The organism is Kitasatospora sp. NPDC006697 (assembly GCF_042869935.1).
Taxonomy (GTDB): Bacteria; Actinomycetota; Actinomycetes; order Streptomycetales; family Streptomycetaceae; genus Kitasatospora.
Map to the genome: position 1 here is coordinate 1 of NZ_JBIAGU010000046.1, position 57,671 is coordinate 57,671.

44 protein-coding genes are annotated in these 57,671 nt (G+C 73.8%); 10 read left to right on the forward strand and 34 right to left on the reverse strand.

Going from position 1 to position 57,671, the window contains the following annotated elements; translation table 11 throughout:
- Positions 1-312: 312 nt before the first annotated feature.
- From ACFYNO_RS38555 to eccD, 9 genes are all read right to left on the reverse strand, one after another.
- On the reverse strand, positions 313-1,998 hold the full coding sequence (locus ACFYNO_RS38555) for a ribonuclease J (protein WP_388022743.1): 1,686 nt from the start codon (positions 1,996-1,998) through the stop codon (positions 313-315).
- Positions 1,999-2,206: 208 nt separating this feature from the next.
- Complete coding sequence (gene dapA, locus ACFYNO_RS38560; protein WP_388022746.1) at positions 2,207-3,106, reverse strand: 4-hydroxy-tetrahydrodipicolinate synthase; 900 nt, start codon at positions 3,104-3,106, stop codon at positions 2,207-2,209.
- Between the two features lie 228 nt (positions 3,107-3,334).
- Positions 3,335-4,069 carry an FAD-dependent thymidylate synthase gene (gene thyX, locus ACFYNO_RS38565; protein ID WP_388022748.1) on the reverse strand — a complete coding sequence of 245 codons (735 nt, stop codon included), beginning with the start codon at positions 4,067-4,069 and terminating at the stop codon, positions 3,335-3,337.
- An 84-nt stretch (positions 4,070-4,153) separates the two neighbouring features.
- Positions 4,154-4,588 (reverse strand): hypothetical protein, encoded by a 435-nt coding sequence (locus ACFYNO_RS38570; protein ID WP_388022750.1) that lies wholly within the window; start codon positions 4,586-4,588, stop codon positions 4,154-4,156.
- Positions 4,588-5,334: a 4-hydroxy-tetrahydrodipicolinate reductase gene (gene dapB, locus ACFYNO_RS38575; protein ID WP_388022752.1), complete on the reverse strand. Its 747-nt coding sequence runs from the start codon at positions 5,332-5,334 to the stop codon at positions 4,588-4,590. Before dapB ends, ACFYNO_RS38570 begins: the two co-directional genes overlap by 1 nt.
- A 10-nt stretch (positions 5,335-5,344) precedes the next feature.
- On the reverse strand, positions 5,345-6,721 hold the full coding sequence (locus tag ACFYNO_RS38580; RefSeq protein ID WP_388022754.1) for a M16 family metallopeptidase: 1,377 nt from the start codon (positions 6,719-6,721) through the stop codon (positions 5,345-5,347).
- A 78-nt stretch (positions 6,722-6,799) separates the two neighbouring features.
- Positions 6,800-9,013 (reverse strand): polyribonucleotide nucleotidyltransferase, encoded by a 2,214-nt coding sequence (locus ACFYNO_RS38585; RefSeq protein WP_388022757.1) that lies wholly within the window; start codon positions 9,011-9,013, stop codon positions 6,800-6,802.
- A gap of 408 nt (positions 9,014-9,421) precedes the next feature.
- Positions 9,422-9,712 carry a 30S ribosomal protein S15 gene (gene rpsO, locus ACFYNO_RS38590; RefSeq protein ID WP_101380342.1) on the reverse strand — a complete coding sequence of 97 codons (291 nt, stop codon included), beginning with the start codon at positions 9,710-9,712 and terminating at the stop codon, positions 9,422-9,424.
- Between the two features lie 212 nt (positions 9,713-9,924).
- Positions 9,925-11,385 (reverse strand): type VII secretion integral membrane protein EccD, encoded by a 1,461-nt coding sequence (gene eccD, locus ACFYNO_RS38595; RefSeq protein ID WP_388022759.1) that lies wholly within the window; start codon positions 11,383-11,385, stop codon positions 9,925-9,927.
- Between the two features lie 177 nt (positions 11,386-11,562).
- On the opposite strand from eccD, the gene eccCa reads away from it, so the two are divergent.
- Together eccCa and ACFYNO_RS38605 are read left to right on the forward strand one after the other, a co-directional pair.
- Complete coding sequence (eccCa, locus tag ACFYNO_RS38600) at positions 11,563-15,507, forward strand: type VII secretion protein EccCa (protein ID WP_388022761.1); 3,945 nt, start codon at positions 11,563-11,565, stop codon at positions 15,505-15,507.
- Between the two features lie 502 nt (positions 15,508-16,009).
- Positions 16,010-17,416, forward strand: coding sequence for an APC family permease (locus ACFYNO_RS38605; RefSeq protein WP_388022763.1), 1,407 nt, complete (start codon positions 16,010-16,012; stop codon positions 17,414-17,416).
- A gap of 49 nt (positions 17,417-17,465) precedes the next feature.
- Here the strand turns inward: ACFYNO_RS38605 and ACFYNO_RS38610 are convergent, their stop codons facing one another.
- The 6 genes from ACFYNO_RS38610 to eccB all read right to left on the reverse strand — a co-directional run bounded on the left by ACFYNO_RS38610 (position 17,466) and on the right by eccB (position 23,244).
- The gene (locus ACFYNO_RS38610) at positions 17,466-18,665 is read right to left on the reverse strand and encodes a hypothetical protein (protein WP_388022765.1); all 1,200 of its coding nucleotides are present in this window, start codon (positions 18,663-18,665) and stop codon (positions 17,466-17,468) included.
- A 58-nt stretch (positions 18,666-18,723) separates the two neighbouring features.
- Positions 18,724-19,242 (reverse strand): SigE family RNA polymerase sigma factor, encoded by a 519-nt coding sequence (locus tag ACFYNO_RS38615; protein ID WP_388022768.1) that lies wholly within the window; start codon positions 19,240-19,242, stop codon positions 18,724-18,726.
- 92 nt (positions 19,243-19,334) lie between these two features.
- The gene (gene mycP / locus ACFYNO_RS38620; RefSeq protein WP_388022770.1) at positions 19,335-20,624 is read right to left on the reverse strand and encodes a type VII secretion-associated serine protease mycosin; all 1,290 of its coding nucleotides are present in this window, start codon (positions 20,622-20,624) and stop codon (positions 19,335-19,337) included.
- Between the two features lie 100 nt (positions 20,625-20,724).
- Positions 20,725-21,024, reverse strand: coding sequence for a WXG100 family type VII secretion target (locus tag ACFYNO_RS38625; RefSeq protein ID WP_388022772.1), 300 nt, complete (start codon positions 21,022-21,024; stop codon positions 20,725-20,727).
- A 90-nt stretch (positions 21,025-21,114) separates the two neighbouring features.
- Positions 21,115-21,420: a WXG100 family type VII secretion target gene (locus ACFYNO_RS38630; protein WP_388022774.1), complete on the reverse strand. Its 306-nt coding sequence runs from the start codon at positions 21,418-21,420 to the stop codon at positions 21,115-21,117.
- A 180-nt stretch (positions 21,421-21,600) separates the two neighbouring features.
- Positions 21,601-23,244, reverse strand: coding sequence for a type VII secretion protein EccB (gene eccB / locus ACFYNO_RS38635; protein WP_388022776.1), 1,644 nt, complete (start codon positions 23,242-23,244; stop codon positions 21,601-21,603).
- A 168-nt stretch (positions 23,245-23,412) separates the two neighbouring features.
- On the opposite strand from eccB, the gene eccE reads away from it, so the two are divergent.
- The 3 genes from eccE to ACFYNO_RS38650 all read left to right on the forward strand — a co-directional run bounded on the left by eccE (position 23,413) and on the right by ACFYNO_RS38650 (position 27,772).
- Positions 23,413-24,792, forward strand: a complete 1,380-nt coding sequence (gene eccE, locus ACFYNO_RS38640) for a type VII secretion protein EccE (protein ID WP_388022779.1) — start codon at positions 23,413-23,415, stop codon at positions 24,790-24,792.
- Entirely contained in the window at positions 24,792-25,556 is a 765-nt protein-coding gene (locus ACFYNO_RS38645; RefSeq protein ID WP_388022782.1) for a hypothetical protein, read from the forward strand. Before eccE ends, ACFYNO_RS38645 begins: the two co-directional genes overlap by 1 nt.
- A 140-nt stretch (positions 25,557-25,696) precedes the next feature.
- Entirely contained in the window at positions 25,697-27,772 is a 2,076-nt protein-coding gene (locus tag ACFYNO_RS38650) for an AAA family ATPase (protein ID WP_388022784.1), read from the forward strand.
- Between the two features lie 56 nt (positions 27,773-27,828).
- On the opposite strand, the gene ACFYNO_RS38655 is transcribed toward ACFYNO_RS38650, so the two are convergent.
- The 10 genes from ACFYNO_RS38655 to rimP all read right to left on the reverse strand — a co-directional run bounded on the left by ACFYNO_RS38655 (position 27,829) and on the right by rimP (position 40,472).
- Positions 27,829-28,767 (reverse strand): bifunctional riboflavin kinase/FAD synthetase, encoded by a 939-nt coding sequence (locus ACFYNO_RS38655; RefSeq protein ID WP_388022787.1) that lies wholly within the window; start codon positions 28,765-28,767, stop codon positions 27,829-27,831.
- A 61-nt stretch (positions 28,768-28,828) separates the two neighbouring features.
- Entirely contained in the window at positions 28,829-31,846 is a 3,018-nt protein-coding gene (locus tag ACFYNO_RS38660) for a serine protease (protein ID WP_388022790.1), read from the reverse strand.
- A 311-nt stretch (positions 31,847-32,157) separates the two neighbouring features.
- Positions 32,158-33,063, reverse strand: a complete 906-nt coding sequence (gene truB / locus ACFYNO_RS38665) for a tRNA pseudouridine(55) synthase TruB (protein WP_388022793.1) — start codon at positions 33,061-33,063, stop codon at positions 32,158-32,160.
- A gap of 15 nt (positions 33,064-33,078) precedes the next feature.
- The gene (locus tag ACFYNO_RS38670; protein ID WP_388022794.1) at positions 33,079-34,176 is read right to left on the reverse strand and encodes a bifunctional oligoribonuclease/PAP phosphatase NrnA; all 1,098 of its coding nucleotides are present in this window, start codon (positions 34,174-34,176) and stop codon (positions 33,079-33,081) included.
- 2 nt (positions 34,177-34,178) lie between these two features.
- Positions 34,179-34,634 (reverse strand): 30S ribosome-binding factor RbfA, encoded by a 456-nt coding sequence (gene rbfA, locus ACFYNO_RS38675; protein WP_388022797.1) that lies wholly within the window; start codon positions 34,632-34,634, stop codon positions 34,179-34,181.
- Between the two features lie 159 nt (positions 34,635-34,793).
- Positions 34,794-35,090, reverse strand: coding sequence for a DUF503 domain-containing protein (locus tag ACFYNO_RS38680; protein ID WP_388022799.1), 297 nt, complete (start codon positions 35,088-35,090; stop codon positions 34,794-34,796).
- Between the two features lie 152 nt (positions 35,091-35,242).
- Positions 35,243-38,338, reverse strand: coding sequence for a translation initiation factor IF-2 (gene infB, locus ACFYNO_RS38685; RefSeq protein ID WP_388022802.1), 3,096 nt, complete (start codon positions 38,336-38,338; stop codon positions 35,243-35,245).
- Between the two features lie 195 nt (positions 38,339-38,533).
- Complete coding sequence (locus ACFYNO_RS38690) at positions 38,534-38,827, reverse strand: YlxR family protein (protein WP_388022854.1); 294 nt, start codon at positions 38,825-38,827, stop codon at positions 38,534-38,536.
- 80 nt (positions 38,828-38,907) lie between these two features.
- Positions 38,908-39,921, reverse strand: a complete 1,014-nt coding sequence (gene nusA / locus ACFYNO_RS38695; protein WP_388022805.1) for a transcription termination factor NusA — start codon at positions 39,919-39,921, stop codon at positions 38,908-38,910.
- Between the two features lie 2 nt (positions 39,922-39,923).
- Positions 39,924-40,472 (reverse strand): ribosome maturation factor RimP, encoded by a 549-nt coding sequence (gene rimP / locus ACFYNO_RS38700; RefSeq protein ID WP_388022808.1) that lies wholly within the window; start codon positions 40,470-40,472, stop codon positions 39,924-39,926.
- Between the two features lie 252 nt (positions 40,473-40,724).
- Between rimP and ACFYNO_RS38705 the strand changes: the two genes are divergently transcribed.
- Both ACFYNO_RS38705 and ACFYNO_RS38710 read left to right on the forward strand, forming a co-directional pair.
- Complete coding sequence (locus tag ACFYNO_RS38705; RefSeq protein ID WP_388022811.1) at positions 40,725-41,780, forward strand: ferritin-like domain-containing protein; 1,056 nt, start codon at positions 40,725-40,727, stop codon at positions 41,778-41,780.
- 93 nt (positions 41,781-41,873) lie between these two features.
- Positions 41,874-42,797, forward strand: coding sequence for an aminoglycoside phosphotransferase family protein (locus ACFYNO_RS38710; RefSeq protein WP_388022813.1), 924 nt, complete (start codon positions 41,874-41,876; stop codon positions 42,795-42,797).
- Here ACFYNO_RS38710 and ACFYNO_RS38715 read toward each other — a convergent pair.
- The 8 genes from ACFYNO_RS38715 to ACFYNO_RS38750 form a co-directional block, all read right to left on the reverse strand.
- Positions 42,770-43,339 (reverse strand): GNAT family N-acetyltransferase, encoded by a 570-nt coding sequence (locus ACFYNO_RS38715; RefSeq protein WP_388022816.1) that lies wholly within the window; start codon positions 43,337-43,339, stop codon positions 42,770-42,772. The genes ACFYNO_RS38710 and ACFYNO_RS38715 overlap by 28 nt on opposite strands.
- A gap of 26 nt (positions 43,340-43,365) precedes the next feature.
- Positions 43,366-44,241, reverse strand: a complete 876-nt coding sequence (locus ACFYNO_RS38720; RefSeq protein WP_388022858.1) for a GNAT family N-acetyltransferase — start codon at positions 44,239-44,241, stop codon at positions 43,366-43,368.
- Positions 44,242-44,275: 34 nt separating this feature from the next.
- On the reverse strand, positions 44,276-45,436 hold the full coding sequence (gene ispG / locus ACFYNO_RS38725; RefSeq protein ID WP_388022817.1) for a flavodoxin-dependent (E)-4-hydroxy-3-methylbut-2-enyl-diphosphate synthase: 1,161 nt from the start codon (positions 45,434-45,436) through the stop codon (positions 44,276-44,278).
- A gap of 119 nt (positions 45,437-45,555) precedes the next feature.
- Complete coding sequence (locus tag ACFYNO_RS38730; RefSeq protein WP_388022820.1) at positions 45,556-46,860, reverse strand: M50 family metallopeptidase; 1,305 nt, start codon at positions 46,858-46,860, stop codon at positions 45,556-45,558.
- Positions 46,861-46,933: 73 nt separating this feature from the next.
- Entirely contained in the window at positions 46,934-48,169 is a 1,236-nt protein-coding gene (gene dxr / locus ACFYNO_RS38735) for a 1-deoxy-D-xylulose-5-phosphate reductoisomerase (protein WP_388022823.1), read from the reverse strand.
- A 110-nt stretch (positions 48,170-48,279) separates the two neighbouring features.
- Positions 48,280-49,722 (reverse strand): aldehyde dehydrogenase family protein, encoded by a 1,443-nt coding sequence (locus ACFYNO_RS38740; RefSeq protein WP_388022824.1) that lies wholly within the window; start codon positions 49,720-49,722, stop codon positions 48,280-48,282.
- A 109-nt stretch (positions 49,723-49,831) separates the two neighbouring features.
- A complete protein-coding gene (locus ACFYNO_RS38745) occupies positions 49,832-51,451 on the reverse strand; it encodes a PucR family transcriptional regulator (RefSeq protein ID WP_388022826.1) in 1,620 nt (539 codons plus the stop codon).
- 195 nt (positions 51,452-51,646) lie between these two features.
- Complete coding sequence (locus ACFYNO_RS38750; RefSeq protein WP_388022828.1) at positions 51,647-53,758, reverse strand: ATP-binding protein; 2,112 nt, start codon at positions 53,756-53,758, stop codon at positions 51,647-51,649.
- A 253-nt stretch (positions 53,759-54,011) separates the two neighbouring features.
- Here ACFYNO_RS38750 and gabT point away from each other — a divergent pair, with 253 nt between their 5' ends.
- The 3 genes from gabT to ACFYNO_RS38765 all read left to right on the forward strand — a co-directional run bounded on the left by gabT (position 54,012) and on the right by ACFYNO_RS38765 (position 56,930).
- Positions 54,012-55,367, forward strand: coding sequence for a 4-aminobutyrate--2-oxoglutarate transaminase (gene gabT, locus ACFYNO_RS38755; RefSeq protein ID WP_388022831.1), 1,356 nt, complete (start codon positions 54,012-54,014; stop codon positions 55,365-55,367).
- 321 nt (positions 55,368-55,688) lie between these two features.
- Positions 55,689-56,342 carry a phosphatase PAP2 family protein gene (locus ACFYNO_RS38760; RefSeq protein WP_388022834.1) on the forward strand — a complete coding sequence of 218 codons (654 nt, stop codon included), beginning with the start codon at positions 55,689-55,691 and terminating at the stop codon, positions 56,340-56,342.
- A gap of 81 nt (positions 56,343-56,423) precedes the next feature.
- Positions 56,424-56,930: a MarR family winged helix-turn-helix transcriptional regulator gene (locus ACFYNO_RS38765; RefSeq protein WP_388022836.1), complete on the forward strand. Its 507-nt coding sequence runs from the start codon at positions 56,424-56,426 to the stop codon at positions 56,928-56,930.
- A gap of 7 nt (positions 56,931-56,937) precedes the next feature.
- Here the strand turns inward: ACFYNO_RS38765 and ACFYNO_RS38770 are convergent, their stop codons facing one another.
- The gene (locus tag ACFYNO_RS38770) at positions 56,938-57,666 is read right to left on the reverse strand and encodes a ZIP family metal transporter (protein WP_388022860.1); all 729 of its coding nucleotides are present in this window, start codon (positions 57,664-57,666) and stop codon (positions 56,938-56,940) included.
- Between the last annotated feature and the right edge of the window lie 5 nt (positions 57,667-57,671).

Below are 57,671 nucleotides of genomic sequence, written 5' to 3' on the forward strand. Positions count from 1 at the left end.
TGACTTTTGGCACGCTGTTGAGTTCTCAAGGAACGGACACTTCCTTCGAGCCGCTTTCCAGCGGACCCTCCGGGTGCTTCGTTCTTTCGTGTTTCCAGCTTATCAGATGTTTTCCGTGCCGCTTCCGGCTCCGGATTTCATCCGATTCGCTTTCGCCTTTCGGCGCTCCCGAACTCTACCAGAGTTTCTCGGCCCGTTTTCCCCGCCGTTATCCGAATCAAAGTCCGAATTACCTGGCGGAGCCGCGCGACCAGCGGGGCAACTCGGAGAACACTACGCACCGAGTTGCCCCAGGTCAAATCCGGGCCGCGGTCAGACCTCGACCACGACCGGCAGGATCATCGGCCGGCGGCGGTAGTTGTCCGCCACCCACTTGCCGATGGTCCGGCGGACCAGCTGCTGCACCTGGCGCACGTCCAGCACGCCGTTGTCGGCGGACTTGCGCAGCGCCTCCTCCAGCTTCTGCACCACGGGCCCGAAGGCGGAGTCGTCGATGCCGGAGCCGCGGGCCTGGATGGTCGGGCCGCTGACGATCTTCCCGCTGCTGGAGTCCACCACCACGAAGACCGAGATGAAGCCCTCCTCACCGAGGATCCGGCGGTCCTTCAGCGAGGACTCGGTGATGTCACCCACCGAGGAGCCGTCTACGTAGACGTAGCCGGCCTGCACCTTGCCGACGATCCGGGCGACGCCGTCCTCGAGGTCGACCACCACGCCGTCCTCCGCGATCACCACGCGGTTCTTCGGCACACCGGTCTTGATGCCGAGCTCGGCGCAGGCCCGCAGGTGGCGCCACTCGCCGTGCACCGGCATCAGGTTCTTCGGCTTGCAGATGTTGAAGAAGTACAGCAGCTCGCCGGCCGAGGCGTGGCCGGAGACGTGCACCTTGGCGTTGCCCTTGTGCACGACGTTGGCGCCCCAGCGGGTCAGGCCGTTGATCACCCGGTAGATCGCGGTCTCGTTGCCGGGGATCAGCGAGGAGGCCAGGATCACCGTGTCGCCGTCGACGATCCGGATCTGGTGGTCGCGGTTGGCCATCCGGGAGAGCGCGGCCATCGGCTCGCCCTGCGAGCCGGTGCAGACCAGCACGACCTCCTTGTCCGGCAGGTCGTCGAGCGTCTTGACGTCGACGATCAGGTTGCCGGGCACCTTGAGGTAGCCGAGGTCCCGGGCGATGCCCATGTTGCGGACCATCGAGCGGCCGACGAAGGCCACCTTGCGCTTGTACTCGTGCGCCGCGTCCAGCACCTGCTGGATCCGGTGCACGTGGCTGGCGAAGGAGGCGACGATGATGCGCTTGTCCGCGTTGGCGAAGACGTTGCGCAGCGCGGCCGAGATGTCCCGCTCGTGCGGGATGAAGCCGGGGACCTCGGCGTTGGTGGAGTCCACCAGCAGCAGGTCCATGCCCTCCTCGGCCAGCTTGGCGAAGGCCGGGAGGTCGGTGAGGCGGCCGTCCAGCGGCAGCTGGTCCATCTTGAAGTCGCCGGTGGCGACCACCATGCCCGCGGGGGTGCGCACGGCGACCGCGAGGGCGTCCGGGATGGAGTGGTTGACCGCGATGAACTCGCAGCTGAAGGGGCCGATCTGCTCGCGCTGACCCTCCGCCACCTCCAGCACGTAGGGCCGGATGCGGTGCTCGGCGAGCTTGGCCTCGATCAGCGCCAGGGTCAGCTTCGAGCCGATCAGCGGGATGTCGGGGTTCTCGCGGAGCAGGTACGGGACCGCGCCGATGTGGTCCTCGTGACCGTGGGTCAGGACGATGCCGTCGATCTTGTCGAGGCGGTCCCGGATCGAGGAGAAGTCCGGCAGGATCAGGTCGATGCCGGGCTGCTCGTCCTCGGGGAAGAGCACGCCGCAGTCGATGACCAGCAGCCGGCCCGCGTACTCCAGCAGCGTCATGTTGCGGCCGATCTCCCCGAGGCCGCCCAGCGGGGTGATACGGATCGCGTTCGGCGCGAGCGCGGGCGGCGTGCCGAGGTCGGGGTGGGGGTGGCTCAAAAGACTCTCCGTTCACGCAGCGCGCCATACGCCGCGGAGGGCCTCCCCCGCCGGCATATGGCGCGCGGCATCTCTCGTTGCCTGTCAGGTCGGTCCGCTCGTCACCGAGCGGCTCGCTGTTGTGCCTCGCGCCGGTCGTCTCCGGTTCAGCGGCGGGTCCCTTGGCGGCGGTGGGACCCGGCGATCCGGGGGCGCGCACGTCTGGTTGTTACAGGTGTACCCCGCCGGCGGCGAGATCCTCCTTCAATCGGGCGATCTCCTCGGGCGTGGCGTCGACCAGCGGCAGTCGGAGCGGACCGGCGGGCCGGCCGGCCAGGTTCAGCGCGGCCTTGGTGAGGATCACGCCCTGGGTGCGGAAGGTGCCGGTGTAGACCGGCAGCAGGCTCTGGTGGATCGCGGTGGCCCGGGCGGTCTCGCCGGCTCCGTAGGCGTCGATCAGCTCACGCAGCCGGTCGGCGACCAGGTGGCCGACCACGCTGACCACGCCCACGGCTCCGACCGAGAGCAGCGGCAGGTTGAGGATGTCGTCGCCGGAGTACCAGGCGAGCCCGGACCGGGCGATCGCCCAGGAGGCGGCGCCCAGGTCGCCCTTGGCGTCCTTGTTGGCGACGATCCGCGGATGCTCGCCGAGCCGGACCAGGGTCTCGTGGCTCAGCGCGACGCCGGCCCGGCCGGGGATGTCGTAGAGGATCACCGGCAGCTCGGTGGCGTCGGCCACCGCGACGTTGTGCCGGTACAGGCCCTCCTGCGGGGGCTTGCTGTAGTAGGGGGTGACCACCAGCAGGCCGTTGGCGCCGGCGGCCTCGGCCTGCCGGGCCAGCTCCACGCTGTGCGCCGTGTCGTTGGTGCCGACCCCGGCCACCACGTGCGCCCGGTCCCCGACCGCCTCGACCACCGCGCGGACCAGTTGCGCCTTCTCGGCGTCGCTGGTGGTCGGCGACTCGCCGGTGGTGCCGTTGAGCACCAGGCCGTCGTTGCCGAGGTCGACCAGGTGGGAGGCGAGGCGCTGGGCGCCGTCGAGGTCGAGTCCGCCGTCGGGGGTGAACGGGGTCACCATCGCCGTCAGAACCCGGCCGAAGGGTGCGTGCTGTGTGGAGGTCGGAGCCATGGGTCCAAAAATACTCGTAGGGGATGAGGAAGCCGGGACTCCGGTCCAGGGTTCGGACACCGCGCCGGGGTGATCGGGGTGGATATCCGGACAGAGCATGGAATTCCGGTGCCGCTCGCTCGGGGGTTCGGGCGGCACCGGAATCCGTGTCCTGAGCCTAGGGAGCGCCCCGAACCGTCGCAATCCAGACATGCCGGACCGGTGCGCCCATATGCCTATCGGCCCAGGTCAGGGCGCGAGCCGTCCGTGCTCGTTGAAGGCCGCATGGGTGAGCGGCATCAGCCCGGCCCACAGCCGCTCCATCTGCTCGGCGACCATCTCGATCTCGCGCTGCGGGAAGGTCGGCATCCTGCCGCGCTCGTCCTTGGTCCGCAGCGAGAGGAAGTGCATCAGCGAACGGGCGTTGCAGGTCGCGTACATGGAGGAGAAGAGGCCGACCGGCAGCACGGCCCGGGCCACCTCGCGGGCGACGCCGGCGTCCAGCATCTCCCGGTACTCCTGGTAGGCCGTCAGGTAGGCCCGCTCCATCGCGGCCACCGTGGTCTTGTGCTGCTCCGGGGTGCCCTCGTGGAACTCGTACTTCCCGGGCCGCCCGACCTGCACCAGCTTGCGCTCCTCGGCCGGCACGTAGAAGACCGGCTGCAGCTCGCGGTAGCGGCCGCTCTCCTCGTTGTAGGACCAGCCGGTGCGGTGGCGGTGGAACTCGCGGAAGACGAAGATCGGCGCGCTGATGAAGAAGGTCATCGAGTTGTGCTCGAAGGGCGTGCCGTGGCGGTCCCGCATCAGGAAGTTGATCAGGCCCTTGGACTTCTCCGGGTCCTCGCCGATCGCGTCCAGCGACTGCTCGCCCTTGGTGGACACCCGGGCCGCCCAGAGCACGTCGGTGTCGCTCGCCGCGTTGCGGACCAGTTCGACGGTCACGTCGCTGCGGAAGGCGGGGGCGGGCCCCTGTGTGTCGGTCACGCGTTACTCCTCTGTACGGGCCATCGTCGCGGCCAGCCTAGGTTCCGTCCGGGCCGGCCACGGTAGAGCGTGCTGGTACCAGGATCAGCCACGCAGCTTGATGGCGTGGTGCATGGTCTTGCGGGCGCGCGGGGTGTCGCCGGCGTCCGCGTAGGCGACGGCGAGGCGGAACCAGACCCGCCAGTCCTGCGGTTCGGCCTCGGCCTCGGCCCTGCGCTTGGCGAAGACCTCGTCGGCCGAGGCGCGGTCGATCCGTCCGCCCGAGGTGCGCCTCAGCTCGTCCACCGGCAGGCCGCCCTCGGCCTCCAGCTCCTTGGACATCGCCTCGGTGGTGCGACCGAACCGGATGGTCTGGCGCAGGAACCAGACGCCGATGCCGGGGATGACGAAGGCGCTGACCCCGATGCCGATGCCGGCCGGCTTGCCGGTGGCGATCAGCTGGACGCCCTCCAGCACGCAGACCAGGGAGACCACCAGCAGGGCGGCGGCCAGCAGGAAGAAGCCGGTGCGCGAGGTCATCAGAGATCCATGAAGTGTTCGAGCCCGAAGGTCAGCCCGGGCGTCTCCACCACACGGCGCACGCCCAGCAGGATGCCCGGCATGAAGCAGCTGTGGTGCAGCGAGTCGTGGCGGATGCTCAGGGTCTCGCCGGTGTCGCCGAGCAACACCTCCTGGTGCGCCAGCAGGCCGCGCAGCCGCACCGAGTGCACCGGCACCCCGTCCACGTCGGCGCCGCGGGCGCCGGGCAGGCCGTGGGTGGTCGGGTCGCTCTGCCGGGGCAGGCCGGCCTCGTCCCGGGCGGCGGCGATCAGCTGGGCGGTGCGGGTGGCGGTGCCGCTGGGCGCGTCGGCCTTGTGGTTGTGGTGCAGCTCCACCACCTCGACGGACTCGAAGTAGCGGGCGGCCTGCTGGGCGAACCGCATGCTGAGCACCGCGCCGATGGAGAAGTTCGGCGCGATCAGGCAGCCGGTGCCGGGGGCCGCGGCCAGCCAGCCGGTGAGCAGCTCCAGCCGCTCCGGGTTCCAGCCGGTGGTGCCGACCACGGTGTGGATGCCGTTGGCGGTGCAGTACTCCAGGTTCCGCATCACCGCGTCGGGGTGGGTCAGCTCGACGGCGACCTGGGCGCCGGAGGTGACCAGGCTCTCCAGCTCGGCGTCGCGCCCGAGGGCGGCGACCAGCTCGAGGTCCTCGGCGGCCTCGACCGCCTTGACGGCCTCGGAGCCGATCCGGCCGGTGGCACCGATGACGGCTACGCGCAGGGTCATCTCTTCGTCCTCACTTCAGGTAGTCCGCGAGCGCGGCGGCCCGCTTGCCGCTGACCGGCCCGATCAGAGCCAGCGAGGGCCGGCGCGCGCCCAGCACATCACGGGCCACCGCGTGGACGTCGTCCAGGGTGACGCCGGCGATCTTCGTCAGCATGTCGTCCACCGAGAGGTGGTGGCCGTAGGCCAGCTCGGCCTTGCCGATCCGGTTCATCAGCGAGCCGGTGTCCTCCATGCCGAGCACGGTGGAGCCGGAGATCTGGCCGATCGCCCGGGCCAGCTCCTCCTCTGTGATGCCCTCGGCGACCACCCGGTCCAGCTCCTGGCGGCAGATCCGCAGCACCTCCTCGACCCGGGCCGGCTGGCAGCCGGCGTAGATGCCGAACAGGCCGCTGTCGGCGTAGGAGGAGGAGTACGAGTAGACCGAGTAGGCCAGGCCGCGCTTCTCCCGGACCTCCTGGAAGAGCCGCGAGCTCATCCCGCCGCCGAGTGCCGCGTTGAGCACGCCCAGCGCCCAGCGCCGCTCGTCGTGCCGGGGCAGGCCGGGGCCGCCGAGCACCAGGTGGGCCTGCTCGGTGGGCCGGTTGAGCAGCTCCATCCGGCCGGCCGTGCGGACCGCGCGCTCGCCGCGCCGGGCCTCGGCCGGCACCGCGGCGGAGCGCTTGAGCACGGCGGCGAAGGCGGCCTCGACCTGGCGCACCACGGCCTTGTGGTCGAGGTTGCCGGCGGCGGCGACCACCAGGTGCTCGGGGCGGTAGCGGCGCTTGTAGAAGCCGGCGATCTGCTCCCGGGTCAGGCCCTTGACGGTCTCCTGGGTGCCCAGGATCGGCCGGCCCAGCGGCGAGCCGCCGTAGATCACCTTGGCGAACAGGTCGTGCACCACGTCGCCCGGGTCGTCCTCGGCCATCGCCATCTCCTCGAGGATGACGCCGCGTTCGGCCTCCACGTCCTCGGGGCGGATCAGCGAGCCGGTGACCATGTCGCAGACCACCTCGATGGCCAGCGGCAGGTCGGTGTCGAGCACCCGCGCGTAGTAGCAGGTGTTCTCCTTCGCGGTGAAGGCGTTCATCTCGCCGCCGACCGCGTCCAGGGCCGCCGAGATCTCCAGCGCCGAGCGCTGGGCGGTGCCCTTGAAGAGCAGGTGCTCCAGGTAGTGGGTGGCACCGTTCAGCTGGGGCGTCTCGTCCCGGGAGCCGACGCCGACCCAGATCCCGAAGGTCGCCGAGCGGACCGTCGGCAGGGTCTCGGTGACGACCCGCAGGCCGCCGGGGAGGACGGTGCGGCGCACCGTTCCGGCGCCGTCCGCGCCCTTGAGCAGGGTGCGGGTGCTGCCGGGGCGCTGCTGCACAGCCGAGGCCTGGGCCACGGGCCATTCCTTCTTTCGATGCATGGGGGAGGAAGCTGGAGGAACAGGGTGCGGCCCGTACGCCTGGTGGGGCGTACGGGCCGCGGTGAGCCTAACGGGGCGTCACTCGGAGGCCGCGTCCTCGGCCGCGCCCTCTTCGCCCTCGACGACCGGGATCAGCGAGAGCTTGCCGCGCGGGTCGATCTCGGCGATCTCGACCTGCACCTTGGCGCCGACGCCGAGCACGTCCTCGACGTTCTCCACCCGCTTGCCACCGGCCAGCTTGCGGATCTGCGAGATGTGCAGCAGGCCGTCCTTGCCCGGCATGAGCGAGACGAAGGCGCCGAAGGTGGTGGTCTTCACCACGGTGCCCAGGTAGCGCTCGCCGACCTCCGGCATGGTCGGGTTGGCGATCTGGTTGATCGTCGTCCGGGCGGCCTCGGCCGAGGGGCCGTCCACCGCGCCGATGTAGATCGTGCCGTCGTCCTCGATGGTGATGTCGGCGCCGGTGTCCTCCTGGATCTGGTTGATCATCTTGCCCTTGGGGCCGATGACCTCGCCGATCTTGTCCACCGGGATCTTGATGGTGATGATCCGCGGCGCGTTCGGGGACATCTCGTCCGGCGCGTCGATCGCCTCGTTCATCACGTCCAGGATGTGCAGGCGGGCGTCCTTGGCCTGCTTCAGCGCGGCGCCGAGCACCGAGGCCGGGATGCCGTCCAGCTTGGTGTCCAGCTGCAGGGCGGTGATGAAGGTGCGGGTGCCGGCGACCTTGAAGTCCATGTCGCCGTACGCGTCCTCGGCGCCCAGGATGTCGGTCAGCGCGACGTAGTGGGTCTCGCCGTCGATCTCCTGCGAGATCAGGCCCATGGCGATGCCGGCGACGGCGGCCTTCAGCGGCACACCGGCGTTCAGCAGCGACATGGTGGAGGCGCAGACCGAGCCCATCGAGGTGGAGCCGTTGGAGCCCAGCGCCTCGGAGACCTGGCGGATCGCGTAGGGGAACTCCTCGCGGGTCGGCAGCACCGGGATCAGCGCGCGCTCGGCCAGCGCGCCGTGGCCGATCTCGCGGCGCTTCGGGGAGCCGACCCGGCCGGTCTCGCCGACCGAGTAGGGCGGGAAGTTGTAGTTGTGCATGTAGCGGCGCCGGGTCTCCGGGGAGAGGGTGTCCAGCTGCTGCTCCATGCGGAGCATGTTGAGGGTGGTGACGCCCAGGATCTGGGTCTCGCCGCGCTCGAACAGGGCCGAGCCGTGCACCCGCGGGATCGCCTCGACCTCGGCGGCCAGGGTGCGGATGTCGGTGACGCCGCGGCCGTCGATCCGGATCTTGTCCTTGATGACCCGCTCGCGGACGATCTTCTTGGTCAGCGCGTTGTAGGCGGCGCTGATCTCCTTCTCGCGGCCCTCGAACTCCGGGAGCAGCTTCTCGACGGCGACCGCCTTGACCCGGTCCAGCTCGTTCTGGCGCTCCTGCTTGCCGGCGATAGTGAGCGCCTTGGCGAGCTCGTCCTTGACGGCGGCGCTCAGCGCGGCGAGCACGTCGTCCTGGTAGTCCAGGAAGCGCGGGAACTCGCCGGTCGGCTTGGCGGCCTGGGCGGCGAGGCGCACCTGGGCCTCGCAGAGCACCTTGATGAACGGCTTGGCGGCGTCCAGACCGCCGGCCACGACCTCCTCGGAGGGGGCTTCGGCACCGCCGGCGACCAGCTTGATGGTCTTGTCGGTGGCCTCGGCCTCGACCATCATGATCGCCACGTCGCCGTCCGGCAGCGCCCGGCCGGCCACGACCATGTCGAAGACGGCCTCCTCCAGCTCGGAGTGGGTCGGGAAGGCCACCCACTGGCCGCGGATCAGCGCGACGCGGACGCCGCCGATCGGGCCGGAGAACGGCAGGCCGGCCAGCTGGGTGGAGGCGGAGGCGGCGTTGATCGCGACCACGTCGTACAGGTGGTCGGGGTTGAGCGCCATGACGGTGACGACGACCTGGACCTCGTTGCGCAGGCCCTTGACGAAGGACGGGCGCAGCGGGCGGTCGATCAGCCGGCAGGTCAGGATGGCGTCCTCGGAGGGACGGCCCTCACGACGGAAGAACGAGCCGGGGATCCGGCCCGCGGCGTACATCCGCTCCTCGACGTCCACCGTCAGCGGGAAGAAGTCGAAGTGCTCCTTCGGCTGCTTGGAGGCGCTGGTGGCCGACAGCACCATGGTGTCGTCGTCCAGGTAGGCCACGGCGGAGCCGGCGGCCTGGCGGGCCAGCCGGCCCGTCTCGAAACGGATGGTACGGGTGCCGAAGGAGCCGTTGTCGATCACGGCCTCGGCGTAGAACACGTTCTCTTCCACCTGGAAGATCTCCTCTTTCGTACGTTCCGGGAGAGCGCCCCCGCGCTTGCCTGCCGGGTCGGGCCCTGGTTGCCGGGCCGGTCTTCGATCGAAGCCTCCGGGGCTTCCCGCTCGGTCGGCGGGGTTCCGGGGGCCACTACCGAGGACCGGCGCCTCTCGGCGGCCGGGCTGCCGGCGGTGGGCGTCTGGACGCTCTCCTGGCTGCGGGCGGCTTCCGTTTGAAGCCTTCGTCCCGCTCTTGGGGTTGTCGTGCCGGTGGCATGGGCGCGGTGTTCGCGCCACCACCCGGCATGCCCACAACCCTACGGTGCGAATCTCGGCCGCCCTGGGAGGCGGACCGGAGAAATCTGTGAGCCGGTACGCGCGAGGGGCGGCTCCCCGGTGGGGGAGCCGCCCCAGGCGGCGGTCTTAGCGGGCGCCGCCGGCGGCGCCGCGACGGATGCCCAGTCGGTCGACGAGCGCACGGAAGCGCTCGATGTCCTTCTTGGCCAGGTACTGCAGCAGGCGACGGCGCTGACCGACCAGGATCAGCAGGCCACGACGGCTGTGGTGGTCGTGCTTGTGGAACTTCAGGTGCTCGGTCAGGTCCGAGATGCGGCGGGAGAGCATCGCGACCTGGACCTCGGGAGAGCCGGTGTCGCCCTCCTTCTGGCCGAACTCGGCGATGAGCTGCTTCTTGACGTCGGCGGCGAGAGCCACGGCGACTCCTTTTCTTGGCTGACCGAGCGGCCCTGGTCTACTGCACAGGACCTTCTAGGACTCGGAAACCCAAGGGTAGCAGTCGGCGCGCGGCCCCCTGCCACCGGTTCGGACGGTCCGCCATCGGGGTGGGTGGAGGAGCGGTGTCCGGGCGTGAGTCCGGGCGTGAGTCCGGCCGCCGCGACGCCGCCCCTCCGCGGGCGGACCCTCGCTCAGCTGGTCGCGCCCCTGGCGAGGGCGTAGATGTCGAGGACCGCGAGGGCCAGCGGCACCAGGGACATCAGCAGCAGGCTGTCCACCAGGTCCAGGATCCGGCCCCAGAACGGCGACACCCCGCGGCTCGGCACCACCAGGGCGATCGCGATCAGCAGGCCGGCGCCGAGCGCGATCGAGCCGCCCAGCCAGAGCGTGCGCAGGTCCACCGCGGTGCTGCTGGTGGCCCGCAGGATGAAGAGCGGGGTGTGCAGCGACAGGCCCAGGATCAGCAGCCCGAGGGCGACCAGGCCGGCGATGGTCAGGCTGAAGACCTGCGCGGTGTACCGGAACAGCCGGGCCCGCAGCATGGTCGAGATGCCCAGCGCCAGCGCCAGCAGCTGCGGGTACATCGCGTCGCTGAAGCCCAGCACCGCACAGGCGCCGACCACCACGGCGGCCGAGCCGCCGACCAGGCCGACCAGCATCTCGTGGCCGCGCCGGGCCTGGTGGGCGATCCGCTCGTACTGCACGGTCTCGGCCCGGCTGGTCTCCTCACCGGTCCGGCTGCTGCTGCGGGTGCGGGTCTGGCCGGGGGCGCTGAAGCCGATCGGGAGGCGGGCGAACCGGGCCGAGAGCGAGGGCAGGAAGCCGACCGCGGCGACCGCGGCGATGCCGGCCACGGCGGCGATGTGGCTGACCGCGGTGGTCGGCATCATCACCGCGGCGAAGGTGGCCAGGGTGCCGGCGGTGGCCAGGAAGGCGGCGGCGACGAAGACCGAGTCGCGCTCCGGCAGCAGCCCGACCAGCAGCACCGAGACCACCAGCACGGCCACGCAGCCGACCAGGAACTGCAGCCGGCCGGGGCCGTCGTACCGGTGGGCCACGGCGAGCACGCCGGTGCCGGCGATCAGCGCGTGCGGCAGCGCGCCGATGCCCAGGGCCAGCGCGGCGCCGGTGTCGTCGTAGACCCGGGCCCGCACGCCGGCGAAGCCGGTCAGCACCACGGCGGCGACCCCGGCGAGCACGCCGGGCAGGCCGTGCATGTCGTGCGTCAGGCTGGAGAACCAGAGCGCGAAGCCGAGCAGCACGATCAGCAGGGTCGACCCGATCAGGCCGAAGGCCCGCATCAGGTCGGGGTTCCAGAACCGCCGGTCGGCCTCCACGGCGGTGGCGATGGCGTCGGCCACGTCGTCGTAGACGGCCGGCGGCAGCGACTCGGCGAACGGGCGCAGGCTCAGCAGGTCGCCGTCGCGGACCTGCTGGGCGGCCAGCGGCAGTCCGCTGTCCAGCACGGTGCCGTCCCGCCGGACCAGGTGGAAGCCGGTCGGCTCGCCCTCCTGCTGGCTCTGCCCGGACAGCCGCAGCACCTCGGGATAGACGTCGGCGAGCGGCACGTCCTCCGGCAGCGCGACGTCGATCCGGCTGTCCGGCGCCACGACGGTGACCCGGCAGAACCCGGTCGCTGTGTTGGCACTCAACGGTGCTCCCCCTTTTACTGCTCCACTGCTTCCGCTGACCCTGAGTTGGCGCTGCGTCACCCTACCGTCTGGCATGGGTTCGGGGTCGATAGGATCGGCCCCTGCGCGCGCGGGGGCATGAGCGTTCACACAGGGGAAGCCCCGCCGAGGACCTGTCGAGTCGCGTGAGGGCGGTAGATGAGTGTCGTAACGGTGAAACGTCCGGCGAGGGCCTACCCGCCCGCTGTGCCGGACGAGCCGGTGGAGCTGGTGGCCCCGCCCGAGCTGGCCCGCGGGGGCGGCGACGACTGGATGATGAGCCTGCTGCCGATGCTCGGCATGGGCGGGTCGGCGGCCTTCTTCTTCATGCCCGGCGCGGCCCCGATGATGCGGGTGATGGGCGTGCTGATGATCGCCTCCACCGCCGGCATGGCGGTGGCGCAGCTGGTCAAGGCCCGCAAGGGCGGCGGTGCGGGGCTGGCCGACGAGCGGCGGGACTACCTGAAGTACCTGCAGCAGATGCGCCGTCAGGTCCGCCGCACGGCAGAGCGGCAGCGCGGCGCCCAGCTCTACCTGCATCCGGAGCCGGACCAGCTCTGGTCGATCGTGGCCGAGGGCCGCCGGCTCTGGGAGCGGCGGCCGAGCGACCCGGACTTCGCCCAGATCCGGATCGGCCGCGGCCCGCAGCAGCTGAGCACCCCGCTGGTGGCCCCGCAGACCGCGCCGATGGACGAGCTGGAGCCGCTGTCGGCGGACGCCATGCGCAGCTTCCTGCAGGCCCACGGCACACTGCAGGACCTTCCGCTGGCGGTGGCGCTGCGCGCCTTCTACCACATCACGGTCTGCGGCGACCCGGACACCGTCTACGGCAGCGTCCGGGCGATGATCGCCCAGCTCACCACCCTGCACTCGCCCGACGACCTGGTGGTCGCGGTGGCCGCGGCGCCGGGCGCGCTGGAGGAGTGGGAGTGGACCAAGTGGCTGCCGCACACCCAGCACCGCAAGGAGAACGACGGCGCCGGCTCCCGGCGCCTGATCGCGGCGGGCCTGGGCGAGCTGGAGGGGCTGCTCTCGGACGAGCTGGCGGGCCGTCAGCGGTTCACCCGGGACGCCCAGCCGACCCCGGACCAGCCACACCTGGTAGTGGTACTGGACGGCGCGGCGATCCCGCCGGACTCGGTGCTGGCCGGCATCGACGGGGTGCACGGGGTGACCGTGATCGAGGTGGTGCCCGGTGAGCTGGACGAGCCGACCGGCCACCTGCTGATCACCGTCTCGCCCGAGGAGCTGCTGCTGCAGTCGGCCTCCGGTGCCTCCTACGCGGGTGCGCCGGACACCCTGTCGGCCTGGCAGTCCGAGGCACTGGCCCGGCAGCTGGCGCCGTACCGGATCTCGGCCGGCGGCGACGACGAGCCGCTGCTCTCCAACCTGGACTTCACCGACCTGATGGGCGTCGGCGACGCGGGCTCGGTGGACGTGGCCCGCACCTGGCGGCCGCGCGCCCAGCACGAGAAGCTGCGGGTGCCGATCGGCGTGGGCGCGGGCGGCGAGCTGGTCCACCTGGACATCAAGGAGGCCGCGCTGGAGGGCATGGGCCCGCACGGCCTGTGCGTCGGCGCGACCGGCTCCGGAAAGTCGGAGCTGCTGCGCACCCTGGTGCTGGGCCTGGCGATGACGCACTCCTCGGAGACGCTGAACTTCGTGCTCGCCGACTTCAAGGGCGGCGCGACCTTCGCGGGCATGGCGGACATGCCGCACACCTCCGCGGTGATCACCAACCTGGAGGGCGAGCTCACCCTGGTGGACCGCATGCGGGACGCCATCGAGGGCGAGCTGAACCGCCGCCAGGAGCTGCTGCGGTCGGCGGGCAACTACGCCAACCTCAACGAGTACGAGCGGGCCCGGGCGGCCGGCGCGGCGCTGGATCCGCTGCCCTCGCTGGTGCTGATCATCGACGAGTTCTCCGAGCTGCTGACCGCCAAGCCGGACTTCATCGACATGTTCATCCAGATCGGCCGGATCGGCCGGTCGCTGGGCGTGCACCTGCTGCTGGCCTCGCAGCGCCTGGAGGAGGGCAAGCTGCGCGGCCTGGACACCTTCCTCTCCTACCGGATCGGTCTGCGCACCTTCTCGGCCGCCGAGTCGCGGGCCGCGATCGGCGTGCCGGACGCCTACCACCTGCCGCCGGTGCCGGGTGTCGGCTACCTGAAGTTCGGCACCGACGTGATGGACCGGTTCAAGGCGGCCTACGTCTCCGGGCCGTACCGGGCGCCGGGCCAGCAGCGCAGCAGCGGTCAGGCCCTGGGCGTGCAGCCGGTCCGGTTCACGGCGGCGCTGGTGCCGGTGCAGGAGCCGGTGGAGCCGGTCGCCGAGCCGGAGCCGCAGCTGGACGACGCGCTGGTGGACACCGTGCTGGACGTGATCGTGCAGCGGATGGTCGGCCAGGGGCCGGCGGCGCACCAGGTCTGGCTGGCGCCGCTGGACGAGGCGCCGAGCATGGACCAGCTGATGCCGCTGCTGCAGGCCACCCCGGAGCGCGGGCTGACCTCGCCGGACTTCGGCGCGCTGGGCCGGCTGGTGGTGCCGGTGGGCATCGTGGACCGGCCGCGCGACCAGCGCCGGGACGTGCTCTACCAGGACTACTCGGGGGCGGCGGGCCACGGCCTGGTGGTCGGCGGGCCGCGGTCCGGCAAGTCGACCATGATCCGCACCATGATCACCGGGTTCGGGCTCACCCACACCCCGGTGGAGGCGCAGTTCTACCTGATGGACTTCGGCGGCGGCGGCTTCCAGTCACTGCAGGAGCTGCCGCACGTCGGCGGGGTGGCCGGGCGGCTGGACGGCGACAAGGTGCGCCGGATGGTCGCCGAGGTGCACGGGGTGCTGAACCGCCGCGAGGAGCTGTTCCGGGCCACCGGCATCGACTCGATCGCCACCTACCGCAGCCGGCGGGCGGCCGGGCAGCTGCCGGACGAGCAGTTCGGCGACGTCTTCCTGGTGATCGACGGCTGGCTCACCTTCCGGCAGGAGTTCGAGCCGCTGGAGCCGGTGGTCAACGACATCGCCCAGCGCGGCCTGGGCTACGGCGTGCACCTGGTGCTGACCGCGGCCCGCTACGCCGAGGTCCGCCCGGCGCTCAAGGACACCCTGCAGAACCGCACCGAGCTGCGCCTGGGCGACCCGATGGAGTCGGAGATCGACCGCAAGGTGGCGCAGAACGTGCCGCAGGGCGCGCCGGGCCGGGGTCTGACGGCGGGCAAGCTGCACTTCCTGGCCGGCCTGCCGCGGATCGACGGCTCCTCCGACACCAGCGACCTGGTGACCGGCGTGGCCGGGCTGGTGGAGGCGGTGAACGCGGCCTGGAGCGGGCCGCGGGCGCCGCAGGTCCGGATGCTGCCCGCGGTGCTGGACGGCAACTCGCTGCCCAAGGGCTTCGAGCTGCCGGAGCGCGGCGTGGCCTTCGGGCTGGACGAGGTGGAGATGGCGCCGGTCTTCGTCAACTTCGAGACCGACCCGCTCTTCATCGTCTTCGGCGAGAGCGAGTCCGGGAAGTCGGCGCTGCTGCGGATGCTGATCAAGCAGATCACCGAGCGCTACACCGCGGACCAGGCCGGCATCGTGATCGGCGACTACCGGCGCGCGCTGCTGGGCACGGTGCCGCGCGAGTACCTGGTGGAGTACGCGGCCGCGCAGCCGGCCATGAGCGCCATCGTGGACATGCTGCGCGGGGCCTGCGCCCGCCGCCTGCCGGGCCCGGACGTGACCGCCGAGCAGCTGCGCAACCGCAGCTGGTACAGCGGCAAGGACATGTTCGTGATCGTGGACGACTACGAGCTGGTCGCCACCGCCTCCGGCAACCCGATGGCGCCGCTGGCCGAGTTCCTGCCGTTCGCCCGGGACATCGGCCTGCGGGTGATCATCGCCCGCAGCGCCGGCGGCGCCGGCCGCTCGCTCTACGAGCCGCTGATGCAGCGGATGCGCGAGCTGGGCGGGCAGGGCGTGATGCTCTCCGGCAACAAGGACGAGGGCGCGCTGCTGGGCACTGCCAAGCCGCAGCCGCTGCCGCCGGGCCGCGGTCTGTTCATCTCCCGCCGGGTGACCTCGGGGCAGATGGTGCAGACCGGGTGGCTGCCCGTGGTCTGATCACAGCGGGTGACGACGAAGGGCCGGGTGCGTACTCCGCACCCGGCCCTTCGCGTTCGCCGCGTCCACTGTCCGGAATGTTATGAAGCCAATTTCGGCCGCTGAGCTGCGGTTATCGTCGCCCTCCGGCGGGCCGTGCGGAGGGCCCGGGGGCCGGTGGAAGCGTCCTGCGCAGCAGCGAGAGTTGCCGGGCGATGCCTTTGAATCATGTGCCGCAATACCGATTCACCTTCGATTCATCACCCGTTGGCCAAAGTTAACAAGTCGGACATCTAGCGCCGTTGCGGAAGGTGATCTTCAGTTCGGATGACTATGCGGGATAGCGCAACGGATTCCGAAGGTCAACCGACATTGACGCAAGCTATACGCCACCGCACCATTGGCGACTCGGGAGCGACACCACCAGAACCCCCAAGCGATGCCTCCGGAGGCGATACCGCTCCCCACCCCAGCAACGCACAGGACCGCGCACCGCCGCGCTGAGCCGATCGGATCCCGTCCCATGACCGACACGCTTCGCCCGCCCGCCACCTCTCCCACCGTGACGGTCAGTACCGCTGATGCCCCGCGGAAGCTGAACCGCTCACTCGGCGTCGTGGGCGGAACGCTGCTCACGCTCTCCTGCGTCACGCCGGCGTCCTCGCTCTTCGTCATCGTGCCCACCCTCTTCAACTCCCTGGGCACCGCGACCGCGCTGACCATCGGGATCGGTGCGCTGCTCTGCGTGGCGGTCGCCTTCGCCTACTCCGAGCTGGGCACCCTGGTCCCGAGCGCCGGCGGCGAGTACGCGATGGTCGGCACCCTGGCGGGCCGGTTCGCCGGCTGGCTGGTCTTCATCCAGTCGCTGATCGTGGTGATGATCGTCCCCTCGGTGATCGCCATCGGCACCGCGGCCTACCTGGCGCCGATCGTGAACGTCAGCCCGGCCGTGGCCGGCGGCGCCGTGATGCTGGCCGCCACCGTGGCCGGCCTGCTCGACCTGCGGGCCAACGCCTGGATCACCGGTATCTTCCTGGTGCTCGAGGTGATCGCGGCTGGCGTGGTCTCCTTCCTCGGCTTCGCCCACCAGCAGCGCGGCCTCTCCTCCCTGTTCCACGGCGTCACCGCCGACGCCCAGGGCCACACCGGCGGCGTCGGCCTGACCGCGATCATGGCCGCGATGGGCACCGCGCTCTTCGTCACCCAGGGCTTCTCCACCGCGATCTACCTCTCCGAGGAGCTGGAGAACCCGCGCCGCAACGTGGCCCGCACCGTGCTCTGGACCCTGGGCCTGTCCTGCGTGGTCATCATGGTCCCGGTCATCGCGATCACCCTGGGCGCGCCCGACCTGGCCACCCTGACCGGCGGCGACATCTCCTCCATGGTGGCCGGCTGGTCCGACTCCGCGATGGGCACCTTCATCAGCCTCTGCATCGCGCTGGCCATCATCAACGCCGGCATCGTGATGGTGATCCAGAACTCCCGGGTGCTCTTCGCCTCCGGCCGCGACAGGGCCTGGCCGGAGCCGGTCAACAAGGCCTTCGGCACCCTGAACCGGTTCAACGCCCCCTGGGTCTCCACCCTGGCGGTCGGCCTGCCCGGTGCCGCCCTGTGCTTCGTGCCCGGCCAGCTGCTGACCAACATCACCGGTGTCGCGGTCGCCGCGCTCTACCTGCTGGTCGCCGTCGCCGCGCTGCTCTCCCGGCGCGGCGCCCACAAGGACGTCCCCGCCTGGCGCCAGCCGCTCTGGCCGGTGCTGCCGGTGATCCTGATCGTGGTGCTCGGCTACGTGCTGACCCAGCTGGACACCACCGCGCTGGTCTGGACCGGCGCGATCACCGTCGCCGCCTCGCTCTACTGGGTGTTCTACCTGCGGCCCCGCCAGGAGTCGCGCTGGGTGATCACGCTGCCGGAGGACGAGCAGATCTGAGACTGCGCCACGGCTGAGGGCCCGGACACCGCTGGGGGTGTCCGGGCCCTCAGCCGTTCAGGTGCCACCGGGGGCTGCGGGCGACGGCGGTGAGCTGGTCCAGGGAGAGGGCGAGCGCGTGCGGGGCGAGCGCCGCGGAGCCGGTGTTGCTCTCCTTCACGATGACCCCGGTGCCGTCCGTGCGCGCCAGCTCGACAACGCGCTCGCTGGTGCCGACCAGGTTGGTGCCCTCCTGGACCAGCTCCAGGTCGCCGTCCGGCAGCCGGGTCGCGGCCGCCAGCTCGGGGTCGGAGGCGACCGACAGGCTCCGCACCACGACGTCCACCGTGGTTCCGCCGTTCCCGTCGTCCACCGTCAGACTGGCCTCGCTCGGACCGGTGCCCCCCGGCTCGGCGTAGTGGGCGGTGGACGGGACCAGGCTCTTCAGCGCGGAGAGCATCTCGTTCGCGGGCATCATCCGGCGCTGCGGCGAGTCGATGTTCCCCTCGCGCCAGACCATCGCCGCCCCGACGTCCGCCCAGGACGGGTCGGTGATCATCCGGGTCAGCTCCGCGTCACTGAAAGGTGGCTGCGTCACCGGGGTCCGAGTGCCCGGTGCGTCCTGCACGCCGAAGCCGGTCAGCAGGTGCCCCGGGCCGTACCGGTAGCCCTGCCAGCTCCTGGTCGTGACGCCGTTACTGGTGACGGCGGTGGACAGCAGGGTCAGCTGGGAGCCGTCCGGATGGGTCCCGCTGGTGCAGGCGACGTAGTTCGGGGTGCCCGGTGCCGGACAGGCCAGCCGCTGCCCGGCCAGCTGCGAGTCCGCCAGCTGGAAGTAGATCGAGACGAAGAGCCGGGACCCACCGCTCTCGAGGAGCAGCTCGGCGGAGGGGTTGCCGTCGCCGGTGTCGGTGCCGGTGGAGACCGCCAGGCTGGTGCGGCTGCCCGCCGGCAGCACCGCCGTCAGCAACTGCTCCATCCGCACCGCGGACACGAAGCCCGCACCGGTGGCCGGCGCGCTCAGCACCTGGTCGCTCGCCGCCTGGCCGCTCGGCGACCCCGGCGTGCCCACCATCAGCCTGCCGACGGCGGCCGCCACCGCCACCGCCGCGACGCAGGCCAGCAGGGCCTGGCGACGGCGACGGCGACGGCGGCCGCGGGCCAGGCCGCCGGCGATCAGCGGGTGCGGGTCGGTGGCGTAGTCCTCGCCGAGGCGGCCCAGGAGCTGGACCAGCTGCTCGTCGGGCTCGTACTGCTCGTCTGCGGACACGGGTGATCACCATCTCTGTCGCTCGGTGGGCGCGGGTACGGGTGGACGGGGCCTCGGGTCAGCCGACCTGGTCGAGCAGGGAGTCGCCGAGCTGTTCGCGCAGCCGGGCCAGCGCCCGCGAGCTGCGGGTCCGGATCACCGAGGAGGAGAGCCGCAGTGCCTCCGCGGTCTCCTCGATGCTCCGGTCCTCCCAGTAGCGCAGCACCAGGATCGCCCGGTCCCGGGCGGCGAGCCGGGCCAGCGCGGCGAGCAGCGCCAGCCGCAGCTCGGGGTCGGCGGCCGGCACCGGCAGGTCCGGCAGGTTCCCGGTCGGGCGCTCGCCGGCGGAGCGGCGGCGCTGGTGCGCCAGGTACTGGCGGACCAGCACGGTGTGCGCGTAGCCGGCCGGATTGTCGATCCGGGTGCTCCAGTGCACGAACATCCGGCCCAGGGTCTCCTGCACCAGGTCCTCGGCGAGGTGCACGTCACCCCCGGTCAGCAGGCAGGCCGACCGGTAGAGCGGGCCGGTGCGGCCGGCCGCGAAGTCCAGGAAGTCGCGTTCCTTGGCCGCGCCGGCCGCTGTTCGCCCCGACCCCACATCCGCTCCCCCGCTCGGCCGCCCCGTCACTCCGATTGATGGCCTGACGGGTACCGGATGTTGCAGCGGGCTGACGGGAAATCGGCCGGGGTTCAGGCCCGGCGGCGGCGCCGCAGGTCGCGCAGCACCACGCTGCCGCCGAACAGCGCGGCCACCCCCAGCGCCCCGCCGCCCAGCACGTAGGTCGCGGTGCGGCGGTCGCGGTCGGCCTGGGTCTCGCCGAGGCCGAGCGGCTGCGGCACGATCGGCACGTCGTCCAGCCGCACGGCCGGGTCCGCCACGGCGGCGTCGGCGGCCGGGTCGGTGTCGGTGACCGCCTTGACCGGGTCCACCACGCCCCAGCCGATGTACTTGTTGGGGCCGCGCTCGGTGCGCTGGGCGGTCTGCTCGATCCGAGCCCGGATCTGCTTGGCGGTCCAGCCCGGGTGCTCCTGCCAGAGCAGCGCGGCCACCCCGGCCACGTAGGGGGCGGCGAAGCTGGTGCCGTTGTCCACGCACTGGCCCCCGCCCGGCACGGTGGAGAGCATGTCCACCCCGGGCGCGGCCACCTTGACGTAGTCGCCGTACTGCGAGAACGAGACCCGCTCGTTGTTGCGGTCGGAGGCGCCCACCGAGAGCACGGTGTCGTAGGAGGCCGGGAAGGTCGGCCCCTCCAGGCCGTCGTTGCCGGTGGCGGCGACCACCACCACGTTGTTCTGCTCGGCGCTCGCCAGCGCCGCCTTCAGCTGGTCGCTGCCGGGGAAGTCGGTGGCGCCGTTGGTGGTGCGGACGTCCTGCGAGATGTTGATGACCTTGACCTTGTGCGCCACCGCCTGGTTGATCGCCGAGGCCAGGGTGAGCACGTCGCCGTCGCCGGCCTCGTCGTTCTGGCGGATCGACAGGATCTGCGCGTCGGGGGCGAGCCCGACGAAGCCCACGCCGGCCAGCCGGCTCGCGGCGATGATCCCCGCGACCTTGGTGCCGTGGCCCACCGTGTCGGTGGAGGAGTCGCCCTTGGCCGGCTGCGGCGGGTTGACCGACTTGTCCATCAGCAGGCTCAGGCCGAGGTCGACCTTCCTGACCGGCTGGCCGTTGCCGCCGGGCGGCGGGACGTTGCCGGAGAGCTGCGGGTTGAGCATGTCGACCCCGGTGTCGATCACCGCGACCTCGACACCCGCGCCGGTGGCGTGCGCCCAGAGCTGGTCCAGCTCCACCCGCTGCAGCGCCCAGGGCTCGGCCGGCACGTTCGCGGTCGGGAACTTGCAGTTGTCCACGGCGGAACCGCCCATCGGCGTCCACTCGGTGCCGCCGCCCGCGTCAGCCGCGGCCACCCCGGCCGGACCGGCCGCCAGCAGGCCCAGCACCGCCGCGATCGCCGCCGACCGCCCCAGCTTCCGCCTCACCAACGTCTCCCTCGCCCCCGTGGACCATGCGGAAGCGGGCGCCCGCTCCGGACGCCCGCTCCCGTCGTACCGCTGCCGCGCTCCGCTCGGGAGCGGCGGATCAGCCCTGCCAGATGGCGGTGTTGCTCGCCTCGGTCTGGGTGTAGCTCTGGTGCGCGTTGTCCAGGGCCGCCGCGATCTGGTTCAGCGTGGTGTGCAGGTCGGCCGCCTTGGAGTCCCAGATGGCCTGGCGGGCCTGGTAGCCCTCCTGGGCCGCACCGGACCACGAGGAGGCGATCTGCTGGACGCCCTTGCGCAGGTCGTCGAGCTGCGACTGGATGGTGTTCGCCGTGGTGCGGACCTCGTTGCCCGCGTTCTCGATCGTGGCGAACGTGACCTTGATGTGACCGCCGTCGGACATGTCTGGCTCCTTGTCAGATTGTTTCGGGCCGAGCGGCTCCGGTCTGGGCCGCCCGCTGGTGTCGTCGGGGCGCGAGCCGGCTCAGCCGGTTCAGGCGCCCTGGACGCCGCTGATCGAGGAGCGCTGCGAGTCTTCGGTCTGCGAGTACTGCTTGGTGGTGGTGTCGATCGCCTGGCGGATCTCGTCCAGCACCTTGTTCAGCGCGGCGGCGTCGTCGTTCCACTTCGTCTGAAGCTGGTGGTAGGCCGTGGCCGCCGCACCCTGCCAGCCGCCCGCGATCTCGCCGATCAGGCCGTTGAGCTTCTGAATCTCAGCCTGGATCTGCGAGTTGACCTCGACGATCTTGGCCGAGAACGCCCGCATCTCCTCAGCGGTCGTCGTGAACTGACCAGCCATAAGCCACCGTCCCCCATGAGACAGACAAATCTCCGGGCGCCTTGTCACCCTGCCCACCCGGAGGACGCCACGGTGTGACGTCTTCGAGCACTGTAGCCGTCAGCACCGACCGGCCCAACACCGGAAGCCGTTTGGTTACCGAGTCATGACGTAGTTTCAACCCCAACCAACCAAGCGGTGTCAGGAGTTCTGCTCCTGGGTGGCCGCGTTGGTGTTCAGCGCCGGGCCCGCCGGGACCAGGTCCGACCAGGCCTTCGGCACCGGAACCGGCACGTCGTCCTTGTACCCCAGCCGGGCCTGCGCCTCGTTGACCTGCGGCTGGGCGGGCTGGGCCGGCTGGCTGGGCGCCGCGCTCGGCGAGGCCTGCCCGGACGGGGCGCCCTCGCTGCTGGCGGGCACCGAGTAGCGCAGGCCGGTCTCGGTGATCAGGTAGTTGCTGCCGGAGCCCTGGGTGGTGTTGTCCATCGCCCGGTAGAAGAGCCCGTGCCCCGCGCTGACGTGCGCGGCGTTGGTGGTCGCGATGACCGGGGCCGGGTAGTCGGTGCCGGCCCAGACCGAGCGCTGCGGCAGGGTACCGTCGAAGCCGCCCTCGAAGGTCGAGCAGACCACCGGCCGGGCCGTGCCCTGGTCGCCGGAGTTGGCCGGCAGCGCGGGCTTGAGGCGCGGCCAGGCGCCGGGCGGCAGCTGGGTGTCCTGAGCGCTCTTGGTCAGCGGCGGCGCCATGGTGGTGCTGTCGATCCGGTCGCCGAGCTGGATCAGCGCGGCCGGGGTCAGGGTCGCGAGGGAGGGCGCCTGGCCCTGCGGGTACGCGGGCTGGGTGGCCGGGTCCATCTGGATCAGCTGGGCCTGGAACGGGGTCACCTGGTAGAGCCGGTCCGGGCCGACCACGAAGTCGGCGTCGCCCTGCTCGGAGGTGAGCAGCCGGCCGACCACCCGCTGGGACGAGTCGGGCAGTTGCACGGTGGACTGCTGGCCGACCGTGCCGGGCACCTTCGGGAAGGCGATCGGCGCGCCGGGCAGCAGGGTGTCCAGCCACTCCTTGCTGACCTGCTCGGGCGCGGCCTGGTTGCCGAACAGCCCGACCTGCAGCGCCTTGACGGCGGTGTCCCCGGCCCCGCCCTTGCCGGTCTGCGCCTTCACCTGGTCGTCGGTGCCGATCTGGTGGCTCGCGCCGGTGGGGTCGACCAGGTAGCTGGTGCCCACCGCCTGGCCGTCCTGCTTCGGGCCGCGGACGAACAGCGACTGGCTGCCGCCGAGCTCGCGGTCCGGCCGGGCCAGCGTGGCGGCGTCCGCGTCGGCGGCCAGGAAGAGGCTCTGGTACGGGTGGTCCGGGTCGGAGCCCGGCCGGTCGCAGACCGACCACTTCTTCGGCTTGGCGGCCTCCGCCGCGCCCGGCAGCTTGTCCGGGGCGTACGGGATGCCGATCGTCGGGCCGTGCGCCTTGTAGTGGTCCAGCACCGAGTCGGCGACGAAGACCACCTTGGAGTCGGCCGGCAGCACCAGCTTCGCCGAGGCCATGTTGACCACCGGGTGCAGGCTCTTGGTGCCGTCCGGGTTCGGCAGCAGCACATAGCGGGTGGTCGAGTCCTTGCCGACGATCACGCTCTTGCCGTCGTCCCAGCCCACCGGGGCGCCGGGCTTGATCATGCCCCAGAGCCCGAATCCGGCCAGCGCGACCGCCCCGACCACCAGCGAGGGCACCACGGCGCGGATCGGCCGCGGCGCGTCCTCGTCGTTGCCGCCGCCCTCGGGCCGCAGGAACGCGCCCACCGTGCGCTTGCGCGCGAAGGTGTAGGCGTTCAGCTCGTCGCGCCTCGATGCCATTGCCCCGTCTCCCCTGTTCGAGCGTCCAGCCCGGCCATTCTGCCGCCCGCCGGTTCCGCCGACCGCCCAACCCTCTACGATGCGGCAGACGGTGAGTACCGTACGGGTACAGTTCGGCACCCGGCCAGCCGGGCCGTGACGGCGATTCAGATGGGGGTCACTCGGGGGATGGCGAGCAAGACCGCACCGAGGCGGCGCAGGGCACAGGACGGCCGGGCGCCGGTTCCGGCACCGGTCGCGCCCGCACCGCAGCAAGCGCCGCACACCCGGACCGGGCCGGCCCCGGTACCGCTGCGGCTGCACCCCAGGCCCGGGCAGCTCGGCCGCCGGCTGCGGCTGCAGCAACTGGTGCTGGTGGAGGTGGCCGCGGCCCTGGTCGCGGTCGGCTGGACGGTCGGCCGGATGGTCGCCGTCGGCGCCGCCGTGCCCGCGCTGGTGCTGCTGGTCTTCGCCCTGGTGCCGGTGCGCGGCCGCACCCTGGCCGAGGCGCTGCGGGTGCGCTCCGCCCAGCGGGCCCGGCGCCGCGAGGCCCCCGGCTCGGTGCCGCCCGGCACCGACCCGGCGCTGGCCCCGGCCCTGGAGCTCGATCCCGCGCTGCGCACCTGCACCCACGCCACCGAGGCCGACCTGGGCGGCGGCCGACCGGTCCGCCGGGAGACCGGCATGGTCGGCGACGGCACCTTCCTCACCTCCGTGCTGCTGGTGCAGGCCAAGGACCAGCCGCTGCGCCCGGCCCGCACCGCGCTGCCGCTGCCGCTGGACCTGGTCTGCTCGGCGCTGCGGGTGGACGACATCGCGATGGAGTCGGTGCAGGTGGTGCAGCACAGCCAGCCCGCGCCGGCCCCGCACCTGCCCGACCAGTCGCTGGCCACCCGGGCCTACCTGCAGCTGCCGGAGGGCCCGACCACCCCGGCGCTGCGGCTGACCTGGATCGCGCTCAAGCTCGACCCGGAGCGCGCGGCCACCGCCGTGCTGGCCCGCGGCGGCGGCGAGGAGGGCGCCCGCAAGGCGCTGCAGCGGGTCACCGACCAGCTGGCGGGCCGGCTGAACAGCGCCGGCTTCTCCGCCACCGTGCTGGACGAGCGGGAGCTGATCGCCGCGCTGTCGACCGCCACCTGCGCCAACCCGCTGGCCACCACCGGCCGGCAGGGCTCCGGCAGCGGCGGCCCGGTGACCCGGCGGACCCAGGAGAGCGGCCGGTTCTGGCGAGTGGACGACCGCTACCACACCACCTACTGGGTCTCCCGCTGGCCACAGCTGGCCCCGCACGGCGGACCGAGCCGGATCGCCGCCCCGGAGCTGGTCAACCTGGTCACCGGCACGCCCGCGCTGGCCAGCGTCTTCAGCCTGACCGCGCGCCCCGGCACCGGCGACTCGGTGGCGCTCAGCGGCCACGTCCGGGTGGTCGCCCGCAGCGAGCACGACGCCGCGCAGTTCGGCCGGCAGCTGGAGCAGCGCGCGCAGAGCGCCGGCCTCGGCCTGATCCGGCTGGACCAGGAGCAGGCCCCCGGCCTGCTCGCCACCCTGCCCCTGGGGGGAACCTCCTGATGGCCTACCAGACCCGTCCGGCCACCGCCCCGCAGCCGGCGCCCGAGCGCGGCCGGATCGCCCGGATCCGGGCCGGCTTCGGCCTGCGCGGCCCGCGCCGCGAGCAGCACGTGCTCTCCACCGCCGACCTGTCCGCGCTCTCCTTCCCGGTCGGCGACGACGGGGTGCTGATCGGCGTGGACCCGGACCACCGGCCGGCCGTGCTCGGCCTCTTCCGGCCCAGCTCCTACGACGTGGTGCTGGTCGGCGGGGTGTGGACGGCGCAGATCCTGGCGCTGCGGGCCGCCGCGGTCGGCGCCCGGGTGGCGGTGGAGACCGCCCGCCCGCAGTTCTGGGCTCCGCTGGCGCAGGCGGCCGGCGGCGGGCAGCCCTGCGTGACGGTGCACCAGATCGGGCGGCTCGGTGCGCAGGGCGCCTCGGTGGCCGCGCCGGTGCTGGTGGTCCGCGACCTCGGGCCGCGCCCGCCGCGCAGCCGACTGTCCGCCACCCCGTGGCAGTCCACCCTGACCCTGCTGCCCTACCTGGGGCCGAACGCCGCCCGGGTGCTGAACGCCGCCGACCTGGTCGGGGTCCAGCGGGTCTCCCCGCAGGAGGCCGAACTGGTGGGCCGGGTGATGACCTTGAGCAGGCAGGACGTGGCCGCCCTGCCGACCCTGGGCGACGACCTGACGATCTGGGCCACCCGGATCCGCCGCCAGTACATCCGCACCGAACCGGTGCAGTCCGAGCACCAGCTGCTCGGTCCGCCGCGCCGGGTGGACTGACACCGGGCCGGCCGGCGGCCTCTGGTGGCCATCTGCCCGCCCCCGGAGCTGCCGAAGCCGCACTCAACCTGGCAAGGTACAGGTTCTAGTCTTGTGCCTACGGCACCGCGAACAGCGGCGGCGAACACGAGGGAGCCAAGGTGAGCAGCGATCGGGACGGCGTCTACGTCGGCGACAACGCGGCGGAGGACGACGACGACTGGTCGGACGCGCCCGACTACACTCCCCCGTCCTGGTACACCCAGGGCGAGGCTCCGGCTGCCCAGACGGCGCCGGCCCCGCCGGAGGCCGTCGTCCCGCCCGTGCCGGAGGCGCAGCAGCAGCAGCCGGCGCAGCAGGCCCCCGTGCCGCCGGCCGTCCAGCCGCCCGCGCAGGCCCAGCCCCTCCCACCGCAGCCCGTCCAGGCCCAGCCGGTACCGACCGCCGCGGCCGTGCCGCCGCCGGCCGTCGACCACACCGCCACCCCGGCCGAGCCGATGCCCGCCGTGCCGCAGCCCGCCCAGGCCCAGCCGGGCTGGCCCGGTGCGCCGACGGGCGGGGCGGCCGCGCCCGAGCCGACCTCCTTCATGATGGCCCCGCCGCTGCAGGCCGGTCCGCCGGTCGCCCCGCAGCCCGAGCAGCCGAGCGCCTACCCGCCCGCCGCCTACCCGCCGCACCTGCAGCCGGGCGGGCCGGGCCAGCCGGTGCCGCCGCAGCAGCCGCACCCCGGCGAGCCCGGCCCGCAGGCCGTCCCGCCGCCGTGGGCCGCCCAGCAGCCGCACCAGCCCGTTCCGCCGCAGCAGGGCCAGCCGCCGGCGCCGCAGCCCGTGCAGCCCCAGCCCGTGCAGCCGCAGCCGCCGGTGGACCCGCGCCAGGCGGGCTGGCCGCAGCCCGGCCAGGGCGGCTGGCCCCAGCCGCAGGGGCAGCCGCAGCCGGCCCAGCCGGTCGGCAACGTGCAGAACGCCCCGCAGCCCTACCCCCACCCGCAGGCCGTGCCGCAGGCTCCGGCAGCGTTCCAGCAGGCCGCCCAGCAGCCGCAGGCGCAGGGCGCCCCGCTCGGCTACACCGCCGCGGTGGAGCTCAACTCCGAGCGGCTGCTGCGCAACCAGCCCAAGCAGCAGCGCCAGACGCCCCGGCTGAAGTTCGGCGGCAAGGCCGCCGCCGCCGAGCGGGAGCGCCGCCTGTCCGTCATCCGCACGCCGGTGATGAGCTGCTACCGGATCGCCGTGATCAGCCTCAAGGGCGGGGTGGGCAAGACCACGACCACCACTGCGCTCGGCGCCACCCTGGCCAGCGAGCGCCAGGACAAGGTGATCGCGATCGACGCCAACCCGGACGCGGGCACCCTGGGCCGCCGGATCAAGCGCCAGACCGGCGCGACCATCCGCGACCTGGTGACGGCCATCCCGCACCTGCGCAGCTACATGGACATCCGCCAGTTCACCTCGCAGGACCAGAACTCCGGCCTGGAGATCCTGGCCAACGACGTCGACCCGGCGGTCTCCACCACCTTCAACGACTCGGACTACCGCCAGGTGATCGAGGTGCTGGGCCGCCAGTACCCGATCATCCTGACCGACTCCGGCACCGGCCTGCTGTACAGCGCGATGCGCGGGGTGCTGGACCTGGCCGACCAGCTGATCATCGTCGCCACCCCGAGCGTGGACGGCGCCAGCAGCGCCAGCACCACCCTGGACTGGCTCTCCGCGCACGGCTACGCCGACCTGGTGCAGCGCAGCATCACGGTGGTCTCCGGGGTCCGCGAGACCAGCAAGATGATCCGGATCGAGGACATCGTGGCGCACTTCCAGACCCGCTCGCGCGGCGTCGTGGTGGTGCCGTTCGACGAGAGCCTGGCGGCCGGTGCCGAGGTCAACCTGGACATGATGCGGCCCAAGGTGCGCGAGGCCTACTTCGACCTGGCCACCCTGGTCGGCGAGGACATCGTCCGGGCCCAGCAGGCGCAGCAGGCGGCCGGCGGCTGGCAGCAGCAGGCCGGCGGCCAGCCCCCGCAGCCCCAGCAGCAGTGGGGCCAGCCCGGCCCCGGCGGCTGGGCGCCCGGTCCGCAGCAGGGCGGCTACCCGCCCCAGCAGGGGTACGGCTACCCGCCCCAGCAGCCGGGCGGCCCGCAGGCCGGCCAGCCGTGGGCCCCGGGTCCGCAGCCGCAGGAGGGCCCGCCGCCCGGCTACGGCCAGCAGCCGCCCGGCGGTTACGGCTACCCGCCCCAGCAGCAGTAGCGGAAACGCCCGAGGGCCCGTCCGGTCTCCCGGACGGGCCCTCGGCTTCCGTGCCGTCAGGCGGTCAGGTCCCGCGCCTGCTTGACGTCGTCGGCCATCCGGACGAGCAGTGCCTCGATGCTGTCGAACTTCTCCATCCCGCGCAGGTAGGCCAGGAACTCGACGGAGACGTGCAGCCCGTAGAGGTCCAGGCCGACCCGGTCGATGGCGTAGGCCTCGACGGTGCGGGCGGTGCCGTCGAAGGTCGGGTTGGTGCCGACCGAGATCGCGGCCGGCATCCGGTCGCCGTCGGCGGTCAGCCAGCCCGCGTAGACGCCGTCGGCCGGGATCGCGCTGTGCGGCACGGTGTCCACGTTGGCGGTGGGGTAGCCCAGGTCGCGGCCGCGCTGGGCGCCGCGCACCACCAGGCCCTCGACCCGGTGCGGGCGGCCCAGCACCTCGGCGGCGCCGGAGACGTCGCCCTCGGCGACCAGCCGGCGCACCAGGGTGGAGGAGAACGGCTCACCTCCGCCGGCCGCGCCGGTGACCTTCAGGTCCAGCACCTCGACCTCGAAGTCGGACTCCCGGCCGATCTCGGCCAGCAGCGCCACATTGCCCGCCGCCCGGTGCCCGAAGCGGAAGTTGGGGCCCTCGATGACCAGCCGGGCGCGCAGCGCGTCCACCAGCACCCGGTGCGCGAAGCCGGCCGGGGACTCCTTGGACAGCTCGGGGGTGAACGGCAGCACCAGCACCGCGTCCACCCCGCGGGCCGCCAGCAGTTCGGCGCGGAACGGGTGCGGGGCCAGCAGCGGCGGGTGGCTGCCGGGGCGGACCACCTCGCTCGGGTGCGGGTCGAAGGTCACCACGACGGCCTTCGCGTCCAGCTCCCGGGCCCGGTTCACCACCCGGTCGATGATCAGCTGGTGCCCGAGGTGCACCCCGTCGAAGGAACCGATGGTGACGACGCTGCGTCCCCAGTCGCCGGGAATCTCCTCCAGGCCGCGCCAGCGCTGCACCCTGACCGCTCCTCTTCCAACCGGCCCCGCCCGCGGGGCTCGAACGCACGGACTTCAACCCCTATAGCGTGCCATGGGCCCGCGGCCGCTCCGGCACCGGAACGCCCGCTGCGGCGACCGGCGCGGCGATCACCGGGCGGACGGGCAGCCGCTCGGCCTCCGCGGCGGCGTACTGCGGGTCCCTCCCCTGCTCCAGCAGCTCGCGCATCCGGGCCAGCAGCACCCCGCCGGCGGGCGGCCGGGAGTCGGGCGGCCAGTCGGCGAGCAGCCGGGCGAAGTCGGCCCAGCGGCCGGCGCAGCGCACCAGCAGGGCGTCCAGCCGGGTCGGGCCGCCGTCGCCGCGGGTCCAGGCGTCGGCGATCCGGCGCACCACGGCCCGGCCGCGCTCCGGCTCCTCCCGCCCGGCCTGCTGGGCCACCCGCTCCAGCAGCGGCTCCAGCACGGCCGGGTCGCGCTCGGTGGCGAGCAGCCGGTCCAGGAACTCCCGGCGCAGCGGGTCCCCGCGGCCGGCGGCCAAGGGCGGCTCGGCGCCGGCCGGCTGGGCGAGCACCAGGGCGAAGGCCCGGCGGACGGCGGCCGGGAGCTGGCCGCTGCCGGCGCCGAGCAGCGCGGTCAGGTCGCCGGGGTCCGCCGTACCCAGGGCCAGCCGGCGGCTCAGGTACTCGGCGACCAGCTCGGCCCTCCCCCGGCCTTCGGCCGGTGCTCCCCCCGCCGGGCCGTCCCGCAGCAGCCGCCCGGCCAGCCGGGTGGCCGGGTCGGGCAGGCCGGTGGGCGGCGGGGTGGCGGTGGCACCGCCCACCACCAGCGGCGGCGCCTCGGCGAGCACCCGCAGCACCGGCCCGGCGGCGCCGCCCGGCCGGCCCAGCCGGGCCTCGAAGGCGGCCAGTACCGGGACCGGGTGGGTGGTGAGCGCGGTGCCGAGCACCTCGGGGGTGAGGAACGGGTCGTCGGCGGCGTAGCCGGCCAGGGCGGCGGGCAGGTGGGCGGCCCGGGTCGCCGGGTCGCGCACCAGCAGGGCCAGTGCGGCGCCGTGCAGGCCGGGTTCGCCGTCCCGGGCGAGCAGGGCCAGCGCGCTGTGCCGGAGCAGCTCGCGGCCGGCCCGGCCCGCGTACGGGGCGGTGCGCAGGCCGTGCACGGCGGCGGCGACATGGCGCTCCGGGCGCGGGTCGTGGCTCCAGCGGTCCACCGCCCGGCAGAGCGCCGAGGGCTCCTCGACGGCGAGCACGGTGAGCAGCGCGTCCGCCCGGGGGTGTGCGGCGGCCACCAGGGCCTCCGTCAACTCGTCGACGGCGAGGGCGCGGTGGGCGTACAGCAGATCCTGGGCCAGGTCGGCGACGGTGCTGCCGGGGCGGGCCGGCAGGCCGCGGCCGTCGGCGAACCAGCGGCACAGGTGGGGCAGCGCGGCCGGGCCGTCGGCGCGCAGCCGGGCGGCGGCGGCCCGCAGGTGGGCCTGTTCGGGGCCGTCGGCCCGGACCAGCACGGCGAGCAGCGCCCAGCGGCGGCAGTCGGGCAGGGTGAGGGCGGCCCAGAAGGCGGGGCCGAAGCCGGTCAGCGAGCCGGTCGGGCCGTCGGTGGCGAGGCGTTCGGCCAGCTGCTCGAGGAGTTCGCGGTGGGCCAGCGGGTCGGGGCTGCCGGCCAGGCCGGCCCGGAGCAGCCGGCCCGCCCACCAGCGCTCCTCGGCGCCGGCCGCCGGGTCCGCCAGCACCTGCCAGAGCTGCCGCAGCCAGGGCTCCAGGGCGCAGGCGCCGTGCAGCTCGCCGAGCCCGCGCAGCGCGGCGGCGACGGCGCCCGCCCGGTGCCTCGGCACCGGGCGGTGCTCCGGAGCGGTGAGCAGCCTGGCCAGCGCGCCGGCCACGTCGAGGTGCTGGCCCTGCAGCCAGTCGGCGACCGGCTCGTGGGCCAGCCGGTAGCCGTCGCCGGCCGGCACCAGCAGGCCCTCGGCGAGCACCGCGCGGGCCCAGCCGCCGGCGGTCGGGAAGAGCTCGGCGAAGGCCTCCGCGCCGAGCGCACCCTGGCCGGTGCCGAGCATCCGGCGGGCCGCCTCGTGCACCCGCCCGGCCACCGCGGCGGCGAGCCGGCGCACCGTGCCGGGGGCGGGCTCGGCGACCGGCGGGGCCGGGCGGCCGCGCCGGTGCGAGGCCGGGCCGGCGGCCTCGCACGCCAGCCGCTGGGCGGTCCGCAGGCAGTGCAGGTCCAGCCAGCCGCCGGCCAGCTCGGCGAAGCCGGCCGACTCGGTGGGCAGGCCCTCCCGGTGCAGCGGCGCGGCCAGGCGCAGCCGCACCGGATCGGTGGGCTCGGCGGGTACGGGCAGGCCGTAGTGGGCGGCGGCCCGGGCCAGCGCGGGGCCCTGCAGCGGGCCGAGGCGGTGCGGCCGGACGCGCTCCAGGCCGGGGTGCGGCTCCCAGCTCTCCGGGCGGCAGGCGACCAGCAGGCGCAGCCCCAGCCGCTCGGCCTGCTCCAGCGCGCCGGTCCACCACTCCTGGTCCAGCGCGGCGGGCGCCTCCTCCGGGCCGTCCAGCAGCACCAGCAGCGGCTGCCCGGCCGCCGCGCACCGGGCGGCCACGGCCGCGGCGGGCGTGGCGGGGCCGAGCGCGCGCTCGATGGCGGGCAGCGGGCCGCGGTCGCCCGCCCGCAGGTCGGCGCCGCGCAGCCACAGCGTGGGCAGCACCCGGCTGCCGCCGGCCCGCCGCACCGCGAGCGCGGCCAGCTCGGTGGTCCGCCCGCTGCCCGGCTCGCCGACCAGCACGGTGAGCGCGCTCCCGGGCTCCTCCCCGGCCAGCCCGTCGGCCCGCTCCACCCGGTCGGCGGCGAGCTCGGCGATCCGCCCAGGACCGGCGGCGGCGGTGGCGAGCTGACGGCACATCAGGGTGAGCAGGTGGTCGTAGTCGAGCTCGGTCCTGCCGGCCGGGAAGGGGGCGGGACCTCGCCGGGGCGGCCGGTCCTCGGCGGGCGCGGCACCGTCGTCGCCCGCCGGGGCACCGGGCCCGGGCAGGGTGTCCTCGCCGTCGGGCCGGCAGCCCTCTCCGATCGGCCGGCCCGTCCGGTCCCACAGCCGCATCGGCTGCTGGCCATCCGTCATCGCGCTGCCCTCCCCGGCGGCCCGCCGCCGTGACGGCGCTCACCGCGGGGAGCCTGCCCGGCAGGCCGCTCGGCCGACCCCGGCCGCCCCCTTCACCACACCCGTTCACTGCGCGCGCTCGCCCGTCCGGGTGAAGTGGCACCGGTGGACGCCGACTCACCCGTGCGGGTGGGCCGAGGGCCGGGCGGAGCCGCACGGACACCGTGCCGGAGCGCCTCGCTCGCACGCGGAGCACCCGCCGGCTTCAGCGCCGCCCGCCCACCGCCCCGAAAGCAACCCTCACGAGCGACACCGCACGCCCCCGCGGCCCCTCACCCCACGAACACCGCCACCGGCCGCGCCTGCCCCGACTTCTCCTCCACCAGCGCCAGGAACGTCCCGTCCGGCGCGAACGCCGCGATCGGCCCCGCGACCCCGAGCCCGGGCGCCGCCAGCCGCGCGCCGGTCGCCAGGCGGCGGGCGTCCCCCTCGTCCAGGTCCCAGCGCGGGAACGCCGCATCGGCGGCGGCCGCGATCGGCAGCACCTCGAACGCCTCCTCCAGCTGCTCCAGGGTGCGCGCCCCGTCGACCCGGTACGGCCCGACGGCCGTGCGCCGCAGCGCCGTCAGGTGCCCGCCCACGCCGAGGGCCGCGCCCAGGTCCCGGGCCAGCGCCCGGATGTAGGTGCCCGAGGAGCACTCCACCGTGACGTCCAGGTCGAGCACCGGCGTGCCGTCCTCCGCCACCGCCTCCCGCACCCCGTGCACGGTGAACGAGTGCACCGTGGTCGGCCGGGCCGGCAGCTCGAACTCCTCGCCCTCCCGGACCCGGTGGTAGGACCGCTTGCCGTCCACCTTGATCGCGCTGACCTTGGACGGGACCTGGAGGATGTCCCCGGTGAGCTTGCCGATCTCGGCGTCGACCGCCGCCCGGTCCAGGCCCGCGGCCGGCACCGAGGCGGTGACCTCGCCCTCCCGGTCGTCGGTGATGGTGGTCTGCCCGAGCCGGATCGTCGCCTCGTAGGTCTTGTCGGTCAGCATCAGGTGCCCGAGCAGCCGGGTGGCCCGCTCGATGCCGATCACCAGCACCCCGGTGGCCATCGGGTCCAGGGTGCCGGCGTGGCCGACCTTCCTGGTCCCGGCCAGCCGGCGCAGCCGGGCGACCACGCCGTGCGAGGTGATGCCTTCGGGCTTGTCCACGATGACCAGCCCGTCGGGGCCGGTGCCTTTGCGCTTCATCAGATCTTTCTGTCGTCAGTGGTCGAGCGCGGCCCGGAAGCGCGCCAGCACCGCCGGCACGCCCTCCCGCACCGCGAAGCCGGCCGCGAAGGCGTGCCCGCCGCCGCCGAACACGGCACAGGCGGCGGCCACGTCCACCGCGCCCTTGGAGCGGCAGGAGCCGCGCAGCGTGCCGTCCGGGTCCTGCTTCAGCACCAGCGCCACCTCGGCCTCGGCCGGCTTGCGCAGGATGTCGATCAGGCCCTCCAGCTCCTCCACCGGCACGCCGTAGAGCAGCAGGTCCTGGTAGGGCACCCAGGTCCACACCAGCCCGCGGCCGCCTGCCGCGCCGGGCTCGTAGGCGGCCCGGTCCAGCGCGGCGGCCAGCACCTTCAGGTAGCCGAAGGAGGCGGTGTCCCAGAGCTGGCGGGAGATCAGGTCGTGCCGGATGCCGGTGGCCAGCAGCCGCCCGGCCAGCTCGTGGGTGGCGGGGGTGGTGGCCGCGTACTTGAAGGAGCCGGTGTCGGTGGCGATCCCGGCGTAGAGGCAGGTGGCCAGCTCGCGGTCGAGCGGCACCCGCAGCCGCCGCAGCAGCTCGTCCACCAGCACGGCGGTGGCCGGCGCGGTCGGGTCGATGATCCGGTGGGTGCCGAAGCCGGGGTTGGAGGCGTGGTGGTCCAGCACCACCAGGGCGCCGGCGGCGAAGGCCTTGTCCCGCAGCAGGCCGAGCCGGCCCTCGGAGGCGGTGTCGAAGCAGAGCACCAGCTCGGGCCGGTCGGGCACGGCGGCGGCCGGCACGATCAGCTCCTGCCCGGGCAGGAAGGAGAGCGACTCGGGGATCACCTGCGGGTCGTCGCCGAACGAGACCCGCACCCCGTGGCCGAGCGAGCGCAGCGCCAGGCCGGCCGCCAGCGCGGAGCCGAGCGCGTCGCCGTCGGGGGTGATGTGGCAGACCAGGTCGATGGTCAGCGCCTGGCCGATCACGGCGAGGATCCGCTGCCACTCCAGCTCGAAACCGTCGGGCCCGCCCGAGTCGATCCCGCCCTCGCGCTGGCCCGGAAGCACCGCGAGGGCGTCCGCCACCTCGGTGGCGGACGCCCTCGTCGAACCGGCCGCCGCCGGATCGAGCGCCATGGCTACTCGTCCTCGTCCGCGTCGTCGTCCTCGCGCTCGGCGGCCGGCACCTTGTAGGGGTCGGCGTCGCCCGCGTACTGCGCCCCGGAGGCCGCGGTGCGCACCGCGGCGTCCGACAGGCGCACCCGCTCGAGCAGGTCGTCGATGTTCTTGGCGTTGTCCGGGAGCGCGTCCGCCACGAAGGTCAGCGACGGGGTGAAGCGCACCCCGGTCTGCTTGCCGACCTCGGAACGGAGCACGCCCTTGGCGCTCTCCAGCGCGGCCGCGGTGGCCTCCCGCTCGGTCTCGTCGCCGAAGACCGTGTAGAAGACCGTGGCCTCCCGCAGGTCGCCGGTGACGCGGGTGTCGGTGATGGTCACGAAGCCCAGCCGCGGATCCTTGATCCGCCGCTCCAGGGTCTCGGCGACGACCACCTGGATGCGGTCGGCGAGCTTGCGCGCCCTTGCGGTGTCGGTCACATTGCCTCCTCGTGCTGTGGGCACGGTACTGCGGCCGACTGACATCGACTCGCGGTCCTCGGGGCCCACGCCCCAAAGTACCGGCCCGCGCCCAGCCTTGTGGGCGCTCTAGGTCCTCGTCGGTGTGACGGTGGCGACGTTCCACCACCGTGCCCGACCTCATTCATCCTCGTCGCCGTAGTAGCGCCTCCTCGCGGAGAGCAACTGCACCTCGGGGCGGCCGGCGACCAGCCGCTCGCAGCTGTCCAGCACCCCGGTGACGAACCGGTGCTCGCCGGAGACCACCGCCAGGCCGATCTCGGCCCGGCGGTGCAGCTCCTGGTTCCCGACTTCGGCAGCGCACACGCCGTACTTGCGCTGCAGTTCGGCCACGATGGGCCGCACGATCGAACGCTTCTCCTTGAGCGAATGGACATCGCCCAGCAGCAGGTCGAAGGTGAGTGTTCCCACGAACATGTGTGACAGGTCTGGCCGACCTGAGGGCCTCGAAGTTCCCCCTGATCCGGGCCCGTGGGCCGGGCGGGGGCCGCTGTCCAGGACCCTACACAGCGAGACCGGGGCCGGTCGACGGAGATTCCGTCGACCGGCCCCGACCGGGTGGCGCTCCGTTACGCGCGCGGCTTCTCGCGCATCTCGTAGGTCTCGATGACGTCCTCGACCTTGATGTCGTTGAACGACCCCAGGGTGACACCGGCCTCGAAGCCCTCGCGGACCTCGGTCGCGTCGTCCTTGAAGCGGCGCAGACCCTCGATGGTGAGGCTCTCCGCCACGACCTTGCCGTCGCGGATGAGGCGTGCCTTGGCGTTGCGGCGCAGCAGGCCCTCGCGGACGATGACACCCGCGATGTTGCCGAACTTGGAGCTGCGGAAGACCTCGCGGATCTCCGCGGAGCCGAGGCGCACCTCCTCGTACTCCGGCTTGAGCAGGCCCTTGAGCGCGGCCTCGATCTCCTCGATCGCCTGGTAGATGACCGAGTAGTACCGGACGTCGACGCCCTCGCGGTCGGCGGCCGTACGGGCCCGGCCCTCCGCACGGACGTTGAAGCCGATGATGATCGCGTCCGAGCCCATCGCCAGGTCCACGTCGGACTCGGTGATCGCACCGACGCCGCGGTGCAGGATCCGGAGCTCGACCTCCTCGCCCACGTCCAGCTTGACCAGCGCGTCCTCGAGGGCTTCCACCGAACCGGAGACGTCGCCCTTGATGATGAGGTTGAGCTGCTGGATGCCGCCGGCCGCGATCGCCTGGTCCAGGTTCTCCAGGGAGATCCGCATCGGACGCTTGGCGAACATGGCGTTGCGGTCGCGGGCCGAGCGCTTCTCGGCGATCTGGCGCGCGGTGCGGTCGTCGTCGACGACGATGAAGCTGTCGCCGGCGCGCGGCACCGAGGTCAGACCGAGCAGCAGGACCGGACGGGACGGACCGGCCTCCTCGACGTTCTTGCCGTTCTCGTCGAGCATGGCGCGGACGCGGCCGTGCGCGTCGCCCACCGCGATCGAGTCGCCGACGCGGAGGGTACCGCGCTGGACCAGGACGGTCGCCATGGCGCCGCGGCCCTTGTCCAGGTGGGCTTCGATCGCAATACCCTGCGCGTCCTGCTCCGGGTTGGCCCGCAGGTCCAGCGAGGCGTCCGCGGTCAGGACCACGGCCTCCAGCAGCTGCTCGATGTGCAGGCCCTGGCGCGCGGAGATGTCGACGAACATGGTGTCGCCGCCGTACTCCTCGGCCACCAGGCCGAACTCGGTCAGCTGACCGCGGACCTTGACCGGGTCGGCACCCTCGACGTCGATCTTGTTGACGGCGACCACGATCGGCACACCCGCGGCCTTGGCGTGGTTGAGCGCCTCGACCGTCTGCGGCATGACACCGTCGTTGGCCGCGACCACCAGGATCGCGATGTCGGTGGACTTGGCACCACGGGCACGCATGGCGGAGAACGCCTCGTGACCCGGGGTGTCGAGGAAGGTGATCTTCCGGTCCTCGCCGTTGACCTCGGCGGTGACCTGGTAGGCACCGATGTGCTGGGTGATGCCACCGGCCTCGCCGGCCACCACGTTGGTCTTGCGGATGGCGTCCAGCAGTCGGGTCTTACCGTGGTCGACGTGACCCATGACGGTCACCACCGGCGGACGCGGCATGAGCTCGTCCTCGTCGCCCTCGTCGGCACCGAAGTCGATGTCGAAGGACTCGAGCAGCTCGCGGTCCTCGTCGTCGCGGCTGACGATCTCGAGCACGAAGCCCATCTCGCCGGCCAGCAGCTCGAGGGTGGCATCCGCGACCGACTGGGTCGCGGTGACCATCTCACCGAGGTTGAACATCACCGAGACGAGCGCGGCCGGGTTGGCGTTGATCTTCTCCGCGAAGTCCATCAGCGAGGCACCACGCGACAGACGCACCGTCGCGCCGTTGCCGCGAGGCAGCATCACACCGCCGACGGACGGGGCCTGCATGGCCTCGTACTCCTGGCGCTTCGCCCGCTTCGACTTGCGACCGCGCGCCGGGCGACCGCCCGGGCCACGGCCGAAGGCGCCCTGCGTGCCACCACGGGCACCCGGACCGCCGGGACGGCCGCCGAAGCCACCGGGACGGGCACCGCCGCCACCGAAGCCGCCGCCACCACCGGCGCCGCCACCCGGACGGGGGCCGCCGAAGCCGCCACCGCCGCCACCGGCCGGGCGCGAGCCCGGACCGGCCGGACGGCCGGTGAAGCCGGGACGGGCGCCACCGGCGCCACCCGGACCGCCCGGACGGCCGCCGGGGCCACCCGGACCACGGCCACCGGGGCCCGGACGCGGACCGGTACCCGGGCCGGGACGCTGCGGCATCATGCCCGGGTTCGGGCGCGGCATGCCGGACGGGCTCGGCGCACCGGGACGCGGGCCGGCCGGACGGGGCATGCCGTCAGGACGCGGGGCACCGGCACCGGGACCACCGGGACGCGGCGCGCCGCCACCCGGACGCGGGGCACCGCCACCGGGACGGTCGCCGCCCGGACGCGGACGGTCACCACCGGGACGCGGGGCACCGGCACCCGGACCACCGGGACGCGCCGCGCCGCCACCCGGACGGTCGCCGCCCGGACGCGGACGGTCGCCACCGGGGCGCGGACGCTCGCCCGGCGCGGCCGGACGGCGGTCGCCGGGGCGGGCCATGCCGGTGGCACTGCCCGAGGTGAAGGGGTTGTTGCCCGGACGCGGACCGGCCGGACGCGGGCCCGGACGGGCACCGCCGGCGGCGGGGCCGTTCGGCCGCGGAGCCGGGTTGGCCGGACGGGCCGGCGCCTCGCCGACGGGCGCCGGGGAGGAGAACTCGGCCGCCGGGGCGGCCGGAGCCGCCGGACGGGCCGGGCGCGGACCGGGGGTCGGCCCGCTCTGCCGCGGGGCGGCGGGGGCGGCCGCCGGGGCGGCGGCAGCGGGGGCGGCCGGCGCCGCGGGGGCGGCCGGCGCGGGGGCGGGACGGGGACCCGGCTTGGGGGAACCCGCACCGGGGGCCGGCGCCGCGGGCTTCCGCGGGCCGGGCTTCGCAGCGGAGCCACCGGACGGCGGCGTCGCACCCAAAGCGTCAGTCAACTTGCGCACAACCGGCGCCTCGATCGTCGAGGACGCCGAACGGACGAACTCGCCCAGCTCGGTCAGCTTGGCCATCACGGCCTTGCTCTCCAAGCCCAGTTCCTTGGCGAGTTCGTAAACCCGGACCTTAGCCACATCGCTCCTGTCTATGAGTCCGGGGTAGTCGTCCGCCGGACTGTCGCTACTTCATGGGCGTACTCATCGCGTACTCATCGAGTGCTCATCGCAATCTCGACCTACTTCCATCTCGCGAGGTACCTGACTGGTGGCACGCGGTACCCGAAGGCGCCCGTGCCGTGCTCCGTACGGTGGTTCTCGTCCCCAGGGCGTTCAGGACGCCGGGGCACTGTCCGTCCCGGCCGCGACGTGCTGTCGCAGCGGGTCCGTGTCGAGCGCGCCCTGGACCCGGAAGGCCCTCGGAAGCGCCCGGCGGCGGACTGCCAGGTCGAGGCAGGACTGCTCGGGGTGCAGGTACGCGCCCCGACCAGGCAGCATGGCACTCGGATCGGGGACGCAGACGCCCTCGACCGCAGTGACACGCAACAGCTCGTGCTTGGCCGCTCGCTTGCGACAGCCCACGCAGGTGCGCTCAGGGCATGCGCGGACATGCGTCCGGCCGGACACCATCAAGTCTACCCCTCCGCCGGGACTGAACGCGGCCCCACCGATCCGGGCGGGGCCGCGACCATCTGATGACAACACGATCACTCGGCGACTGATTCCCTGTCAGCCTCGCCGGTCGAGCCCTCGGTGTCCGGGCGGATGTCGATCCGCCATCCGGTGAGGCGGGCGGCCAGGCGGGCGTTCTGGCCCTCCTTGCCGATCGCCAGCGAGAGCTGGTAGTCCGGCACGATCACCCGGGCGGAGCGCTGCTGCAGGTCGACGATCTCGACCTTGGTCACCCGGGCGGGCGACAGCGCGCTGGCCACCATCTCGGCCGGGTCGTCCGACCAGTCGACGATGTCGATCTTCTCGCCGTGCAGCTCGGCCATCACGTTTCGCACCCGGCCGCCCATCGGGCCGATGCAGGCGCCCTTGGCGTTCAGGCCGGCCCGGCGGGAGAAGACCGCGATCTTGGTGCGGTGGCCGGCCTCGCGGGCGATCGCGGCGATCTCCACCGAGCCGTCGGCGATCTCCGGGACCTCCAGCGCGAAGAGCTTCTTCACCAGGTTGGGGTGGGTCCGGGAGAGCGTCACCGAGGCGCCGCGGACGCCGCGGCGCACCGCCACCACGTAGCTGCGCAGCCGGGTGCCGTGCTTGTACTCCTCGCCGGGGACCTGCTCCTGCGGGGGCAGGATCGCCTCCAGCTTGCCGATGTCCACCAGCACGTTCTTGGGGTCGTTGCCCTGCTGGACGACACCGGTGACGATGTCGCCCTCCTTGCCCGCGTACTCGCCGAAGGTCTGGTCGTCGGCGGCGTCCCGCAGCCGCTGCAGGATCACCTGCTTGGCGGTGGTGGCCGCGATCCGGCCGAAGCCGCTCGGGGTGTCGTCGAACTCCTTGGGCTCGACGCCCTCGTCCAGCTCGCTCGCGTCCTCCAGCGCCCACACCGTCACGTGGCCGGTCTTGCGGTTCAGCTCGACGCGGGCGCGGCGGCGCGAGCCCTCGGTGCGGTGGTAGGCGATGAGGAGCGCCGACTCGATCGACTCGACCAGCAGGTCGAACGGGATGTTCTTCTCGGTCACCAGCCCGCGCAGGGCACTCATGTCGATGTCCACGGCTACGCCTCCTCTTCTTCCTCGGCGAGCTCCGGCTCGTCCGAAACGTCCTCGGACAGCAGCTGCTCGTCCTCCTTGCGGTTGAACTCCACCTGGATCCGCGCCTTGGCGACCTCGGCGTAGGCCAGGCGGCGCTCCTTGGCGCGGCCGCGGCCCTTCACCGGCTGCACCTCGACCAGCGCGCCGTCCTCGTCGGCTTCCAGGATCCGGGCCACGATCTCGCCGCCCTCGACCAGCTGCGCCTTGACCAGGCGGCCGGTGTTGCGCCGCCAGTGGCGGGGGGCGGTGAGCGGGCGGTCCACGCCCGGCGAGCCGACCTCGAGCAGGTAGGCACCACTGCCCATCAGGTCGCTCTGGTCCAGGGCCTGGCCGACCTCCCGGCTGAACTCGGCGATGGCGTCCAGGTCCACCCCGCCGTCCGCGTCCACGTCGACCTGCAGCTGGCGGCGGCTGCCTGCCTGGCTCACCTTGATGTCCTCAAGGTCCAGGCCCGCCTGCTCGGCCAGCGGCTCCAACAAGGCACGCAACCGATCGGTGGGGGTGGTGCTCATCCGGGTGACTCCTCGGCCGCGTCTGCTGTTGTCGGAAGGTCGTAACTCGGCCAAAGCCTATCGGGTCGACCAGGCAACCGCCGATTCCGGTGCCGGTGGCGAGCCCCCGCGCTAGGTGGCGAGGGGGGCGGACGGTAGCGTCCCCCCGGGCGAGCACAACTCTTTCACGCCGTGTACTCCGCGTTGAGGCCCGGCGAACCGATCACCAACGGGGCACTGGCGCCCCCGCACGAGCACAGGGAGCACATCTCGATGCAGTCCACCAGCAGGCGGACCTTCCTCGCCGCCGGGGCACTGGCGACCGTCGGGCTGCTGGCCGCCTGCACCTCCGGGTCCGGCGGCCCGGGCGGCGCCGGGTCGGCTCCCGGCCACCGCAGCGACCCCGACCTGCCGCTGCGCAGCCGGGCGGTGGCGGACACCGACGCGCTGCTGGCGCAGTACGCGGCGGCGCCGGCCGGGCAGGGCGGCGACCTGCCCGGGCAGCTGCGCGCCGAGCTGACCACCGAGCGGGCGGCGCTGGCCACCGGCCTGCCGTCGAGCGCCGCGCCCGGCAGTGCGGCCGGCTCCCCGGCGAGCGGCGGCCCGGCCCCGGCCGGCTCCGCGCCCGCGGCCGGCACCCCTGCCGCGCTGGCCGCCGCCGAGAAGACCGCCGCGCTGGCCCGGCTGGCCGACCTGCCGGCGGCCTCCGGCGAGCTGGCCCGGCTGCTCGCCTCGGTCTCGGCGGCCGGCGCGCTGCGGGCCGTCCGGCTCGGCGACCAGACCCCGCTGGCCGCGCCCGCCCCCACCGCCTCTCCCTCCGCTTCGGCCGCCCCCGCCGTGTCCGGCTCCCCCGGCGGCGGGCCGGCGCTCTCCGCCGAGGCGACCGCCGCGCTGCAGGCCGCGCTGGCCGGCGAGCACGCGGCGGTCTACGCCTACGGGGTGATAGCCGCCCGCACCCCGAGCGGCCCGCACCGTGACGACGTGCGCTCCTGCTACGCCTTCCACCAGGCCCGCCGGGACTCCTGGGACCGGCTGCTGGCCGGTGCCGGGGCCACCCCGGCCGCCGCCGCGCCCGGCTACCAGCTGCCGTTCGCGGTGCCGGACGAGGCGAGCGCCGCCCGGCTGGCCGCCGAGGTCGAGCGCCGGCTCGGCGCCGGCTACGCGGACCTGGTCGCGGCCGGCTCCGGCGACCTGCGGATGCGCGCGGCCACCGCGCTGCGCGAGACGGTCCTGCAGTGCGCCCACTGGGGCGGCTCCCCCGGCGCCCTGCCCGGCCTGGCGGCGGCGGCCCCCTCCGGCTCGCCGAGCCCGTCCGGCAGCGCGCACTAGCGAGTGTCCGGCGCGCTGACCAGGGCGGCAGGGGTGGATCACGGACAATGACGGGGTAGGAGCAGCGGGGACAGCACCGGACGGAGGCCCGCCATGGCGTCGGCGACAGGACGGTTCGGCGTGCCCGAGCGACTGCGCGAGGGGGTTCGGGCCCGGCTCGGGTCGGCCGGGGATCCCTGGCTGGCCGGGCTGCCGGACCGGTTGACCCGTCAACTGGAGCGCTGGGAGCTCGAGTTGGAGCGGGTGGTGGACCCGGGCGGGCGGCTCAGCCTGATCTGCCAGGTGCGCCGGTCCGACACCTCCCCCGCCGTGCTCAAGGCCGGGCTGGTCACCCCGGAGACCGCCGGCGAGTCCGCCGCGCTGGCCCACTGGGCCGGCCGGGGCGCGGTGCTGCTGCTGGACGCGGACCCGGCCGAGGGGTTCCTGCTGCTGGAGCGGCTGCGCGGCGAGATCCCGCTGCGTTCGCTGACCGAGGCCAAGGCGATGCTGGAGGCGACCAGCCTGCTGCGCCGGCTCTGGACGGCGCCGCCCGCGGACGCCCGGATCACCCCGCTCGCCGAGCAGGTGGCGCTGCGCGCGGCCTGGCTGGGCGAGCACCGCGAGCTGGCCGACCGGCTGGACGCCCGGCCGCTGCTGGAGCAGGCGCTGGCCGCCTCGGCCGAACTGCTCGACTCCGCGCCGGAACAGCTGCTGCTGCACGGCGACTTCCACCACGGCAACGTGCTGGCCGCCGACCGGGCGCCCTGGCTGGCGATCGACCCGCAGCCGCTGGTCGGCGAGCGCGCCTACGACCTGGCCTGGCTGGCCCAGGACCGCAAGGAGACGCTGGCCGCGGCCCCCGGCCCGCAGGCGGCCGCCCGGCGCCGGCTGCATCAGCTCGCCGACTCGGTGGAGGTGGACCGGGAGCGGCTGCGCGGCTGGGCGCTGTTCCGCACCGTGGCGGCCGGCCTCTCCGCGCTGGCCGGCGGCGACCGGTCCGGGGCGGAGCGCTACCTGGAGTTCGCGAGCGTGCTGTAGCCGCGGTCGAGCAGCGGCAGCCGGGCGCCCATCACGGCGTAGGGGCGGTCGGTGTTGGGGAAGCGGACCGCCCGGGCCAGGTCGCGGTAGCCCAGCGAGCGGTAGAGCCGGCGGGCCGGGGTCTCCTCGTCGATCGCGGAGAGGATCGAGCGGTTCAGCCCGGAGCGCTCGCACAGCGTCCGGATCAGGGTGCTGCCCAGGCCGCGCCCCTGGTAGTCCGGCAGCACGTGCAGCTCGGTGACCGCGAACACCCCGTCCAGCCAGTCGCCGTGGCCGCGGGCCTCCAGGTGCGGCTCGATCACCGTGCTCCACCAGTGCTCGCGCTGGTTGGGCATGCCGTAGCCGAAGCCGACCAGCCGGCCGCCGCTGAAGGCGCCGTAGCCGAGCACCCCGGGCTGCTCCGCGTGCCGGGCGACGATGTGCAGCCGCACCGCGACCTCCTGCGCCGACAGACCGAAGGCCTGTGCCTGCACCTCCAGTGCATACGGCGCCCAGGCGGCCAGGTCGATCGGCTGAACGGTCACCTCGGTGAGCTGCTCCATGCCCCGGGACGTTACTCCAGTCCCGGCTAGAAGAGGACCGACATGAACGCACCCACCTCACGGAACCCGACCCGGTGGTAGGCGGCCCGGGCCGGCAGGTTGTAGTCGTTCACGTAGAGGCTGACCACCGGGGCCACTTCGCGCAGCGCGATGTCCAGCACCGCGGCCATGCCGGTCTCGGAGAGCCGCTTGCCGCGGTGGGCGGGAGCCACCCAGACGCCCTGGATCTGGCAGGCGCCCTGGGTGACGGCGCCTATCTCGGCCTTGAAGACGACCTCGCCCTGCTCCGAGATCCGGGCGAACGACCTTCCGCTGCCGACCAGTTCGGCCACCCGGGCCTGGTAGAGCAGGCCGCCGTCACCGGCCAGCGGGGAGATCCCCACCTCCTCGGTGAACATCGCCACGCAGGCCGGCATCAGCAGGTCCAGCTCGTCCCGGCGGACCCGGCGGACCAGCGGGTCGGGCTCGATCCCGGCGGCCGGCTCGGTGGTGGCCATCAGCGGCTGGTGGGCGCGGACCTCACGGGCCGGGCCCCAGCTGCGCTCCAGCAGGGCCCAGAGCCGGGCGGTGGACTCGGCCGGGCCGACGATCGAGGAGCAGCGCCGGCCCTGCCGCCGGGCCCGCTCGGCGAACGCCCGGACGGCCGCCGGGCCGGCGTTGATCGGCACCAGGTTGGCGCCGGCGTAGCAGAGCGACTCCAGCCGGCCGTCCTGGTCGTACCAGCCCCACATCTCGCCGCCGAGCCGCCAGGGGTCGAGGCCGACCGCCTCGACCCGGGTGGCGACGAAGGCGTTGGCCACCGGGTCGCGGTGCAGCACGTCCAGGGTCTCGGGCAGGTCGGCGGCCTCCAGCACCCTGGTTGCCGCCAGCGCCCGGGCGGCCTGCAGGGCGCCCGGGAGCATCATGCCTCGATCGAGCACTGTGTCCCACTCACCGTCAGTCGGCGGCGATAACGGTCGGGGTGCCGGAGGCGACGCCGTCCGCCTGCATCTCCTCGGCCAGCTTGAGCGCCTCCTCGATCAGGGTCTCGACGATCTTCGACTCGGGCACGGTCTTGATCACCTCGCCCTTGACGAAGATCTGGCCCTTGCCGTTGCCGGAGGCGACACCGAGGTCGGCCTCGCGGGCCTCGCCGGGGCCGTTGACGACGCAGCCCATGACGGCGACCCGCAGCGGCACCTCCATGCCCTCCAGGCCGGCGGTGACCTCCTCGGCCAGCTTGTAGACGTCGACCTGGGCCCGCCCACAGGACGGGCAGGAGACGATCTCCAGACCGCGCTGACGCAGGTTCAGCGACTCCAGGATCTGGATGCCGACCTTGACCTCCTCCACCGGCGGAGCCGACAGCGAGACCCGGATGGTGTCCCCGATGCCCTCGGCCAGCAGCGCGCCGAACGCCACCGCCGACTTGATCGTGCCCTGGAACGCCGGCCCGGCCTCGGTCACACCGAGGTGCAGCGGGTAGTCGCAGGCCGCCGCCAGCTGCCGGTAGGCGTTGATCATCACGACCGGGTCGTTGTGCTTCACCGAGATCTTGATGTCGCGGAAGCCGTGCTCCTCGAAGAGCGAGCACTCCCAGAGCGCGGACTCGACCAGCGCCTCGGGGGTGGCCTTGCCGTACTTCTCCAGCAGCCGCTTGTCCAGCGAGCCGGCGTTGACGCCGATCCGGATCGGCGTCCCGGCCTCGGAGGCGGCCTTGGCGATCTCGCCGACCTTGTCGTCGAAGGCCTTGATGTTGCCCGGGTTCACCCGGACCGCCGCGCAGCCCGCGTCGATCGCGGCGAACACGTACTTCGGCTGGAAGTGGATGTCGGCGATCACCGGGATCTGCGACTTCTTCGCGATCATCGGGAGCGCGTCCGCGTCGTCCTGCGAGGGCACCGCCACCCGCACGATCTGGCAGCCCGAGGCCGTCAGCTGCGCGATCTGCTGCAGCGTCGCGTTGACGTCCGAGGTCAGCGTGGTGGTCATCGACTGCACCGACACCGGCGCATCGCCGCCGACCGGCACATTGCCCACCATGATCTGCCGGGAGACCCGGCGGGTGGCGAGCGGCTTGAGCGGAAGCGACGGAATGCCGAGCGAGATCGCGGTCATTGCGCAGGGTTCCCCGGAGTATGAGGTGACGGGCGACGCCGGGCGCACGTCTCACGCGCACCCGGCGTCCAACGGTACGGCACCCGGGGGACCGCTCCGCACGCCCCCTTGCCGGAGGGCTAGCTGATCTTGACGGGGTTGATCACGTCGGCCACCAGGACCAGCAGGGTGAAGCCGATGAAGATGCCCGCCACCACGTAGGCCACCGGCATCAGGGTGGCCACGTCGAACGGGCCCGGGTCGGGGCGCTTGAAGAGCGCGGCCGCCCGGCGGCGGACCGACTCCCAGAGCGCGCCCGCCACATGGCCGCCGTCCAGCGGGAGCAGCGGCAGCATGTTGAAGAGGAAGAGCGACAGGTTGATCCCGGCCAGCAGGTTGACCATGAAGGCGACCCGCTGGGAGGCCGGCAGGTGCATCGCGAAGACCTCGCCGCCGACCCGGGCCGCGCCGACCATGCCGACCGGCGAGTCCGCCTTGCGCGGGGTGCCCTTGACCACCGAGTCCCAGAGCGCCGGGATCTTGCCGGGCATGGCGATCAGCGAGTGCAGGCCGGTGTCGGCCATCTCGGTCATCCGGTCGACGCTGTCGCCGACGCCCAGCTGCACCACGCCCGAGGTCGGGGTGATGCCGAGGAAGCCGGTGACCGTCTCGCTGCCGGGGATCGGGTCGCCGTTGCCGTCCAGCTTGGCCAGGGTGTTCTTCTGGATGGTGGCGGTCAGCGTGAGCTGCTGCCCGCCCCGCCGGACCACCAGCGGCACGGTCTTCTCGGCCGAGCCGCGGATGTCCGCCGACAGCTGCTTGTAGGTGCTGATCGGGTGCCCGTCGAAGGAGACGATGGTGTCGCCCTTCTGCAGCCCGGCCGCGCCGGCCGGCGACGGGGTGGCGTTCTGCGGGCAGGGCTTGTCGGCCTGGCTGGCCGGCACCACGCAGGGCGAGACGTCCGCGACGGTGGGCAGGCTCATCGGCACCCCGAAGCCCATCATCGCGACCAGGAAGAGCACGAACGCCAGGATCAGGTTCATGAACGGCCCGGCGAACATCACGATGACGCGCTTCCAGGGCTTGCGGGTGTAGAACAGCCGGTCCTCGTCGCCGGGCAGCAGCTCCTCGTAGGAGGCCTCCCGGGCGTCCTCGATCATCGAGCGCCACGGGGAGCTGCTGCGCTTGGTGATCCGGCCGTCGGCGCCGGGCGGGAACATCCCGATCATCCGGATGTAGCCGCCCAGCGGGATCGCCTTGAAGCCGTACTCGGTCTCGCCCTTCTTCCGCGACCAGATGGTCGGACCGAAGCCGACCATGTACTGCGGCACCCGGATCTTGAAGAGCTTGGCCGTGGACAGGTGCCCCAGCTCGTGCCAGGCGATCGAGAAGAGCAGGCCGAGGAAGAAGACCACGATGCCGATCACCGTCATCACTGCAGTCACCGCTGGTCCTCCGTCGTCTCGCTGCCACTGCTGGGGGTGTGCCCGCTGGCCGGGCCCGGTATCGCCACCGCGGTCAGCCGGCCGCCAGCTCGCGGGCCCTGGCCCGGGCCCAGCCCTCCGCATCGAGGACGTCCTCGACGGTCAGGGAAGTTCCCGCGCCACCGCCGCGCTGGCCGTGCTCGGCGACCACCTTGGCGACCGTGTCCACGATGCCGGTGAAGGCCAGCCGCCGGTCCAGGAAGGCGGCCACGCACTCCTCGTTGGCGGCGTTGAAGACGGCCGGCGCAGTTCCGCCGAGCGTACCCACCTCGCGGGCGAGCGAGACGGCCGGGAAGGCCTCGTCGTCCAGCGGGAAGAACTCCCAGGTGGCGGCCTTGGTCCAGTCGCACCCGGGTGCCGCCTCCGGCACCCGGTCCGGCCAGCCGAGGCCGAGCGCGATCGGCATCCGCATGTCCGGCGGGCTGGCCTGGGCCAGCGTGGAGCCGTCCGTGTACTCCACCATCGAGTGGACCACCGACTGAGGATGGACCACCACGTCGATCCTCTCGAACGGGATGTCGAAGAGCAGGTGCGCCTCGATCACCTCCAGGCCCTTGTTCACCAGGGTCGCCGAGTTGATCGTCACCACCGGGCCCATCGCCCAGGTCGGGTGCGCCAGCGCGTCCTCGGGGGTGACGCCGGCCAGCCGCTCCCGGTCGCGGCCGCGGAACGGGCCGCCGCTGGCGGTGACCACCAGCCGGCGCACCTCGCGCGGCGTGCCGGCGGTGAGCGCCTGGAAGAGCGCGGCGTGCTCGGAGTCCACCGGCACGATCTGGCCCGGCGCGGCCACCGCCTTGACCAGCGGACCGCCGACGATCAGCGACTCCTTGTTGGCCAGCACCAGCACCCGGCCGGCCCGCAGCGCGGCCAGCGTGGGCGCCAGGCCGATCGAGCCGGTGATGCCGTTGAGCACCGAGTGGCAGGGCAGCTGGGCCAGCTCGGTGGCGGCGTCCGGCCCGGCCAGCACGGCGGGCAGCGGGCGCCCGGCGGCGCGGGCGGCCAGCGCCTCGCGCAGCGGCGCCTCGGCCTCGGGACGGGCCACCGCGACGGTGTGCACGCCCAGCCGGAAGGCCTGCTCGGCCAGCAGCTCGACCTGCCCGCCGGCGGCGGAGAGCGCGACCACCCGGAACCGGTCGGGGTTGCGGAGCACGATGTCGATGGCCTGGGTGCCGATCGAGCCGGTGGAGCCGAGGATCACCAGCTCCCGGGGGCCCGAGGGGTCGGCGACGACCGGCGTGAAGCGCAGCTGCGGATGGGCGAGCGAGTTCATGGGGACCATTGTGGCCTGCCCGGGCGGGCGCGGAGGCCAGGAGTGCGCAACGCGCTGCTGCGGCCCCGGCACGGGTGTGCCGGGGCCGCAGCAGCGCGTTGGGGGGACCGTCAGAGGTCGAGGCCGGTGAGCACCAGCACCCGCTCGTAGGTGAAGTCGTCCATCGCGTACTTCACGCCCTCGCGGCCCACGCCGGAGTCCTTGACGCCGCCGTAGGGCATCTGGTCGGCCCGGTAGGACGGCGCGTCGCCGATCACCACGCCGCCGACCTGCAGCTCCCGGTGGGCCCGGAAGGCGGTCTGCACGTCGTGCGTGAAGACGCCGGCCTGCAGGCCGAACGCGGAGTCGTTGACCGCGGCGAAGGCCTCCTCGGTGGAGTCGACCCTGTGCAGCGAGAGCACCGGGCCGAACACCTCGGCGGTGGCCAGGATCGCGTCGGCGGGCAGGTCGGCCAGCACGGTCGGGGCGTAGCTGGCGCCCTCCCGGGTGCCGCCGGTGAGCACCTTGGCGCCCTTGGCGACCGCGTCCTCCACCCAGTCGGCGACCCGCCTGGCCGCGTTCTCGTCCACCAGCGGGCCGACGTCGGTGGCGTCCGCCGAGGGGTCGCCGGTGACCTGGGCCGCGACCTTGGCGACCACCTTCTCGGCCAGCGCGTCGTAGACCGAGGCGTCCGCGATCACCCGCTGCACCGAGATGCAGGACTGGCCGCCCTGGTAGTTGGCGAAGGTGGCGATCCGGGTGGCGGCCCACTCCAGGTCGGCCTCGCTGGACCAGTCGGCCAGCACCACGGCCGCGGCGTTGCCACCGAGCTCCAGGGTGACGTGCTTGCGCGGCACCGAGTCCATGATCTGGTAGCCGACCTTGTCCGAGCCGGTGAAGGAGATCACCGGGAGGCGGTCGTCCTGCACCAGTGCGGGCATCTTGGCGTTCTCCACCGGCAGCACGCTCCAGGAGCCGGCCGGCAGCTCGGTCTCGGCCAGCAGCTCGCCGAGCAGCAGCGCGGAGAGCGGGGTGGCCGGGGCCGGCTTGAGGATGATCGGGGCGCCCACCGCGATCGCCGGGGCGACCTTGTGCGCCACCAGGTTCAGCGGGAAGTTGAACGGGGCGATGCCCAGCACCACGCCGCGCGGGAACCGGCGGACCACGGCGAAGCGGCCCACGCCGCCCGGGTCGGTGTCCAGCCGCATGGTCTCGCCGTTGGTCCGGCGGGCCTCCTCGGCGGCCCAGCGGAACACCGAAGCGGCCCGGCCGACCTCGCCGCGGGCCCACTTGACCGGCTTGCCGTTCTCGGCGGTGATCAGCCGGGCGATCTCCTCGGTGCGCTCGGCCAGGCGGCGGGCCACGTGGTCCAGCGCGGCGGCGCGCACGTGCGCCGCAGTGGCGGCGAACACCGGCAGGGCCGCCACGGCGGCGTCCACGGCCTCGTTCACCTGCGCGTCGGTGGGCACGCTGACCGTGCCGACCAGGCTGTCGTCCCAGGGGTGGCGGACCTCGAAGGAAGACTCGCCGGTCTCCTGACGGCCGGCCAGCCAGAATGCGTGGGTCGTGGTCACGGTGCTACCGGCCCTCTCCTCGGTGTTGGATGCTCCGCCGACCACGGTAGGCCGAGCGGCGGCCCCGGCGGATTGGCCAAGGTGGCGCGAACCGGGCCGCCGGCGCACCTCAGCGGAGCGTGCCGGACTCCTCGCCGGAGCGCAGCGCCAGCCAGAGCTCCATCCGCACGTCGGTGTCGTCCAGCGAGCGGCCCAGCAGCTCCTCCACCCGGCGCATCCGGTAGCGCAGGGTGTGCCGGTGCACGCCCAGGTCGGCGGCGGCGGCGTCCCACTGGCCGTGCCGGGAGAGCCAGGCGCGCAGCGAGGCGACCAGGTCGCCGCGGGCCGTCCGGTCGTGCTCGCGCAGCGGGCGCAGCAGGCCCTCGGCGAAGGCCGCCACCGCGTCCTCGCCGAGCAGCGGCAGCAGCGAGCCGGCCCCGACCTCCTCGTGGCCCACCGAGCGGCGGCCGCCGCGCAGCGCCACCGCCAGCGCCCGCTCGGCCTGCGCGAAGGCACCGCCGGCCTCCTCCACCGGAGCCGGCGCGGAGACCCCGAGGGCCAGGCCCTCGTGCTCCTCCACCGCGCCCAGGCAGGCCCGGTGCACCGCGCCGCCGTCCGCGGCGAGCAGCACCAGGCGCTCGCCGTGCGGCACGCCGTCCTTCACCTCGCGAGCCGGCTCGCGAGCCACCAGCAGCTTCTCGCCGGCCCGGCCGCCGGCCTGCTCGGCGCGCTCGGCCAGCTCGGTCAGGTCGTGCACCGGGGCGTCCGGCTCGTCCCGCTCGCCGACCGGGGTGGCCCCGGCCACCAGGATGCGTATGGTGCCCTCCGGCAGGCCGCCGAACAGGCCGCTGGCCACCTGGCGGGCGGTGCCGACCTGGCCGGCCAGCACCAGCCGCAGCAGCGCGGCGCCCATCCGCTCCTCGGCGTGCCGCAGCTCCCGGGAGCGCTCCAGGGTGAGGGTGAGCAGCGCGACGGCGGCGTTCAGCACGTAGCGCTCGGTCGGGGTGATCCGGTCCTCGGTGCCGACGGCCAGGAAGCCGCGGGCCCGACGGTCCGCGCCCAGCGACTGGACCACCACGAAGTCCTCGTCGGCGGTGTCGAAGCCGGGCGCCCGCCCGGCCAGCGCGGCGCTGGCCGGGGCGGGCCGGCGGCGCAGCCGGTCCACCTCGGCGGCCAGCCGGGCCGCCCGCCGGGCCGCCCAGTCGGGCGCCACCACGGAGAGCGCGCCGGAGCTGTCGTAGAGCGCCGCCCAGCCGCCGAGCCGGGCCGCCAGCCGGCGCACCACGGCGGCCGTACCGTTCTGGCCCAGCGCCGCCCGGGTCAGCTCCTCCTGCGCCTCGAAGCTGGTGGTCACCGCCTCGTACTGCTCGGCCGCCAGGGCCGCCGAGACCGCCTTGCTGATCGCGATGAACGGGGTCGGCTCGGGCACCCGCAGCAGTGGCAGGCCGCGCTGCGCGGCGGCCTCCACCAGCGGCTGCGGCACCTCGGTGTGCGAGAGCCCGACGCCCAGGCCCAGGCCCACCACACCGGCGTCGGCCAGCCGGTGCACGTAGGCCTGCAGGCTCTTGCTGCTGGTGCCGAGCTTGATCCCGGTGGTGAGCAGCAGCTCGCCGCCCTCCAGGAACGGGGTGGGGTCGTCCAGCTCGCTGGTGTGCACCCAGCGGACCGGGCGCTCCAGATGGTCCGCGCCGGCGAGGACCGTGAGGTGGAGGGAGGAGTTGCGCACGACGGAGGCGAGTGTGGGGGGCATGGCACCTTCGGGGGGACCGACCCGGCTGCCTCGTTGCGGCCGAGCTGACTGAGGGTTTCACCTCTCATTATGGACGCTTCGGACAACGCGCGGCACCGAATCCACCGGACCGTAGCTAACCGAAAGCCCGTTTGGCGATCACCCTCCGTCAGACCGGCAGGTCGGCTGATGGGCCGTCAGCCGACCGAGGGCCCGTCAGCTCCGCAGGTCCACCAGCAGCGGCGGGACCTGCTCCCCCGTCACCGAGGTCAACGAGACCACCGCGTGGCCGGTCGGCAGCGCGTGCGCCAGGTCCGACGGGGTCCAGCGCTGCCGCTCCACCTCCCGGGTGGTCACGCTCTCGGTCTGCGCGGCGGTACCGGCCAGCACCTTGCGCAGTACCCGGCCGGTCTTGCGCAGCATCCCGCCCGAGGTGTCCGGGGCCAGCGTCACCGCCCGCTCCCGCACCAGCACGGTGCCCCAGGCCTCGGAGAACAGCGCACCGTCCCAGGGCGCGATCCCCGGGAAGGCCATCCGGCAGCCGACCGCCCCGAACAGCGGCATCCGCAGCGACTCCGGCAGGTCCACCAGGCTGCGCAACAGCAGCACCGCCCCGGCGTTCGCCCCCGGCAGCCGGCGCAGCCCCTGCACCGCGGCGCCGTCCAGCGCGGCCGCCGCGTCGTCCACCACCAGGCCGGCGAAGAGCGAGCGGTCGGTGCGGGCCGCCGCGGCCTGCAGGAACTGGCCGACCACCAGCCGGGACAGGATCCGGGCCGCCTCCGGGTGGCTGCGCTCCGGCAGCTTCACCCGCACCCGCAGCGGGTGCTCCAGCGCCCGCATCGCGAAGGCCGGCCGGGTCGCCGCCGCGCCCTGCTCGAAGCAGCCCGCGAAGGCCGGCCGGTCCAGCAGCGCCAGCCGGTCCGCCAGCAGCGCCCCCGGGTCGTCCGCCCGGCCGAGCCGGTCCCGGCGCTGCTGCACGTCCGGCTCGTACAGCTCCCACTGCCCGGCCGCCGTCAGCCGCTCCACCAGCGCCTTCCAGGCCGACTCCTCGCCGCCCAGCAGCGCCCGCAGCTCGCGCAGCCCCGGGTACCGGCCGTGCGCCGCGTGGAACGGGCCGACCACCTGCTGCAGCGCGATCCGGGCGCTCTCGCTGCGGGCCGACAGCTCGTCCGGCAGCAGCGCGTCGGCCAGCCGGGCGGCGGCCGCGTCCGGGTCGCTCGCCGCGCCGTACAGGTCCAGCCCGTAGGCCGAGGCCGGGTCGCCCGGCGCGATCACCACGTCGTACCCCGAGTCCGGCCCCAGCTCGGCCTCGGCCGCCCCCACCACCACCGCGCAGGCCGTCCGGGCCAGCGCCTGCAGGCAGAGCGCCTCCGCCACCGGCCGGGCCAGCCGCACCGTCTTCCCGGTCCCGGCCGGCCCCACCGCCAGCAGCGAGGTCGCCAGCACCGACCGGTCCAGCGCGAACCCGGCCCCCCGGTGCGCCTGCGGGTTCTTCACCACGTCCTGCGCCGTGCCGAGCCGCACCTGCCCGACCAGCAGGTCGTGCTCCGCCACCCGCCCCGCCACGTCCCGGGCCTGCGACGGATGCACGCACGCCGCGGCCCCCCGCCCCGCCACCTGCTCCGCGAACCGCTCCGCCAGCCCCGGCTCCGCGGCCACCTCGCCGTGCACCCGCAGGATCCGCACGTAGTCCACGTCCGTCACCCGCCCGGCCCGGGTGTCCTCGTCCAACTGCCCGAGCGCGGCACCGAGGCCGGCCCGGCGGAGGGCCTGCCAGGGGTCCTGGGCGGCCAGCGCGGCCTCCGCCGCGGCGGCGGCCTCCTTGTCGCGCCGCTCGTCGGTGACCGCCTTGGAGAGGGTGGGCAGCAGGTTGCGGCGGAAGCCGGCCGGCGAGAGGAACCGCCGGTAGAGCTCGACCCAGCGGCCGAGCCGGGCGCAGCTGGGGATCAGCGCGATCAGGATGGCGATCGAGATCAGCAGCTCTATGACGCTGAACTGGTCGGCGCTGACCGTCTTGGGGTTGAACCAGCCGAGGAAGCCCAGCACGTTCAGCACCAGCCAGCTGACGCAGAGGTAGCCGAAGACGTAGGCCCCGACCCCGACCAGCGCCCGCCAGAGCAGCAGCGGCCCGGAGATCGGCCGCTCGTCGTCGGTCGAACCCGGCTCCGGCGCCAGGTAGCCGTAGCGGTAGATCCCGCCGGGTGCCTCCGGCCGCGGCACGGCCAGCCAGGTGCGCAGTCCGGCGGTCGCCCCGCCACTCCCCTGCCGCGGCACCCCCGTCGGGTCCAGGAGCCGTCCCTGCCGGCTCTGTGTGCCGTCCAACCCCATTGCGGCCCCGCTCCCTCGCCCCGACGCGCCCGGCTCTGTGGATACCCATGCCGCCCGGCCGGCGACACGCCCGCCGCTCAATGTAGTGGAGCGGGGCCGGGCGGCCGGGGCGCGACGGGGTGTGGCGGGGTGCTGGCCGGGGCGGACAAGTCGGACGGCGCAGTGCTCCCTGGTGGCGCATGCCCGGGGCTCCGGGGCGGCCGTAGCCTGCGAAGCACCGAGAGACAGAGCCGATACCCCTGGAGATGCCCCCATGAGCGCCGCACCGCTGCTCCCGCAGGAGCGCCGTCTGGTCACCGCGATCCCCGGCCCGAAGTCGCAGGAGCTGCAGGCCCGCAAGACCGCCGCGGTGGCGGCGGGCGTCGGCACCACGCTGCCGGTCTACACCGCGGCCGCCGGCGGCGGCGTGCTGGTGGACGTGGACGGCAACAGCCTGATCGACTTCGGCTCCGGCATCGCCGTGACCAACGTCGGCAACAGCGCGGCGGCCGTGGTGGCCAAGGCGACCGAGCAGCTGGCGGCGTTCACCCACACCTGCTTCATGGTGACCCCGTACGAGGGCTACGTGGCGGTGGCCGAGCAGCTCAACGAGCTGACCCCGGGCGACCACGAGAAGCGCACCGCGCTGTTCAACTCGGGTGCCGAGGCGGTGGAGAACGCGGTGAAGATCGCCCGCGCCTACACCAAGCGGACCGCCGTGGTGGTGTTCGACCACGGCTACCACGGCCGGACCAACCTCACCATGGGCCTGACCGCCAAGAACATGCCCTACAAGCAGGGCTTCGGCCCGTTCGCCCCGGAGATCTACCGGGTGCCGGTGGCCTACCCGTACCGCTGGCTGACCGGCGCCGAGAACTGCGCCGCCGAGGCCGCCGCGCAGGCGATCGACATGATCAACAAGCAGATCGGCGCGGAGAACGTGGCCGCGATCATCATCGAGCCGATCCAGGGCGAGGGCGGCTTCATCGAGCCGGCCAAGGGCTTCCTGCCGGCCATCGTGGAGTACGCCAAGTCGAACGGCATCGTCTTCGTCGCGGACGAGATCCAGACCGGCTTCTGCCGCACCGGCCAGTGGTTCGCCTGCGAGGACGAGGGCATCGTCCCGGACCTGATCACCACCGCCAAGGGCATCGCCGGCGGCCTGCCGCTGGCCGCGGTGACCGGCCGCGCCGAGATCATGGACGCCGCGCACGCCGGCGGCCTGGGCGGCACCTACGGCGGCAACCCGGTGGCCTGCGCCGCCGCGCTGGGCTCGATCCAGACCATGAAGGAGCTGGACCTCAACGCCAAGGCGCAGCGGATCGGCGAGGTCATGACCGGCCGCCTGAAGGCCATGCAGGAGAAGTACGCCGCCCACGACGGTTTCAACATCGGCGAGGTCCGCGGCCGCGGCGCGATGATCGCCGTCGAGCTGGTCAAGCCGGGCTCCAAGGAGCCGAACCCGGAGGTGACCGCGGCCGTCGCCAAGGCCTGCCACGCGGAGGGCCTGATCGTGCTGACCGCCGGCACCTACGGCAACGTGCTGCGCTTCCTGCCGCCGCTGGTAATGCCGGAGCACCTGCTGGCCGAGGGTCTGGACATCATCGAGAACGCCTTCGCGGGCGTCTGAATCACCAGGTCGGAAGTCGGGCCGGACACCGTCCGGCCCGACTTCCGACGCCGGGTGGAGGTTGCCCTCCCGGTGGTGAAGATGCTGTGCGAACCCCGCTCGGTCGCGCCCGGTGCGAATCCGCTTGACGTAGTGTCATGACAGATGGACAGCGAGACCCATCCCACGGTCGGCCCGCCGGCCCGAGATGACAACCAGGCACCGGAGACGGCGCCCGCACAGGACCGATCGACCGGCCGTCCGGCCCACACCCCCCGGGGCGCACGGAACGGCGATCACCCCAGCCGCCCCGGGGCTCTCCCCCCCGCCTCGGGGCGGCTCTTGGCCGTTCTCCGCCGCCCGCTGCTGCCCGCGGTGCTGCTGCCGCTGCTGGTGCTGGTCTCCTGGCAGGTCGGGGTCCGCGGTCCGCTGCTCGGCCTGGACCGGGCCGTCCGGCACGCCACCGCCCGGCTGCGCGACGGCCTGCACAGCCCGCTGCTGGACGGCACGGCGCACTTCCTCTCCGACCTCGGCTCGACGGTCCCGGCGATCCCGCTGCTGCTGGGCGCCGGGGCGCTGGCCGCCTGGCGCTGGCGGCGGGCGGGGGCCCGGCGCTGGTGGCTGCCGCTTCCGGTGGCGGCGGGGGCTGCGCTGCTGATCCCGCTGCTGGTGGTGCCGGCCAAGGCCTGGTTTGCCCGCCCCGGCCCGCTGGGCCTGCCGCTGCAGGCGCACGAGTGGGGCTGGTACCCGTCCGGGCACACCACCACGGCCGGCGTCAGCTACGGGGTGGCGGCGCTGCTGCTGGCCCGCACGGCACGCCGCCCGTGGGTGGCGGCGGCGGTGGCCGCGGTGCTCTGGCTGGGGGTCGGCTGGGGCCTGGTCTGGTGCGACTACCACTGGTTCCTGGACGTGCTGGCGGGCTGGTGCCTGGCCGCCCTGGTGCTCTGGTGCCTGGACCGCATGCTGCCGCGCCCGCGGGCGCCGGAAGAAAGCTGAGCCTGGCTCATCATGTCACTGGCTCCGTACCACCCCCGAGGGCTACGCTGAGCCCGACGCGACCCGCCGAGGAGCCCCCGCATGACCAGCCCGTCCACCGGCCCCGGCCGGCAGCAGCCGCAGGTGCTCGACCCGCCCGACGCCGCGGAACTGGCCGACGAGCTGACCCGGGCGATGAAGCGGATCCGCCACCGCACCGTGCACCGGCTGGAGCCGCACGGGCTGACCCCGGGCCAGGGCCGGGCGCTGCGGGTGCTGGCGCACGCCGACCGCTGCGAGACCCCGGGCCGGGCGATCCGGCTCTCCGAACTGGCCGACCGGCTGAACATCGCGCCCCGCTCGGCGACCACCGTGGTGGACGCGCTGGAGCAGGGCGGCCTGGTCGAGCGGGTGCCCGACCCGGCGGACCGGCGGGCGGTCGGCCTGGTGCTGACCGAGGCCGGGCGGGCCGCCGTGGAGCTGCAGGCGCAGGTCCGCCAGGAGGTCGCCCAGGAGTACTTCAGCGGCGCCGACCCGGCGGACGTGGCCGTGATGCTCCGGGTGCTGCGCGCCGCCGAGGCCGCGCACCGGACCGCCGACGGGCACTGACCGGCCGTCAGGTGGCCAGCCCGATCACCAGCCACATGAAGCCCACCCCGGCCAGCGTGCAGAGCAGCGTCGAGCGGGACGGGTGCGGGCTGTGCGCCTCCGGCAGGATGTCGGCGGTGGCCAGGTAGAGCAGGAACCCGGCGAAGAAGCCCAGGTAGAGCCCGAGCACGTGGTCCGGGATGGTGAACGCCAGGGTGATCGCCGCGCCGGTGACCGGTGCCAGCGCGTCGGCCGCGAGCAGCAGCAGCGCCCGCCGCCGGTCGTTCCCGTAGAGCCGGGTGACGGTGTAGGTGTTGAAGCCGTCCGCGAAGTCATGTGCCACCACGGCCAGCGCCACCACCGTCCCGACCGTGCCGCCGGCCTGGAAGGCGGCGCCGATGGCGAAGCCGTCCATCACGCTGTGCCCGACCAGCGAGCCGGCCGCCAGCAGCCCGACGCCCTCGGAGCGGCCGTGGTGCGGGTGGGCGTGCCCGTGCGCGTGGGTGTGGCCCGCGTACTCGCCCTCGTGCGCCCGGTGGATCGCCACCGAGCGCTCCACGCAGTGGATCGCCAGGAACCCGACCGCGAACATCAGCAGCGCCCGCGGCACCCCGAAGAGCTTCTCCGGGGCCAGCGAGACCGCCTCCGGCAGCAGGTCGAAGGCGACCACGCCGAGCATCAGGCCGGCCGCGAAACCGAGCACCAGGTGCCGCCGGTCACCGGTCCGCTGGGCGACCAGCCCGCCGAGCAGCGTCATCAGGA

Excerpts from the sequence above, each read along its gene's own strand:
- rimP (WP_388022808.1), bottom strand. The coding sequence starts at position 40,472 with ATGAGCACCACCCCCACCGATCGGTTGCGTGCCTTGTTGGAGCCGCTG.
- eccCa (WP_388022761.1), top strand. The coding sequence starts at position 11,563 with ATGAGTGTCGTAACGGTGAAACGTCCGGCGAGGGCCTACCCGCCCGCT.
- ACFYNO_RS38660 (WP_388022790.1), bottom strand. The coding sequence starts at position 31,846 with ATGACGGATGGCCAGCAGCCGATGCGGCTGTGGGACCGGACGGGCCGG.
- ACFYNO_RS38715 (WP_388022816.1), bottom strand. The coding sequence starts at position 43,339 with ATGGAGCAGCTCACCGAGGTGACCGTTCAGCCGATCGACCTGGCCGCC.
- ACFYNO_RS38745 (WP_388022826.1), bottom strand. The coding sequence starts at position 51,451 with ATGCCCCCCACACTCGCCTCCGTCGTGCGCAACTCCTCCCTCCACCTC.
- ACFYNO_RS38625 (WP_388022772.1), bottom strand. The coding sequence starts at position 21,024 with ATGTCCGACGGCGGTCACATCAAGGTCACGTTCGCCACGATCGAGAAC.
- ACFYNO_RS38750 (WP_388022828.1), bottom strand. The coding sequence starts at position 53,758 with ATGGGGTTGGACGGCACACAGAGCCGGCAGGGACGGCTCCTGGACCCG.
- ACFYNO_RS38680 (WP_388022799.1), bottom strand. The coding sequence starts at position 35,090 with ATGTTCGTGGGAACACTCACCTTCGACCTGCTGCTGGGCGATGTCCAT.
- dapB (WP_388022752.1), bottom strand. The coding sequence starts at position 5,334 with ATGACCCTGCGCGTAGCCGTCATCGGTGCCACCGGCCGGATCGGCTCC.
- ACFYNO_RS38720 (WP_388022858.1), bottom strand. The coding sequence starts at position 44,241 with ATGCTCCCGGGCGCCCTGCAGGCCGCCCGGGCGCTGGCGGCAACCAGG.
- ACFYNO_RS38580 (WP_388022754.1), bottom strand. The coding sequence starts at position 6,721 with ATGCATCGAAAGAAGGAATGGCCCGTGGCCCAGGCCTCGGCTGTGCAG.
- ACFYNO_RS38605 (WP_388022763.1), top strand. The coding sequence starts at position 16,010 with ATGACCGACACGCTTCGCCCGCCCGCCACCTCTCCCACCGTGACGGTC.
- ACFYNO_RS38670 (WP_388022794.1), bottom strand. The coding sequence starts at position 34,176 with ATGGCGCTCGATCCGGCGGCGGCCGGTTCGACGAGGGCGTCCGCCACC.
- eccE (WP_388022779.1), top strand. The coding sequence starts at position 23,413 with ATGGCGAGCAAGACCGCACCGAGGCGGCGCAGGGCACAGGACGGCCGG.
- ACFYNO_RS38630 (WP_388022774.1), bottom strand. The coding sequence starts at position 21,420 with ATGGCTGGTCAGTTCACGACGACCGCTGAGGAGATGCGGGCGTTCTCG.
- truB (WP_388022793.1), bottom strand. The coding sequence starts at position 33,063 with ATGAAGCGCAAAGGCACCGGCCCCGACGGGCTGGTCATCGTGGACAAG.
- ACFYNO_RS38765 (WP_388022836.1), top strand. The coding sequence starts at position 56,424 with ATGACCAGCCCGTCCACCGGCCCCGGCCGGCAGCAGCCGCAGGTGCTC.
- ispG (WP_388022817.1), bottom strand. The coding sequence starts at position 45,436 with ATGACCGCGATCTCGCTCGGCATTCCGTCGCTTCCGCTCAAGCCGCTC.
- ACFYNO_RS38710 (WP_388022813.1), top strand. The coding sequence starts at position 41,874 with ATGGCGTCGGCGACAGGACGGTTCGGCGTGCCCGAGCGACTGCGCGAG.
- ACFYNO_RS38645 (WP_388022782.1), top strand. The coding sequence starts at position 24,792 with ATGGCCTACCAGACCCGTCCGGCCACCGCCCCGCAGCCGGCGCCCGAG.
- dapA (WP_388022746.1), bottom strand. The coding sequence starts at position 3,106 with ATGGCTCCGACCTCCACACAGCACGCACCCTTCGGCCGGGTTCTGACG.
- ACFYNO_RS38705 (WP_388022811.1), top strand. The coding sequence starts at position 40,725 with ATGCAGTCCACCAGCAGGCGGACCTTCCTCGCCGCCGGGGCACTGGCG.
- ACFYNO_RS38570 (WP_388022750.1), bottom strand. The coding sequence starts at position 4,588 with ATGACCTCGCGCACCGGCTTCTTCCTGCTGGCCGCCGCCCTGCTGGTG.
- ACFYNO_RS38770 (WP_388022860.1), bottom strand. The coding sequence starts at position 57,666 with ATGACGCTGCTCGGCGGGCTGGTCGCCCAGCGGACCGGTGACCGGCGG.
- gabT (WP_388022831.1), top strand. The coding sequence starts at position 54,012 with ATGAGCGCCGCACCGCTGCTCCCGCAGGAGCGCCGTCTGGTCACCGCG.
- dxr (WP_388022823.1), bottom strand. The coding sequence starts at position 48,169 with ATGAACTCGCTCGCCCATCCGCAGCTGCGCTTCACGCCGGTCGTCGCC.
- eccB (WP_388022776.1), bottom strand. The coding sequence starts at position 23,244 with ATGGCATCGAGGCGCGACGAGCTGAACGCCTACACCTTCGCGCGCAAG.